General features: G+C 48.5%; 64 protein-coding genes, 1 pseudogene and 2 riboswitches (1 of these 67 only partly in view). Of the genes and pseudogenes, 19 read left to right on the top strand and 46 right to left on the bottom strand.

The window, feature by feature from the left end:
* The 3 genes from ACTTK6_RS11240 to prsW all read right to left on the bottom strand — a co-directional run.
* Positions 1-230 carry the start of a methionine biosynthesis PLP-dependent protein gene (locus ACTTK6_RS11240; protein WP_079476607.1) on the bottom strand. It extends 874 nt beyond the left edge of the window, so the window shows 230 of its 1,104 coding nt (coding positions 1-230); the start codon lies at positions 228-230; its stop codon lies beyond the left edge, outside the window.
* Between the two features lie 92 nt (positions 231-322).
* A riboswitch (SAM riboswitch) is annotated at positions 323-429 on the bottom strand.
* A gap of 58 nt (positions 430-487) precedes the next feature.
* Positions 488-652, bottom strand: a complete 165-nt coding sequence (locus tag ACTTK6_RS11235) for a hypothetical protein (protein WP_179124127.1) — start codon at positions 650-652, stop codon at positions 488-490.
* A gap of 23 nt (positions 653-675) precedes the next feature.
* A complete protein-coding gene (prsW, locus tag ACTTK6_RS11230; RefSeq protein ID WP_094908100.1) occupies positions 676-1,323 on the bottom strand; it encodes a glutamic-type intramembrane protease PrsW in 648 nt (215 codons plus the stop codon).
* Positions 1,324-1,425: 102 nt separating this feature from the next.
* Here prsW and ACTTK6_RS11225 point away from each other — a divergent pair, with 102 nt between their 5' ends.
* Complete coding sequence (locus tag ACTTK6_RS11225) at positions 1,426-2,400, top strand: asparaginase (protein ID WP_079476609.1); 975 nt, start codon at positions 1,426-1,428, stop codon at positions 2,398-2,400.
* 116 nt (positions 2,401-2,516) lie between these two features.
* On the opposite strand, the gene ACTTK6_RS11220 is transcribed toward ACTTK6_RS11225, so the two are convergent.
* From ACTTK6_RS11220 to ACTTK6_RS11210, 3 genes are all read right to left on the bottom strand, one after another.
* A protein-coding gene (locus ACTTK6_RS11220) for an IS3 family transposase (protein WP_462833476.1) occupies positions 2,517-3,634 on the bottom strand; the annotation gives its coding sequence in 2 pieces (ribosomal slippage) (positions 2,517-3,346 and positions 3,346-3,634; 1,119 coding nt in all).
* A gap of 81 nt (positions 3,635-3,715) precedes the next feature.
* Entirely contained in the window at positions 3,716-4,702 is a 987-nt protein-coding gene (locus ACTTK6_RS11215) for a YpdA family putative bacillithiol disulfide reductase (RefSeq protein WP_094908101.1), read from the bottom strand.
* 12 nt (positions 4,703-4,714) lie between these two features.
* The gene (locus ACTTK6_RS11210; protein ID WP_079476611.1) at positions 4,715-5,479 is read right to left on the bottom strand and encodes a metallophosphoesterase; all 765 of its coding nucleotides are present in this window, start codon (positions 5,477-5,479) and stop codon (positions 4,715-4,717) included.
* A gap of 129 nt (positions 5,480-5,608) precedes the next feature.
* Here ACTTK6_RS11210 and ACTTK6_RS11205 point away from each other — a divergent pair, with 129 nt between their 5' ends.
* Positions 5,609-5,815, top strand: a complete 207-nt coding sequence (locus tag ACTTK6_RS11205; RefSeq protein ID WP_143747442.1) for a hypothetical protein — start codon at positions 5,609-5,611, stop codon at positions 5,813-5,815.
* On the opposite strand, the gene ACTTK6_RS11200 is transcribed toward ACTTK6_RS11205, so the two are convergent.
* From ACTTK6_RS11200 to ACTTK6_RS11190, 3 genes are read right to left on the bottom strand one after another with little or no spacing between them, the layout of a single operon-like run.
* Positions 5,796-6,080, bottom strand: a complete 285-nt coding sequence (locus tag ACTTK6_RS11200; RefSeq protein WP_079476613.1) for a hypothetical protein — start codon at positions 6,078-6,080, stop codon at positions 5,796-5,798. The two genes, ACTTK6_RS11205 and ACTTK6_RS11200, sit on opposite strands and share 20 nt — an antisense overlap.
* A complete protein-coding gene (locus ACTTK6_RS11195; protein ID WP_462833475.1) occupies positions 6,073-7,563 on the bottom strand; it encodes a RecQ family ATP-dependent DNA helicase in 1,491 nt (496 codons plus the stop codon). Before ACTTK6_RS11195 ends, ACTTK6_RS11200 begins: the two co-directional genes overlap by 8 nt.
* Positions 7,535-8,590 carry a YpbB family protein gene (locus ACTTK6_RS11190; protein ID WP_462833474.1) on the bottom strand — a complete coding sequence of 352 codons (1,056 nt, stop codon included), beginning with the start codon at positions 8,588-8,590 and terminating at the stop codon, positions 7,535-7,537. Before ACTTK6_RS11190 ends, ACTTK6_RS11195 begins: the two co-directional genes overlap by 29 nt.
* Before the next feature lie 173 nt (positions 8,591-8,763).
* Here ACTTK6_RS11190 and ACTTK6_RS11185 point away from each other — a divergent pair, with 173 nt between their 5' ends.
* The 3 genes from ACTTK6_RS11185 to serA all read left to right on the top strand — a co-directional run bounded on the left by ACTTK6_RS11185 (position 8,764) and on the right by serA (position 11,498).
* Entirely contained in the window at positions 8,764-9,012 is a 249-nt protein-coding gene (locus ACTTK6_RS11185) for a ferredoxin (protein ID WP_079476616.1), read from the top strand.
* 122 nt (positions 9,013-9,134) lie between these two features.
* Positions 9,135-9,626 carry an inorganic diphosphatase gene (locus ACTTK6_RS11180; protein WP_094908103.1) on the top strand — a complete coding sequence of 164 codons (492 nt, stop codon included), beginning with the start codon at positions 9,135-9,137 and terminating at the stop codon, positions 9,624-9,626.
* A gap of 255 nt (positions 9,627-9,881) precedes the next feature.
* Positions 9,882-11,498 (top strand): phosphoglycerate dehydrogenase, encoded by a 1,617-nt coding sequence (gene serA / locus ACTTK6_RS11175; protein WP_233133227.1) that lies wholly within the window; start codon positions 9,882-9,884, stop codon positions 11,496-11,498.
* A gap of 39 nt (positions 11,499-11,537) precedes the next feature.
* Here serA and ACTTK6_RS11170 read toward each other — a convergent pair whose 3' ends face one another.
* From ACTTK6_RS11170 to ACTTK6_RS11125, 10 genes are all read right to left on the bottom strand, one after another.
* On the bottom strand, positions 11,538-12,026 hold the full coding sequence (locus tag ACTTK6_RS11170) for a GNAT family N-acetyltransferase (protein WP_462833472.1): 489 nt from the start codon (positions 12,024-12,026) through the stop codon (positions 11,538-11,540).
* Positions 12,027-12,107: 81 nt separating this feature from the next.
* Positions 12,108-12,542 (bottom strand): hypothetical protein, encoded by a 435-nt coding sequence (locus ACTTK6_RS11165; protein WP_079476619.1) that lies wholly within the window; start codon positions 12,540-12,542, stop codon positions 12,108-12,110.
* A complete protein-coding gene (locus tag ACTTK6_RS11160) occupies positions 12,539-13,126 on the bottom strand; it encodes a cob(I)yrinic acid a,c-diamide adenosyltransferase (RefSeq protein ID WP_079476620.1) in 588 nt (195 codons plus the stop codon). The genes ACTTK6_RS11165 and ACTTK6_RS11160 overlap by 4 nt, the downstream gene beginning before the upstream one ends.
* Positions 13,127-13,140: 14 nt before the next feature.
* Positions 13,141-14,469 (bottom strand): ABC transporter ATP-binding protein, encoded by a 1,329-nt coding sequence (locus ACTTK6_RS11155; RefSeq protein ID WP_462833471.1) that lies wholly within the window; start codon positions 14,467-14,469, stop codon positions 13,141-13,143.
* Positions 14,469-15,512, bottom strand: a complete 1,044-nt coding sequence (locus ACTTK6_RS11150) for a FecCD family ABC transporter permease (protein ID WP_462833470.1) — start codon at positions 15,510-15,512, stop codon at positions 14,469-14,471. Before ACTTK6_RS11150 ends, ACTTK6_RS11155 begins: the two co-directional genes overlap by 1 nt.
* Positions 15,493-16,428, bottom strand: a complete 936-nt coding sequence (locus tag ACTTK6_RS11145) for an ABC transporter substrate-binding protein (protein WP_462833469.1) — start codon at positions 16,426-16,428, stop codon at positions 15,493-15,495. The genes ACTTK6_RS11150 and ACTTK6_RS11145 overlap by 20 nt, the downstream gene beginning before the upstream one ends.
* A gap of 19 nt (positions 16,429-16,447) precedes the next feature.
* Entirely contained in the window at positions 16,448-17,182 is a 735-nt protein-coding gene (locus ACTTK6_RS11140; RefSeq protein WP_079476624.1) for a class I SAM-dependent methyltransferase, read from the bottom strand.
* 21 nt (positions 17,183-17,203) lie between these two features.
* On the bottom strand, positions 17,204-18,949 hold the full coding sequence (locus ACTTK6_RS11135) for an ATP-binding protein (RefSeq protein WP_079476625.1): 1,746 nt from the start codon (positions 18,947-18,949) through the stop codon (positions 17,204-17,206).
* Positions 18,946-19,665, bottom strand: coding sequence for a response regulator transcription factor (locus ACTTK6_RS11130; RefSeq protein WP_079476626.1), 720 nt, complete (start codon positions 19,663-19,665; stop codon positions 18,946-18,948). Before ACTTK6_RS11130 ends, ACTTK6_RS11135 begins: the two co-directional genes overlap by 4 nt.
* Positions 19,666-19,757: 92 nt before the next feature.
* Complete coding sequence (locus tag ACTTK6_RS11125; protein WP_079476627.1) at positions 19,758-20,471, bottom strand: pseudouridine synthase; 714 nt, start codon at positions 20,469-20,471, stop codon at positions 19,758-19,760.
* A gap of 80 nt (positions 20,472-20,551) precedes the next feature.
* Between ACTTK6_RS11125 and ACTTK6_RS11120 the strand changes: the two genes are divergently transcribed.
* The gene (locus ACTTK6_RS11120) at positions 20,552-21,079 is read left to right on the top strand and encodes a hypothetical protein (protein ID WP_079476628.1); all 528 of its coding nucleotides are present in this window, start codon (positions 20,552-20,554) and stop codon (positions 21,077-21,079) included.
* Here the strand turns inward: ACTTK6_RS11120 and scpB are convergent.
* Positions 21,064-21,636, bottom strand: a complete 573-nt coding sequence (gene scpB / locus ACTTK6_RS11115) for an SMC-Scp complex subunit ScpB (RefSeq protein ID WP_079476629.1) — start codon at positions 21,634-21,636, stop codon at positions 21,064-21,066. The two genes, ACTTK6_RS11120 and scpB, sit on opposite strands and share 16 nt — an antisense overlap.
* Entirely contained in the window at positions 21,633-22,373 is a 741-nt protein-coding gene (locus ACTTK6_RS11110; protein WP_462833468.1) for a segregation/condensation protein A, read from the bottom strand. Before ACTTK6_RS11110 ends, scpB begins: the two co-directional genes overlap by 4 nt.
* A 134-nt stretch (positions 22,374-22,507) precedes the next feature.
* Between ACTTK6_RS11110 and ACTTK6_RS11105 the strand changes: the two genes are divergently transcribed.
* Entirely contained in the window at positions 22,508-23,038 is a 531-nt protein-coding gene (locus ACTTK6_RS11105; protein ID WP_079476631.1) for a DUF309 domain-containing protein, read from the top strand.
* 54 nt (positions 23,039-23,092) lie between these two features.
* Here ACTTK6_RS11105 and ACTTK6_RS11100 read toward each other — a convergent pair whose 3' ends face one another.
* The 14 genes from ACTTK6_RS11100 to ACTTK6_RS11035 all read right to left on the bottom strand — a co-directional run bounded on the left by ACTTK6_RS11100 (position 23,093) and on the right by ACTTK6_RS11035 (position 35,861).
* Positions 23,093-23,470, bottom strand: coding sequence for a GNAT family N-acetyltransferase (locus ACTTK6_RS11100; RefSeq protein ID WP_079476632.1), 378 nt, complete (start codon positions 23,468-23,470; stop codon positions 23,093-23,095).
* Positions 23,471-23,689: 219 nt separating this feature from the next.
* A complete protein-coding gene (gene ribH / locus ACTTK6_RS11095) occupies positions 23,690-24,163 on the bottom strand; it encodes a 6,7-dimethyl-8-ribityllumazine synthase (protein ID WP_079476633.1) in 474 nt (157 codons plus the stop codon).
* Positions 24,164-24,175: 12 nt separating this feature from the next.
* Positions 24,176-25,384, bottom strand: coding sequence for a bifunctional 3,4-dihydroxy-2-butanone-4-phosphate synthase/GTP cyclohydrolase II (locus ACTTK6_RS11090; RefSeq protein WP_079476634.1), 1,209 nt, complete (start codon positions 25,382-25,384; stop codon positions 24,176-24,178).
* Positions 25,385-25,414: 30 nt separating this feature from the next.
* Entirely contained in the window at positions 25,415-26,014 is a 600-nt protein-coding gene (locus ACTTK6_RS11085) for a riboflavin synthase (RefSeq protein WP_462833467.1), read from the bottom strand.
* 4 nt (positions 26,015-26,018) lie between these two features.
* Positions 26,019-27,101, bottom strand: a complete 1,083-nt coding sequence (gene ribD, locus ACTTK6_RS11080) for a bifunctional diaminohydroxyphosphoribosylaminopyrimidine deaminase/5-amino-6-(5-phosphoribosylamino)uracil reductase RibD (RefSeq protein WP_462833466.1) — start codon at positions 27,099-27,101, stop codon at positions 26,019-26,021.
* A gap of 167 nt (positions 27,102-27,268) precedes the next feature.
* A riboswitch (FMN riboswitch) is annotated at positions 27,269-27,418 on the bottom strand.
* 74 nt (positions 27,419-27,492) lie between these two features.
* A complete protein-coding gene (locus tag ACTTK6_RS11075; protein WP_094908117.1) occupies positions 27,493-27,930 on the bottom strand; it encodes a peptidylprolyl isomerase in 438 nt (145 codons plus the stop codon).
* A 16-nt stretch (positions 27,931-27,946) separates the two neighbouring features.
* Entirely contained in the window at positions 27,947-29,272 is a 1,326-nt protein-coding gene (gene lysA / locus ACTTK6_RS11070) for a diaminopimelate decarboxylase (protein ID WP_094908118.1), read from the bottom strand.
* Positions 29,273-29,365: 93 nt separating this feature from the next.
* Positions 29,366-30,667 carry a pyrimidine-nucleoside phosphorylase gene (locus tag ACTTK6_RS11065; protein ID WP_462833465.1) on the bottom strand — a complete coding sequence of 434 codons (1,302 nt, stop codon included), beginning with the start codon at positions 30,665-30,667 and terminating at the stop codon, positions 29,366-29,368.
* Between the two features lie 29 nt (positions 30,668-30,696).
* Positions 30,697-31,512, bottom strand: a complete 816-nt coding sequence (locus ACTTK6_RS11060; RefSeq protein WP_079476639.1) for a purine-nucleoside phosphorylase — start codon at positions 31,510-31,512, stop codon at positions 30,697-30,699.
* On the bottom strand, positions 31,513-32,355 hold the full coding sequence (locus tag ACTTK6_RS11055; RefSeq protein WP_462833464.1) for a purine-nucleoside phosphorylase: 843 nt from the start codon (positions 32,353-32,355) through the stop codon (positions 31,513-31,515). It lies immediately after the preceding gene.
* Positions 32,348-33,541, bottom strand: coding sequence for a phosphopentomutase (gene deoB, locus ACTTK6_RS11050; protein WP_094908120.1), 1,194 nt, complete (start codon positions 33,539-33,541; stop codon positions 32,348-32,350). Before deoB ends, ACTTK6_RS11055 begins: the two co-directional genes overlap by 8 nt.
* A gap of 19 nt (positions 33,542-33,560) precedes the next feature.
* Positions 33,561-34,448, bottom strand: a complete 888-nt coding sequence (gene xerD / locus ACTTK6_RS11045) for a site-specific tyrosine recombinase XerD (protein WP_079476642.1) — start codon at positions 34,446-34,448, stop codon at positions 33,561-33,563.
* A gap of 156 nt (positions 34,449-34,604) precedes the next feature.
* Entirely contained in the window at positions 34,605-35,093 is a 489-nt protein-coding gene (gene fur / locus ACTTK6_RS11040) for a ferric iron uptake transcriptional regulator (RefSeq protein ID WP_079476643.1), read from the bottom strand.
* Positions 35,094-35,318: 225 nt separating this feature from the next.
* Complete coding sequence (locus tag ACTTK6_RS11035) at positions 35,319-35,861, bottom strand: NUDIX hydrolase (protein ID WP_371862242.1); 543 nt, start codon at positions 35,859-35,861, stop codon at positions 35,319-35,321.
* A 152-nt stretch (positions 35,862-36,013) separates the two neighbouring features.
* On the opposite strand from ACTTK6_RS11035, the gene uppP reads away from it, so the two are divergent.
* Positions 36,014-36,844: an undecaprenyl-diphosphatase UppP gene (gene uppP, locus ACTTK6_RS11030; RefSeq protein ID WP_079476645.1), complete on the top strand. Its 831-nt coding sequence runs from the start codon at positions 36,014-36,016 to the stop codon at positions 36,842-36,844.
* Positions 36,845-36,894: 50 nt separating this feature from the next.
* Here uppP and ACTTK6_RS11025 read toward each other — a convergent pair whose 3' ends face one another.
* The gene (locus tag ACTTK6_RS11025) at positions 36,895-37,395 is read right to left on the bottom strand and encodes a PTS sugar transporter subunit IIA (protein WP_079476646.1); all 501 of its coding nucleotides are present in this window, start codon (positions 37,393-37,395) and stop codon (positions 36,895-36,897) included.
* A gap of 286 nt (positions 37,396-37,681) precedes the next feature.
* Here ACTTK6_RS11025 and ACTTK6_RS11020 point away from each other — a divergent pair, with 286 nt between their 5' ends.
* From ACTTK6_RS11020 to ACTTK6_RS11010, 3 genes are read left to right on the top strand one after another with little or no spacing between them, the layout of a single operon-like run.
* Positions 37,682-38,392 (top strand): lysophospholipid acyltransferase family protein, encoded by a 711-nt coding sequence (locus ACTTK6_RS11020; protein ID WP_462833463.1) that lies wholly within the window; start codon positions 37,682-37,684, stop codon positions 38,390-38,392.
* A gap of 14 nt (positions 38,393-38,406) precedes the next feature.
* Positions 38,407-39,513 (top strand): glycosyltransferase family 2 protein, encoded by a 1,107-nt coding sequence (locus tag ACTTK6_RS11015; RefSeq protein ID WP_462833461.1) that lies wholly within the window; start codon positions 38,407-38,409, stop codon positions 39,511-39,513.
* Positions 39,510-40,994, top strand: a complete 1,485-nt coding sequence (locus tag ACTTK6_RS11010; protein WP_462833460.1) for a phytoene desaturase family protein — start codon at positions 39,510-39,512, stop codon at positions 40,992-40,994. Before ACTTK6_RS11015 ends, ACTTK6_RS11010 begins: the two co-directional genes overlap by 4 nt.
* Positions 40,995-41,084: 90 nt before the next feature.
* On the opposite strand, the gene ACTTK6_RS11005 is transcribed toward ACTTK6_RS11010, so the two are convergent.
* Positions 41,085-41,954 (bottom strand): AraC family transcriptional regulator, encoded by an 870-nt coding sequence (locus ACTTK6_RS11005; protein WP_462833459.1) that lies wholly within the window; start codon positions 41,952-41,954, stop codon positions 41,085-41,087.
* A 163-nt stretch (positions 41,955-42,117) separates the two neighbouring features.
* Between ACTTK6_RS11005 and ACTTK6_RS11000 the strand changes: the two genes are divergently transcribed.
* From ACTTK6_RS11000 to ACTTK6_RS10985, 4 genes are all read left to right on the top strand, one after another.
* A complete protein-coding gene (locus ACTTK6_RS11000) occupies positions 42,118-42,732 on the top strand; it encodes a hypothetical protein (RefSeq protein ID WP_462833458.1) in 615 nt (204 codons plus the stop codon).
* Positions 42,733-42,868: 136 nt separating this feature from the next.
* Positions 42,869-43,237, top strand: coding sequence for a GntR family transcriptional regulator (locus ACTTK6_RS10995; RefSeq protein ID WP_079476652.1), 369 nt, complete (start codon positions 42,869-42,871; stop codon positions 43,235-43,237).
* The gene (locus tag ACTTK6_RS10990; RefSeq protein WP_462833457.1) at positions 43,237-44,124 is read left to right on the top strand and encodes an ATP-binding cassette domain-containing protein; all 888 of its coding nucleotides are present in this window, start codon (positions 43,237-43,239) and stop codon (positions 44,122-44,124) included. The genes ACTTK6_RS10995 and ACTTK6_RS10990 overlap by 1 nt, the downstream gene beginning before the upstream one ends.
* Positions 44,111-44,812, top strand: a complete 702-nt coding sequence (locus ACTTK6_RS10985) for a hypothetical protein (RefSeq protein ID WP_462833456.1) — start codon at positions 44,111-44,113, stop codon at positions 44,810-44,812. Before ACTTK6_RS10990 ends, ACTTK6_RS10985 begins: the two co-directional genes overlap by 14 nt.
* Before the next feature lie 56 nt (positions 44,813-44,868).
* On the opposite strand, the gene ACTTK6_RS10980 is transcribed toward ACTTK6_RS10985, so the two are convergent.
* From ACTTK6_RS10980 to ACTTK6_RS10965, 4 genes are all read right to left on the bottom strand, one after another.
* Positions 44,869-45,045, bottom strand: a complete 177-nt coding sequence (locus tag ACTTK6_RS10980) for a CsbD family protein (RefSeq protein WP_094908128.1) — start codon at positions 45,043-45,045, stop codon at positions 44,869-44,871.
* A gap of 96 nt (positions 45,046-45,141) precedes the next feature.
* Entirely contained in the window at positions 45,142-45,906 is a 765-nt protein-coding gene (locus ACTTK6_RS10975; RefSeq protein WP_094908129.1) for an SDR family NAD(P)-dependent oxidoreductase, read from the bottom strand.
* Between the two features lie 147 nt (positions 45,907-46,053).
* Positions 46,054-47,334 carry a histidinol dehydrogenase gene (hisD, locus tag ACTTK6_RS10970; protein WP_462833455.1) on the bottom strand — a complete coding sequence of 427 codons (1,281 nt, stop codon included), beginning with the start codon at positions 47,332-47,334 and terminating at the stop codon, positions 46,054-46,056.
* Between the two features lie 140 nt (positions 47,335-47,474).
* The gene (locus tag ACTTK6_RS10965; RefSeq protein ID WP_462833454.1) at positions 47,475-49,397 is read right to left on the bottom strand and encodes a right-handed parallel beta-helix repeat-containing protein; all 1,923 of its coding nucleotides are present in this window, start codon (positions 49,395-49,397) and stop codon (positions 47,475-47,477) included.
* Between the two features lie 118 nt (positions 49,398-49,515).
* Between ACTTK6_RS10965 and ACTTK6_RS10960 the strand changes: the two genes are divergently transcribed.
* The 3 genes from ACTTK6_RS10960 to ACTTK6_RS10950 all read left to right on the top strand — a co-directional run bounded on the left by ACTTK6_RS10960 (position 49,516) and on the right by ACTTK6_RS10950 (position 50,675).
* A complete protein-coding gene (locus ACTTK6_RS10960; RefSeq protein ID WP_462833453.1) occupies positions 49,516-49,875 on the top strand; it encodes an AraC family ligand binding domain-containing protein in 360 nt (119 codons plus the stop codon).
* A gap of 15 nt (positions 49,876-49,890) precedes the next feature.
* Positions 49,891-50,283, top strand: a complete 393-nt coding sequence (locus ACTTK6_RS10955) for a helix-turn-helix domain-containing protein (protein ID WP_462833452.1) — start codon at positions 49,891-49,893, stop codon at positions 50,281-50,283.
* A 260-nt stretch (positions 50,284-50,543) separates the two neighbouring features.
* The gene (locus ACTTK6_RS10950) at positions 50,544-50,675 is read left to right on the top strand and encodes a hypothetical protein (RefSeq protein ID WP_462833451.1); all 132 of its coding nucleotides are present in this window, start codon (positions 50,544-50,546) and stop codon (positions 50,673-50,675) included.
* 71 nt (positions 50,676-50,746) lie between these two features.
* Here the strand turns inward: ACTTK6_RS10950 and ACTTK6_RS10945 are convergent, their stop codons facing one another.
* Positions 50,747-51,505, bottom strand: a complete 759-nt coding sequence (locus tag ACTTK6_RS10945) for an SDR family NAD(P)-dependent oxidoreductase (RefSeq protein ID WP_462833450.1) — start codon at positions 51,503-51,505, stop codon at positions 50,747-50,749.
* A gap of 131 nt (positions 51,506-51,636) precedes the next feature.
* Here ACTTK6_RS10945 and ACTTK6_RS10940 point away from each other — a divergent pair, with 131 nt between their 5' ends.
* Positions 51,637-52,212: a DUF4256 domain-containing protein gene (locus ACTTK6_RS10940; protein WP_462833449.1), complete on the top strand. Its 576-nt coding sequence runs from the start codon at positions 51,637-51,639 to the stop codon at positions 52,210-52,212.
* Between the two features lie 4 nt (positions 52,213-52,216).
* Here the strand turns inward: ACTTK6_RS10940 and ACTTK6_RS10935 are convergent.
* The 4 genes and pseudogenes from ACTTK6_RS10935 to ACTTK6_RS10920 form a co-directional block, all read right to left on the bottom strand.
* Positions 52,217-53,050 (bottom strand): annotated as a pseudogene (locus ACTTK6_RS10935) (PhzF family phenazine biosynthesis protein).
* Between the two features lie 105 nt (positions 53,051-53,155).
* Positions 53,156-53,470, bottom strand: a complete 315-nt coding sequence (locus ACTTK6_RS10930; protein WP_462833448.1) for a hypothetical protein — start codon at positions 53,468-53,470, stop codon at positions 53,156-53,158.
* Between the two features lie 34 nt (positions 53,471-53,504).
* Positions 53,505-54,065: an NAD(P)/FAD-dependent oxidoreductase gene (locus tag ACTTK6_RS10925; protein ID WP_462833447.1), complete on the bottom strand. Its 561-nt coding sequence runs from the start codon at positions 54,063-54,065 to the stop codon at positions 53,505-53,507.
* Positions 54,066-54,132: 67 nt separating this feature from the next.
* The gene (locus ACTTK6_RS10920; RefSeq protein ID WP_462833446.1) at positions 54,133-54,519 is read right to left on the bottom strand and encodes an RrF2 family transcriptional regulator; all 387 of its coding nucleotides are present in this window, start codon (positions 54,517-54,519) and stop codon (positions 54,133-54,135) included.
* Between the last annotated feature and the right edge of the window lie 162 nt (positions 54,520-54,681).

The following is a 54,681-nucleotide window of genomic DNA, read 5'->3' as shown; positions in this document are numbered from 1 at the left end:
GAGCTGAGAGCAAACCCCTGTTTACCTCCTTCGAGCGCGGCGATACCATTTTCGAGAAGATCTCTCGTCGGGTTCGCCGTCCGGGAATAGTCGTATCCCGTGGACTCTCCAATACCTGTATGTTTATACGCTGTGGAAAAATAAACAGGAGGGTTTATTGCACCGGTCCGCGGGTCGGAATTATTCCCCAGTTGTGCAAGGATGGTTTCTATCTGCAGTTGCTTTGACATGTCACAGCCCTCATTTCTCTAAAATTAATGCATTAAATGTACGAAAAGGCCTTCTTCCGTAGACAGAAGAAGACCTTGGCATGCAATACTTCTTCTCATCTCGCAAGCACAGCTTGCAGGAGTTAGCACCTGACCGCATCTTTTGCAGCTGGTTGCTGAGACTTCCAAGGGCCGATCCCTCCATCTCTCTTGATAAGAAACGTTATATGATTACTTTCCAAAGTACATGAAACGAATCGATATTGCAAGTCACCATTTTACTCCGGCGCAATATCAATATGCAGCTGGCTTTCATTGCCGCAGACACAGCGGCGAAAACCCGTTTCCATTTCCCCGTTGGTGTTCTTTCTGCCACGTAGAATATACTTTTCGCCGCATTTCGGGCAGCGGATAACAACGCGGTAGCGGCGGTCTTCTGACATAGTAGCTTCGTCCTTTCGAGTTGTTATTTCGCATTGGCTTTATTAGCCTTTGACAACGCAAACCACCATAAAAATAGCATGAACGGTATGAGATAATACAGAATATTGCCTAAAGAAGCACTTAATATATAATCATACAGCCCGTGAAAGATAAGCGGAATGGCAAGGGCAAGAAAAAAAGAGAATAACCTCCTGCCATGGCGAGAGGCGCGCTTAGCCGATACCGCATAATATCCCATGATCACCCCGAGGAGCGCATGAACCGTTACAGGCAGAAGAGCTCTTGTAACCGCTGTTTCAATGCCGTTTGCAATTAAGTACAAAATATTTTCGAGCGAAGCAAATCCAAGCGACAGGGAAAGTCCGTATATAACGCCATCATAAGTATTTTTAATCGGAGCAAAACGCAGCACAAATGTATATAAAAGGAAAAATTTAATTCCTTCCTCCAATACAGCGGCCTGAGTGTACTGGGCCGCGAAAAGCGGCATGCCTACTCCTTCTGTTTCGAGCGCGTGCTCGATTACAAGCACTGGAAACACGATCAGCACCCCGATGACAAACGCCCGGATGACCGGCAGCCTCCGCTCCACGTCCGCCCGGCGTTTTAATGTAAAATATAGCAGTAAAGCGACAGCCGGCGCCAGGGCCGCCATAATCAGTGCGATCACCTTTCGTTCTCACCCTCTCTTGTTAAACGTATCGTATCATGCTATGTTCAGATTCGTAAAAGAATAATGACAGTCCAGCAGAGCCGACGAGGAGGAATTGAAATGAAAAAAATACTAGTTATCCATACAGGCGGCACGATCGCCATGACCCAGACGGAAGAAAGCGGCGTCGAGCCAGGGCTTCATAATCCGTTAAGCCAATGGAGCCGCATTGCTAATCAAATTGCTGAAATTGTGACGAGCGATTTTCTACATCTCCCTTCCCCTCACATTACTCCGGAGCATATGCTTTCTTTGCACGAACATATGCTTGAAAAGCTGTCCGAAGATATATATGACGGGGTCGTCATTACTCACGGCACCGATACGCTTGAAGAAACCGCCTACGCGCTTGATCTTTTTCATGACAAAGAGCTGCCGGTTGTCGTGACAGGCGCCATGCGTTCGAGTAATGAAATCAGCGCCGACGGTCCGCAAAACTTTCTAGCAGCGGTCCGTACTGCTGCAAGCGATAAAGCCCGCGGCATCGGCGTCCTCGTCGTTTTAAACGAAGAGATCCATTCTGCAAAAAACGTTACAAAAACCCATTCGTCCAACATCGCCACATTTCAGAGTCCGCAATACGGTCCGCTCGGCTTTGTAACGAACAATGAAATATTTATCCATCACTACCCGGCAAGCCGGGAGCATTTTTCACCGGTCCATCTGAACAAGAAGGTGCTCCTCTTAAAAATGGCAGCCGGCATGGATGCAGCTTTACTTTCCCCACTGCTCTACCAGCCTCTTGACGGAATCATTATCGAAGCGTTCGGCCAGGGGAACATTCCTCCAACTGTCGTGCCGCTGCTGGAGGATTCAATAGCCAAACAAGTTCCTGTAGTCCTGGTCTCCCGCTGCCATAGCGGTGTGGTCCAGGCTACCTACAGCTATGAAGGGGGAGGCTATCAGCTGAAGCGAAAGGGCGTTATTTTCACGAACGGTCTTAACGGCCAGAAAGCGCGTCTTAAGCTGCTCGCTGCTCTAGATGACCAACGGTCACTCGAGGAAATACGCGACTGCTTTGAGCATGTCGAATAAGGCGGATTAATTCATACTAAAAAGCCACTGGTTTGTTATGAACTGACCCAAAGAAATGAGACAAGAAAAAACACCTATGCGGCCGCCGTCCGGAATTCCACCGGACTGTGGTCGTTTCATTTGGTAAATGGTCGTATGTAATTGTAATAATACATGTACGAATCGACTTTTTCGACTATAATAGAAGATGTAAGGGGCATCCGTACGCGGATGCTGAATTCTTCCGACTTTAGCGAGGAATGGAAGGATTCGATCATGGCATTATCCAAGCAGTTTCCTTTCCGGGACATGCTTGTGATAATGCCTTTTTCTTTGGCTGCCTGCTGAAACGCGCGCGAGGTATACTGGGAGCCCTGATCACTGTGCAGGAGGAGACCGTAGGTCTCCCGGCCTCGACAGGCCGCTTCCAGCGTATCAAGCACCAGACTCGTTTCTTGCGTATCCCGTAGCTGATACGCCACTAATTCATTATTGTATACATCCATGATCGTAGATAAATACCACATTTTCTCTCCATACGGCAGGTACGTAATGTCCGTAACCCATTTTTGGTTGGGACGGTCCGCCGTAAATTCCTGCTGAAGGAGATTAGGCACCGTCTGATGGGTTTCTCCCGTCGGCTGGACCTGTTTCTTCGGCTTGACCCGGCATTGGAGCTGATACTTCTGCATCACGCGCTGGGCGGTTTTTCGATTGATTCTGATCCCGTGGTCTTTGCGCAGAAGGGCCGCCACCTTGCGGTGGCCCAGCCAATATCGGTGCCGGCGGCAGAGGTCCATAATTGTCCGGTGCAGGGCCGGAATTTCGTTGGAACGTTGTTTCCACCGATAGTAGGTGGAACGGGGAATGCCGAAGGCATGACACATCTCCTGGACGCCATAGGCATGTCTGTTCGCCTCTATCACTTCGACGATGACTTCCGGGACCACCTCCTTTCGATGGCCTTCGCCTTTCCCATCAGATCATCTCTCATTTCGTAATAGGCGACTTTCTTTCGCAGCTGCTCGATTTCCGTGTCCTCTTCGGGTCCTTTACCGAAGGTATACTGTTTTCCCGGTGGCTGGGCCAGACGATGGGAGGCTCCTTGTTTATACCACCGGACCCATGTTTTAATCTGCGATTTATTCGTAATCCCAAATTGTTTCATGAGTTCCTCGTTGGAGGTTTGCTCCTCTAATTTCAAACGAATGACTTCGCGCTTTACTTCTTCCGGATAAAATCGATTGGTTCCCATCAAAAAAACACCTCCAGATCATCGTTAATACTACATACGTTGGGGGTGTTTTTTCCTGTCTCATATTATGGGGTCACTCTATTAAAACAAAGTGGCTTTTTTTCGTGCTATATCCTCCGCTATTTGTTCACCGTGAAAACGGCCGTTTTCAATAAATATTTCATTTGCTTCATCTCCGGCGGCAATAACACCGGCAATATAAATGTTTTCCCGGTTTGTTTCCATCGTTTCTTCGTCAAAGGAGGGACGGCCCGACTGTTCGTCAACAGCAATGCCAAGCTGGCGGAAAAAGGCCCGGGACGGGTGGTAGCCGGTCATGGCAAAAACAAAATCTGCCGCAACGGACCGCTCCCGTTCCTCCTGCTTGTATATAACCCGGTCCGGCTCAATGCGCACGACATCTGCTTCAAATTCCATACGGGCCGCACCACGCCGGACCATTGCCTGAAAATCCGGGAGAATCCATGGCTTGATGCTTTTGGAATATTCAGAGCCGCGGTAAAGCACTGTAACCTGAGCATTCACCTGCTCGAGGGCAAGAGCGGCATCCACAGCCGAATTTCTCCCGCCGATAATAACGACCTGCTGATTAAAATGGGGATGAGCTTCTTCAAAGTAGTGCTTTACGTGCGGCAAATTTTCCCCCGGCACGTTCATAGGATTAGGGTTATCGTAGTAGCCGGTGGCTATAATCACGTGCGAAGCTTCCCACTCCCGGGTCTTGCCCTGAAGTGTTTCGGTTTGCACCAGATAGCCGCTGCCCGTTTCCTGGATCTTTTGTACTTCCTCATAGTTATATATACGCAGTTTTTCCGCTTCCGCTACTTTCCGGTAATACACCAGAGCTTCCTGGCGCCGTGGCTTTCGGTCTACCACTGGAAAAGGGTGCCCGCCGATTTCAAGTTTATCTGCAGAGCTGAAAAACGTCTGGTGGACAGGATATTCATAAATGCTGTGCACAATATTTTTCTTTTCAATTATTGCCGCATCAATGCCACGGCGCTTTAAAGCGATAGCTGCCGACAGGCCGCAGGGGCCGCCCCCGATAATAATTACTTCCTCTTTCATATTCATACTCCCTTATTCGCTATAAGAATGACCGTTTGTCAGTACAAACAGGTGCGTTTCCGCCGGGGCGCCATGGCGCAGCGGTATGGTAGTCGTACCGTAGCCGTTGCTGATAAACAGATTCTGATGTTTTTCGCGGTACCAGCCGCCCTTTAATTTTGGGCCCCACCCGAACAGCCGGATCTGGCCCCCGTGGGTATGGCCGGTAAGCATGTAGGCCGCCCGTTTCGGGAAGGGCCCGTACCGGTAATATGCTTCTGGGTTGTGGGCGATAAGCAGATCCGCCTCCGGCACGTGCGCTGGATAATGGTAGGATTCATAAAAGCGTTCCTCCCCAAAGGAAGCAATCGCAAAAGCAGTTCCCTTTAACGTATACACATTTTTTTCAAGAATACTGATTCTTTCCTGCTCCAGTAGCGGCCTCAGCCATCCGCGGCCCACCTGCAGGTCATGATTTCCCCACACAAACACAACCGGTGCATAACTGCGGAGCATACGAAGGTTTTGCCTGATCCGCTCCGCAGACACGCCAATTTCAGCCAAGTCCCCGCCGATTATAATCAGATCCGGAGTCAGGCCGAGCTTCCGGAACAACGCTGGCGACACCCGCCGCCGGTGGATGTCGGTAATAAAGAAAATGGTAAAGCCCTGCACTTCTGCCGGAAGATTTTCATATTCAAGCTCATGGGTTCTTACTTTATTCTGCCATGTCTCCTGCAGGACCCTGCCGGCATACAGCACAGAAAAAAGAAGAGGAGCCAGCAGCCATTTTTTCATGATGGAACCCCTCTTTTCTTTTATAAAATTTGAACGTTTCCGGACAATTTAAAAACGAGTATACGCACACCGCTTATCTCCGCTATACTTATGTAAGGAAAAAATTGACCGGAAAGAAGGTATCAAACAATGGATCTTATTGTCTTTTTAGCAGGAGCCGCTTTATTTGGAGGAGGCTTTTTTTTGCTTTTATATTTCTTATTTAGAAAAAAACCACTTACCTGGCCATTTATATTAATGATTTTAGGTGTAATTGCCTGCTTTGCCGGTCTCCTCCTATCTTCACCACTGACAGAAACTTCCACGGCGTTCCTTGCTACTGAAACATACTTATAATGAACGGCGAGGCGAGGGCTGTAATTACGATAAATATGAACGCAGCCAACAGCGTATGAGGAAGGGTGAGCATTGGCGGTTCTTCCTCCTCCGGTTCTTCTTTCCTGCCCGCATAGCGTGAACGTCTTGAAGCTGCTTCCTGCCCGGCTTCACTCGAAGGTTCTTCGCCCGTACTACTCCGGCGGCGTCCGAGTCGGCTTCGCTCTGTTTCCGGCTGTTCTGCATTTGAACCAGCATTTCGCCTCTCCATACGTGTTTTATTCATGCTCCCTCTCCTTTCCGAAAAACAGCTCCTGCAGTCGCATTTCCCACGGAGCTGTTACTTTTTCTTTTTCATTTCCCGGCTGCTTACGAACAGGAATAGTACTCCCGCATATATCGCAGCATGGGTCGGGGCGTTTCATTAATGCTTCCCCAAAAACCTGCAACAATAAACGTCTCCGGCAGGTATTGCTGTTTTCTAACCATTGTACCATAACCTTCAGCTTTTTTTCCTTTTCAAACCGCCGCTGCTGCACCTTTTCTTCCAGGTCTTCAAGAAGTTCACTTTTTCGTTTTCGGGGATGTTTCTCAAGGTAAAATGCGAGAAAACGGGCAGCGGTCTCTGTCCATCCCAGCTTATTGATCAAGTCGGCAGTTGTTTCTTCCTGCCGGCTGCTGGCTGCCGTCTCCCAGGCAGCGTCAAGCTCATCCACGGGGGGAAGCTCGGATTCCATCAGCATCTGTGGAATAATAATATCCTCCTCCAGGTACAGTACTGTGGCCCATGCCTGCCTTCCGTCCCTTCCCGCTCTTCCGATTTCCTGAATGTAGGATTCTGCATCTTTTGGGAAATGATAATGAAGCACAAATTCAACATCAGCTTTATTTAATCCCATGCCAAAGGAGTTTGTACATACTACTACATCCAGATCGCCGTGTAAGAACTGCTGCTGAATCATCAGCCTTGCCTCATTATCAAGTCCTCCGTGGTAAGCCTCCACCTGGTGGGCGCTTTCTTCTTGGAGCAACTTTTTCAATTCTTCACATTTTTTCCGGCTGGTAACATACACCAGACCGGGGCCCGGGGCGTTCTGGATGATACGGACCAATTCTTTCTTTTTTTCCCGCTCGCTGGTGCATCTTTGAACAAACAGAGCGATGTTCACCCGGTCCACGGAATGAATATACTCTACCGGTTCCTCCATCCGCAGCTGCTTTTTAATGTCGAGCTGTACTTCCGGTGTTGCAGTGGCAGTGAAAGCAGCTATACAAGGATTGCCGACAGCTTCCCGCACCGGCCCGATTTTTAGGTAATCTGTCCGGAACTCATGGCCCCACTGCGAAATACAATGGGCCTCATCCACCACCATCATTGCCACATTTACCTCCTTCAGGCGTTCAACAATAAACGGCAGCGAGAGCGCTTCCGGTGAAATATACAAAAGCTTCAATGACGACAGCCGGCGGAGCACCCGGGATTTTTCCTCCGGACTCATAAAGCTGTTATAGGCGGCGGCTGCTTTAATGTGTTTTGCCCGCAGCTCCTGAAGCTGGTTGTCCATCAATGACAGCAGCGGGGAAACAATAAGCGTCAACCCATTTTTCATTAAAGCGGGCAGTTGAAAACAGATGGACTTGCCGCTTCCTGTGGGCAGGACAGCCAGAGTATCTGTGCCTTCAAGCAGCTTATCCACGATCGGTTCCTGATACGCACGGAGGGAGGAAAAGCCAAAGTATTTATTCAATGCTTCTGTTTTTTTGTCCACTCTTCTGTCCTCCTTTTGCCAGCGCAAGCCGGATTGCAAAGTATGTCGTATCGGCATCGAGCTGTTCTTTCAGCGTTTTCAGCTTAAACGTATCAAGAGATGCAGCCGCCTGGCGTATTGCTTCCTGCTGTTTTGGAGGCACCAGCTGGTCAATGGAAAATTCTTTTATTTCGCCGGCAATTTCCACAAAATGATCTTCAATGGTGCTTACCTTTAGCCCTCGGGAACGGGCCACCGCTTCGAGGGTGAAGCCCTTGTTTATGAAATCCAGTGTTTTTTGGGCTGTGACGGTAAGCTCTGGCGTGCCACCAGTATCAAGACATTCATGAAGCACCGTTTCCGGCTGATTTTCCGCATTTTTTATTAACGTGTGGATGCTTCCCTGAAGCAGGTAGTCAACTTCCTCCTGTTCCCTGTGCTGCAGGCGTGAAATCTGCTCAGTCGTTTTCCCGAGAATTTCTGCACCTGTGAGCTTGTATACAAAAATAAAGGCCTGCATCTCTGTCATGTCACGCAGACAGTCCGCCATTTCCTCATACAGTTTTTTCATGGCAGTATATTTTCCTTCTCCCCACGACGAAAGTTTCTGTTTTACCCATTGCTGAGACGCATGGTCCTGAATGATTGGAACAAATTGTTTTTTTCGCTGATACAAATGCGACAACGTTTGAATTAAAAGTGCAATCCTTTTCCAAAACTGATGGCCGGTATCCCGGTAGGCCCACCCGTCAAAGCCTGCTTCCTCCACCAACTTTTCCCACGGGCGCATAGAAGCAGAAATGGATTCAGCCGGAACGCCCCCAGGTTCGATCCAGCCGCGGTGGTACAAGGAAGCAGTGATGCGTTCAAATTGCAGCTTATCGAGCTTGGGAAGAGCCCCAAATAGATCCTTTGACTGAAACCACTTCGCGTCTGTGATCGTCTGCGAAGAGCGCTTTCCGGACAAAAGATGATAAGCTGATGCGTCCGTACGTTCTCCGCGGAGCCTTTTTAATGCTATCAGGATCATTGCCTCTTGAAACAGCAATACACCTCTTCCTTTCTATTCGTTCATCAAAATGCCACAAATTAGGCTGTGTGCCGCTTTTCGTTTCTGTTGAAAAGTTTATCATGAAGAAATACAATATGGAATAGACCTTACGACGCTCTTCATACAAGCGTATAAGTTATATAGATTTTTTATGACATGGAGGGACACAGATGGCGAAATACACCATTGTTGATAAAGATACATGTATCGCCTGCGGTGCCTGCGGGGCAGCCGCTCCCGATATTTTCGATTACGACGAGGAAGGCCTGGCCGAAAATATTGTCGATGACAATCAGGGGACAGAGAGCATTCCAGAGGACCTCGAGGAAGATATGATTGACGCTTTTGAAGGATGCCCGACCGATTCCATTAAAGTTGCAGAGGAACCGTTTTCCGGGAACCCTTTCAAGTTCGAATAAGCACTGTGCCCCCAGGCCGCTGGGGGTTTTTTTACAGATTCTGTTCCCCGCCTTTCTTCCGTGTTTCATTCCTGCTATAATGCAGAAGATGTTTACTATACATATTGAAGGAGGAGATTGCCTTGGCAGAAAACAAAGAAGTGGAAGTACTTATTGAAATTCCGACAGGCAGCCAGAACAAATACGAATATGATAAAGACAAAGGGGTCTTTAAACTCGACCGCGTGCTTTTCTCCCCAATGTTTTACCCGGCAGAATATGGCTATATTGATGATACTCTTGCACTCGACGGCGATCCGCTTGACGTACTCGTTCTCGTTACTAACCCAACATTCCCAGGCTGCGTTATCGACGCCCGGGTTATCGGTTACTTAAACATGATTGACGACGGCGATGAAGACCAGAAGCTTCTGGCTGTGCCAACAGAGGATCCTCGTTTTGAAGGTGTTACTACGCTTGATGATGTGCCTCAGCACAAGCTCGATGAAATCTCCCACTTTTTCCAGACGTACAAGGAACTTGAAAAGAAAACGACTAAAATCGGCGGCTGGGAAAACGAAGCAGAAGCGGCCAAGCTTGTGCAGGAATCCATCGATCGTTATAACAATCAGTAATTATTAAGCAGGCCGGCAGCGGGATACTTTTCTGCTGCCGCCAGTTTTTTATACATGCGTGTAATTGAAGAGGCTGAACCCCAGTCTCTTTTCGTATTTTCAGCCGCGCCAGGTAAATTGACACTTATACTGGAGTATGATAAAGTACTCCCCAACTACGCATAGACATTTGTCCTCCAGAGATATACATTTGGACATTTAAGTAAAATCGTTAACGAACTTTTTGTGAATGAACGAACAAGGGAGTGGAGTAACATGCAGAAAACTATGAACGAAGAAGAAACAGTGACCAGCAATCAGACATTTCGTGTGCTTGTATCCGATTCAATGAGCAGCGAGGGGCTTGCCCCGCTGCTTGAAAGCGATCAGGTACAGTGTGTCCAGCAGCACGTAGACGATGCAGAGGACCCCGGTTCCTTTGACGCTCTTTTGGTCCGAAGCGGCACCACCGTTACGGCGGAAGTGATGGATTCCATGCCGAACCTTCGCATCGTTGCCCGTGCCGGCGTTGGGGTGGATAATATTGATATCGATGCAGCTACTAAAAGAGGAATTGTGGTAATTAATGCTCCTGACGGCAATACGATCTCCACAGCCGAGCATACATTCGCAATGATGGCTTCACTCGCCCGGAAAATTCCCCAGGCAAATGCTTCACTTAAATCCGGTGAATGGAACCGTAAGGGTTTCCAGGGTACAGAGCTTCGCGGTAAGACACTCGGTATTGTAGGCTTTGGCCGCATCGGCTCGGAACTTTCTAAACGGGCGCAGAGCTTTGAAATGAGTGTTATCGTGTATGATCCATTTCTCACAAAGGAACGGGCAAATGAAATGGGAGTTGATCTCCGGGACTTTGAAGAACTGCTCGGAGAGGCGGATGTCATTACCGTACATACGCCGCTCACCAAGGATACAAAAGGCATGCTCGGCCACGAGAACCTCGGCAAAACAAAGCCTGGTGTCATGCTTCTAAACTGCGCCCGCGGCGGTATTATCGATGAAGAAGCACTCGCTCATTACCTTGAATCCGGCCACGTAGCAGGCGCGGCGCTCGATGTTTATGAAGAAGAACCAGCGAACGAAAATCCGCTCGTCGCATTCGATCAGGTTGTCAGCACACCACACATTGCTGCTTCTACAAAAGAAGCCCAGCTAAATGTCGCTTCCCAGGTATCTGATGAAGTGCTTCAATTTCTGCAGGGGCTCCCTGCCTTAAACTCCATTAATCTCCCGACAATGTCAAAAGAAAAGTTCGAAGCTATACGTCCATACTATGAATTTGCCCGCCGCATGGGCAATATTATGTCCCAGAGTGTAAAAACGCCTGTCCAGGAGTTGAACGTGCGCTACAGTGGCAACGTAACGGATCTGGAAACGTCTATTCTAACCCGTTCCCTGCTGGCCGGCTTTCTACAGAGCCGCATTGACGCACCGGTCAACGATGTGAATGCCTCCACGATCGCCAGGGAACGGGGCATTGACTACGGCGAACAGTTCGGCTCCCAGTCGCTGGGTTATTCCAACCTGATTAAGGCTACCGTCGAAGGGGAAGGCCGTTCGTTTGCCTTGTACGGCACATACGTAAAGGAATACGGTCCGCGCATTGTGCGCATTAATGACTTTAACGTCGACTTCTACCCCACCGGTCACCTCATTTATATCCAGCATACGGATAAGCCGGGGGTTATTGGTAAAATGGGCCAAATTCTCGGACGCCATCAGATTAACATCGCCACCATGCAGGTGGGGCGCCGGGAGGAAGGCGGCGAAGCTATCATGATGCTCGCCGTTGACCGTGAAGCCAACCAGGATGTTGTAAAAGACTTAACATCCATTGAAGAAATTTCTCTGGCCGATACCATTGAGCTCTAGCAATAGTACAAAAAGACGTGCCTGCGGGGGCGTCTTTTTTTATGTGCCTTGCCTTCCCTGCCTTTTATCCTTTTTTAAATAAATATCAAAATGATAGACGTCCTCCCGCTCGCCCATTGATTCATATAGTGCCACGGCTGGCGCATCCTCCTGGTCAGCCTGAATGAAAACAGCGGATGCATCAAGGTTTTTAGCTTCTTCCAGTAGAAACCCTAATAGGTTCGTCGCAATTTTCCGTCTGCGGAATTTAACATCTACGGCGAGGTCATAAACGTAGATTTCACACGTTTCCTCTTCCAGCTTGTTCATGACGTAGGCCGTGAGACCGGCCACCACCTGTTCGCCCAGGACAGCTGTACAAATGATCGTACTCTCGTTTGAGAGCTGCTTTAAAAGGTACGCCTCCGAAGGTTTATTTCCCGTATACATCTCTTCTTCTTCAAATACTTCTGCGTAAAGCTCGTTTAGTTTCCTCATTTGTTTCAGACTGTTCTCATTGTTCTTTAAACGTTGATAGATGATCAACATAAGAAAATACCTCCCAGAACAAGTCCTTTTGCGTTAATGATAGCAAAAAGGACGGGCCGCAGCCCGCCATTTTTAGCTTTTTCATGATTTCGGCCACAAATAGCCAAGCAGCTCATTAAGCTGTTTCTCACGGTTTTCTTTCAAATAGTCATCGCCTCTCCGGGTAATAAACGCATGCTTTCCGTCCTTTTGAATCCACTGCTTTTGCATGGCCATCTGCTCTAAAAAGCAGTAGATAAAAATATTTTTCGTTTTTGTATGCTTGCCGTGCCTTTCTAATCTTAAAGACTTCTCCATGACTTTCCAGAAGCGCCGGTGGATATGACCGTCCTCATCGAGCCGGATACGTTCGTGAACCCTTATTCGGATCAGAAAAAACAAACATGCCTCCAGCAGCCAGTTATCCCGTGCTACAGATCCGGACTGCTCGTTCAGCCAGCGGAGCAGTCCGACATCAATGAAAATATCCTCTCCACTCAGCTGGGTTTGAATAGTCCGGGCCGAAAGCTGCTTCATTGCTTGTTCTCCCTCTCCTTCTCAGTAGTGAATACCTTCGCACTTCGTTCATATTCAACATCTGTTTTTCCTGCGCGGCTATTGGCAATTCTTGCGGCACTAAACAAGTAGTCCGACAGACGGTTCACATACATAAGAACCGGGACGGGCACATCTTCATTTTCTCCTGCCCGTACAAGCTCCCGCTCGGCCCGCCGGCATACAGTGCGGGCAAGGTGAAGCTCTGCTGACAGCGGCGTTCCGCCCGGAAGAATAAATTTTTGCAGTGGCGGTGCTTCTTCCGTGTACTCATCAATTCGGTTTTCAAGCCATACCACGGTGGAATTATCAACTTTGCGTACCGCCTCTGCCCTTATGTCAGCGACATCACTGCCACAGTCAAATAATTCATGCTGAATACGCTCAAGATCTGTCTGCAGATCCCTCCCGCTTTTTTCCTCCGCCGCCAACAATGCCGCTTTACCAATCAATGCGTTTACTTCTTCAAAGCTTCCAAACGCTTCAATCCGTGCATCACCTTTGTTTCTTTTTCCGCCCACCACGGAGGTATCACCGCGGTCTCCCTGCCTCGTGTACAGCTTCATGTTTTTCACCCTTTCTATCCGGAATCCGAATTGTAGTCATCTAACAATGATTCTATCAATTCTCCGATGTGAAGGTAGTGCCAATGTAACTGTTCTTCCGAAAATGTTTCATTCTTTTTTACTGGTGCTGTCACCATGATCTCTTCCAGCGCCCGGAGGGAAAGCCCGGTATTTGTATGGTAATACATCCATTCAAATGCTTTCCGCTGTATGTACAGCTGCAAGGCTGAAATTTCCTGGGCCGGCCACCCTTCTGCCATATGGAGCCACAAAAAGCACGACCGCCCAGCCCCAAACACAGCCTCCCGGGGGCCAGAGCTTTTTTTCCATATGCGCATCCCCGGCGAAAATTGAATGATGTGAGCTGACCGCCTCCTCAGTCCATCCTCGAAAATATGCAGCTCTCCATTTATTTTATCCACTGATAACACGGTGCCGTAAACCAGCTTTTTTAACGAAGGAGCATACACATTTAATGTTACGCTCGAAACCGCCTGGCATTGATCCGGTGTTTCTGACCATGACAGCGGGACATTCAAAATATTGTCTTCCTGCTTGGGAGGGCGCCAGTACACGGCTGGTGCTTTTATTTCATGCTGCAGACTGACACGAATATCAGCCTGGTACACTTCCGAAAGCCGGCGTTCGTCAAAAACAGCCGCCGGTTCATCGAACGCTTCCACCCTGCCCTCCGAAAGCATCAACACCCGGTCGCAGTAAAGAGCGGCCGCCTGAATATCGTGCATCACAACTATCACAGTTCGGTTTTGTTCCGAAGCCCAGCTGCGGATGTAATTCAACAGCTCAATACGATAGTGAATATCCAGATGGTTGGTCGGCTCATCGAGCAGAAGACATTCCGGTTCCTGTGCCAGCAGTCTTGCGAGCAGTACCCGCTGTTTTTCGCCCCCGCTTAATGCGTGGAACGAATGGAATCTTTTGGTCCAGACGTGCATTTGTCGCATAGCATTCTGAATCACTTGTTCATCTTTTTTATTATTTGCTGCCGGCCACCAGCTTTTTTGATAGGCGTATCTTCCCATTTCTACGACCTGGCGGGCCGAATAGGCCGCCGTTAATTCATCAAACTGCGGCAGGTAGGCGACAGTCTTAGCTCGTTCGGAAGAAGTGAACGAGTTCAGAGGTTTATCTTTATACTGAATACTTCCCGACCATGCCTCATGCAGGCCGGCCATCACGCGGAGCAGTGTGGACTTTCCACTGCCGTTCGGACCGACAACGCCAATCATTTCTCCCGCCCCGGCCATAAAGGAAACCCGGTCGACTACCGTGCTGCTTTTCCCGTAACCTGCAGTTATATTTTCGACTTGAACTTCCGACATTACTGCCACCTCCTTCTTCGCTGATGAAATAGGAGCAGTGCAAACACAGGCGCCCCGGCCAGTGCCGTAATCACCCCGACAGGCACCTCCACCGGAGCAGCAACTGTGCGTGCAATTAAATCCGCAAGCATTAAAAAAACTGCCCCGCCACCAAAGGATAATGGCAGCAGATGTTTATGGTCCGGACCCCACAAAAGCCGGATCATATGCGGAATCACAAGTCCTACAAACCCAATGGTACCTGAAACAGCAACCGCTCCGCCTGTCAGTACTGACGCGCCGGCGAGAAGCAGCATCCTTGTCCTCGGTACATTCACCCCTACCGAGGAAGCGCTGTCCTCGCCAAACGCAAATGCATTAAGGGCGCGCGCCTGTGAAAGCAGCAGTGCTCCTGCCAGAAGGCACGGAACGATCAGCCTAAGATAATCCCATCCTCTGCGGCTCACGCTCCCAAGAAGCCACTGAATAATCTGCCGGAGTTCTTCTCCGCTGAACGCAATCAATAAAGACATAAATGCGCTGAGAAATGAGGTGATAATAATACCAGCAAGAATCATGGTCTCGGTCCGCACGGTGCGTTCCACGGAATAAACAAAAAGCAACAGAACAGCAAGCGTCAAAAAACCGCAGATAATACTCACCACCGGCAGCGTAAAACTGCCAAGCAAAGGCAGCTGCCAGCCAAAATACAATACGGCGACCGCTCCGAGCGAAGAGCCTGAGGACACACCAAGCGTGTAAGGATCGGCAAGCGGGTTTCGAAGCAGTCCCTGAAAGACAGCCCCGGCGAGTCCCAGCGCCCCTCCTACCGCTGCCGCCAGGAGTACACGCGGCAGCCGCACCTCCTGAATAATCGCTTCAGCGCCAGCCGTTGTTTCAAGTGAAAAAGGGAGAAACGGAAATACCTGGACTAACACCGCTTTGGTGCTTATAGAAAGAGGCACCGCTACACTCCCCATCGAAACAGCGAGAAGAAGCACCCCGGTAAATGCTCCGACCATTAGGAGATAGGCACTTGTGTAATTATTTTTCAGCCATCGCATCCGGATGAATTCTTTCCGCCATTTCCTCCAGCCCCTCAGTAAGACGCGGGCCCGGGCGGCTCACTTTATCGCTGCTCAATGCGTATACTTCGTCGTTTTCTACTGCAGGAACAGTCTCCCAGCCTTCTCTTGAACCAATCATCTCCAGCGGTTCTTTCTCTGTAGGGTACGTCGTTAAAATGACATCTGGAGAGGCATCAATAATTTCTTCTTCGCTCACCATCGACCAGCCTTCCAATTCGCTGGCAGCATTTTCTGCATGAACCGCCGACAGCATTTCATCAATAAACGTTCCGCTCCCCGCGGTATACAGGTCAGGAGATGCACCTACTTCCACATACACCTCCTGGCTGGATTCTGCTTCTTCGGTCGCCTTCTTTACGTCTGATACGTCTTTTTTCATTTCACCGATGACTTCCTCGGCTTCTTCTTCCTCTCCGATAGCGGTGCCAATTAATTCGATGCTGTCGTACACAGCGTCAAACGACTGGGCGTCCGGTACGGTAATGACTGGAATACCCGCTTCCTCCACCTGGGATAGAGAATCTTCAATGCCGGAGGAAGCGTGTGCGAGCACCATATCCGGATCCATGGCAATAATCTCTTCAATATTTGGCTCAAGACCCGAACCTACGCTTTCGATGTCTGTCACTTCCTCCGGATATGTATCCGCGTCGGTTCTTGCTTCGATTTTGTTGAGTGCCCCCAGCTCATAAACAATTTCTGTATTGCTCGGCATCAAACTGACAATCTCGTCCGGCGCCTCGTCAAGTGTGATTGTTTCCCCGGAAGCATCCGTAACTTCAATGGCCTCTGTGTTTTCATTACTGCTGCCGTCGTTACCGCTTTCCCCATCAGTGCTGCAGGCAGCAAGTGTCCCTGCTGCCGGTATTATCATCAGTGCTTTAATTTTCATCCATGTTCTTCCTTCCTGCTTATTGTTCTGCAAGCTGGGCGATAAATATCTGCCTCGGGGAAGTTTGGAGTTGAAAAGGAGAAGCATCATAATCGCCGTAAAACGCATGAATCTGCAGGCCGTGCGCTTCCATCATGCTTCGCAGCTGGCTTTCCTGATACATTTTCACTTTCTCCATATATCTTCTGGTGGAATCCCCTTCTACAATACTGATTCGCTTTACGATAAATTCATCCTGGATGCTCCGCTCCTGATAAATTTTCAGCCCATCTTTCACCGTTTCATCCCGGGGGACGATATGCTGCTTGATATACTCGGGGTTCAGGTAATCAAAAACAAACCAGCCACCCGGCTTTAATGCAGAAGCCGCCTGTTGAAATATTAATTCATTTTCTTCGTCGTCCGGGAAATAACCAAAGCTTGTAAATAAATTAAAAGCCAGGTCGTATTCCTTCCTAATATGCACGTTGCGGATATCCCCCCGCTGGTACTGCACCGGCAGCCCGTTCGTCAGCTCAATTGCTTTTTTCAGCAGCGCCGGCGACAGATCGATGCCGGTAACATCTACACCTTTTCTTGCCAGCCAACGCGCATGGCGTCCATTGCCGCAGCATAAATCAATAGCTTTCGCACCGGGAGTGAGCGGAATTTTTTCCATCAACGCTGTCAGTTCACTGGCTGCTTTTGTTTCATCACGGTGGTCGTACACTCGCAAATAATCTTCCTGAAAGTGTTCTTCGTACCAAGCTTTCATGCTTAACCGCTCCTCTGGTCTTTACTTATTCGGCAGATCAATATAAAATGTCGTCCCTTTTTCCTGCTCACTTTCTGCTACAATGGCGCCCTGATGGGCATCGACAATATTTTTGACAATGGCAAGGCCGAGTCCGGTGCCGCCCTTACCCCGTGTTCTCGCTTTATCCGCTTTATAAAAGCGTTCAAACACATAAGGCAGATCTTCTTTCGATATACCGCTGCCTGTATCGCTGACTTCCATATGCAGTGATTCGCCGTTTACAGCCCGGATAGTGATGGCTCCCCCTGCCTCTGTATGGCGTATCGCATTATGGACCAGGTTTGTTAGAATCTGCTCTACCCGGTCAACATCAATATAGGCGTATTTTTCCGGGGCGTGCAGGTCCAGAACAAGCTGTACCTCAGATTCTTCGGCAAGTCCCTGGAATTTCCGCTCCACCCGCTGAAAGAAGGAGGTAACCTCCTCCTCTTCTTTTTCAAGCTTCAGGTACCCGGCCTCCATCCGGGCAAGGTCAAGCAGTTCATTCACCAGGCGCCCCATCCGCAGCGATTCATCATAAATGATGCGCCCAATCTCTTTCTTCTCTTCCTCTGACGCTGCGATATCATCTACAATTGCTTCACTGTAGCCCTGGAGCATGCTGATGGGTGTCCTCAACTCGTGGGAGACATTGGCAATAAAGTCCTTGCGCAGCTTATCGTGCCGGCGTTCTTCTGTCATGTCCCTGACTACAGCTACTGCCCCGCGCACATCCTCGTTTCCGTAAAGCGGGGTGACAAGCACGGCAAAACTCCGGCCCTGCACCTCGAACTCATCAAGCTGCTCCATTTCTGTCTCTACCGCTTTTTCAAACAGACTCGTCAGTTCGACTGGAATGGCACGAGCTTCCTGCTTCTCTTCGAGCCGATTTAAACGAATGAAATAGTCCGCCGGAGGATTGGTTAATACCATAGTTCCTCCCCGGTCAAACGTGATTACGCCATCAGCCATACTGTGCAAAATGCGGCTGAGCTGCTCTTTCTCCTGATTCAAGGCTGTCAGATTCTGCGACAGCTCCCGGCGCATCCGGTTAAAGGCGTTACCGAGCTGCCCGATTTCATCGTTGCTGACTACAGGAACCTTGGATTCAAAGTCTCCCTTGAGCACATTGAGAGCGAGCTCCCTCATTTTCCGAAGCGGGGCTGTGATACGTGTGCTCAGAAAAAACGCAAAAACGGTCGTTAAAATAATAGCAATGCCGGCCGAAAGCAGGATAATCTGCTTTGTTTCCCCCGTCGTTTCTTCAATAACCGAGAGCGACTGATACACATACACTTCGCCCTCCCGGCCATCGCTTGTCGTAAACGGCTCACCCACAACAAAAATTTCGTCTTCGCCGCTGTCGGTGGAAAAGGTGTCGTGAACCGTCACCTGCTCCCTTGCTCCAGAGACACTGCCAAGCTCACTGCTATCCTGAATATCCGAAGCCGCCAGCCCTTCTCCTTCTCCTGAGCCGTACCAGAGATTATCATCGATAAATACCATCACTTCGGAATTATATGTGCCGGCAATTTGATCAATGACTGGCTGCGAACTTTCCGGGGAATTCTCTTCCTGCAGCGATGTAGCAATAATCTCAGCATTGTTGGTTAACTGGGTTTCCGCTTCCGAAATATTAAACTGTTCGAAAAACTGAAGCAGCAGGATGGTAAGAATTAGCAGCACCACTGTTAAGAGTCCCAGTATCGTCAGCCAAAGTTTTCCGACGACGCTGCGCCAGATCATTGCTTCTGTTCCACCTCGAACTTATATCCAACGCCCCAGACCGTCGCGATCATGTCTGCGGCATCTTCAGAAACCTTATTCAGTTTTTCACGCAGACGCTTCACATGGGTGTCCACCGTTCGAAGGTCTCCAAAGAAATCATATTTCCATACGTCTTTCAGAAGCTGCTCCCGCGAAAATACTTTGTCCGGAGATTGGGCCAGGTACAGCAACAGCTCATATTCCTTCGGTGTGAGGCCGATAATTTTATTATCCACTGTTACCCGGTGGGCATCATTATCAATAGTTAAATGCGGGAAAACCAGCACTTCATTGGCAGAAGCTTCCGGCTTCATATATTTGGTGGAAGAAGAGCGCCGCAGCAGTGCTTTTACACGCAGCGTCACTTCACGCGGACTGAATGGCTTAACGATATAATCGTCTGCCCCTACTTCAAACCCCTGCACCCGGTTGGACTCTTCTCCTTTAGCCGTCAGCATAATCACCGGGGTCGCTTTCGTTTCGCGTAGCTGTTCACATACTTCCTCGCCGTCCATGCCAGGAAGCATTAAATCGAGCAGGATGACGTCGTAGTCCTTTTCCAAAGCCATCGCGAGGGCATCTTCCCCGTTTTCCGCTTCTTCGATCACAAAGTCTTCGCGTTCCAAGTACATTCGGATGAGCCGGCGGATCCTCGCTTCATCGTCTACGACTAGTATTGTTGTCTGCTGATCCATGAAATCCTCTCCTGTCTGCAAAGCTTATACATTCATTTTACCCACCGCCAGGTCAAGATTCCAAGCGGCAGAACTGAAACATTAATGAACTTTTAGGCCAGGTCTTTGAGCTGTTTGACTTCTTTTGGCTTCAGCGGGCGTGTCTCTCCCGGGTTCATTCCGAGCAGATCTAGCATGCCATAGCGTTCGCGCTTCAGTTTTTCTACCGGATGACCGATTTTTTCAAACATACGGCGAATCTGATGATTTCTTCCTTCATGAATAACAATTTCAATAATCGAGCTGTTGCCTTTTTTATTAGCCGACTTAACATTTACTTTCGCCGGAGCCGTTTTTACCCCATCAAGCTCAACGCCATGGCGAAGCAGCTGCAGCTTTTCTGCTGACGGCTTCCCGGTCACTTTCGCAATATACGTCTTTTTCACGTTACTTTTTGGGTGCATCATTTTATTGGCAAATTCACCGTCGTTGGTTAAAAGCAGCAGACCGGATGTATCATAATCCAGCCGGCCGACGGGAAAAATACGTGCTTTCACTTCCGGAAAGAAATCGGTAACCACTTTGCGGTTTTTATCATCTGCTACTGCCGAGATCACCTGCTTCGGCTTGTACAGCAAATAATACACTGGTTCTTCCTTCGTAAGAGGAATGCCGTCCACCTCCACTTGGTCATTCATACCAACTTTACTGCCGAGCTCTTTAACTGTTTTGCCGTTCACTTTCACCCGGCCATCGGTAATATAATCTTCTGCTTTTCTTCTTGAAGTGATGCCAGCCTGGGCAATCACTTTTTGTAGTCTTTCCATAAATGGGCCTCCTAGAGTTTCTTCTGCTTATTTTATTTTCTTCCTGCTTCCGCTACAATACGGAGAAAGGAGCGTTCCACATGACATTTCATTTTTTGATTCTTTATACAGCTTTGCTGCTTCTTGCCGGAACAGCTGTCGGCACCACTGCCCGTATTCGCCGCACAGGCAGGCGGCTCAGAGAGATAGAGCAGCGGGTAAGTCGTCTCGAAACCGAAACGGAATCCGCCCGGTCACAGGCCTATACTGCCTCCGTCGAGCAAGAGATCTACATCCAGTTTATGACGGTGAAAGACGCCTTGTTTCAACAGCTTAAATCTCCTCACCCCCGGGCTCTCCGAGAATCCGAACACGCGATACGGCTTTCAGGGGAACAGCTGAATATCGCTTTTTCTCCCAGCGAAGCGGAGAACCTGCGGCAGTTTTTTCAGCACTACCATCTGTATCTCAATACATACTGGAAGACGGGCGGGAATGGATGGAAAACCGTGTTTTTATCAAACGTACAAAACGGCGCTGACAGTTGGGAAACTGTCCACGCCGCCACGAAGTCGCTGTACCAGGAAGCAGAGCGCTTATCAGCGCTGTTTACTTATTCTTCATCTTGATACAGCTCCCGGAAAAACAAATCCGCCTGTTCTACTTGCTCTTCCTCTCCAAGCGGCGGCAGTTCCTCCAGGGTTTCGAGCCCAAAATACTCTAAAAAGCGGGTGGTCGTTATAAAAGACATTGGCCTTCCCGGCTTCTGTGTCCGTTCAAATTCTTTTACGAGCCCTTTGGTCAGCAGAGTCTGCAGCGCCCGGTCCGACTTCACTCCGCGCACCTGATCGATATCTGCTCGCAGCACCGGCTGATTGTAAGCAATAATCGCAAGTGTCTCGAGCGCCGCCTGACTGAGCGTCTGCCGGTTCTGCTGCTCACTGAAATGCTCAATCGCTCCGGCTGCTTCCGGCACCGTTGCAAAGAAAAACGTATTCTCTGCCTGAGTGATCTGCAGGCCGCCTTCCCGCTCTGCCCAATCTTCCTTTAAGGAGGTTAAGTATTCAAAGGCGGCCTCCGTTTCTATGCCCAGTGCTCCGGCGGCCTGTTTGGCTTGCAAACCCTCATCTCCACTAATATAAAGCAAGGCTTCGAGTGTGCCCTCAATCGTTCTTTCCCGTTTCATGCCTTCACCTTTTCTGCCTGTTGAATCGTTATATCATCAAAGTTATTCGCCTGCTCGCAGCGAATCTGTTTTTGTTTCATCAGCTCAAGCAGAGCGAGAAAAGTTACGACCATCTGAGGCCTGGTTCTCGTTTCTGCGAACAGCTGGTAAAATGAACAGCCTTCAAGTCGTTCGAGTTCTTCCATTACTTCCGTCATTCGCTCTTCTACCGAGTACTCATCTGCCCGGACGGTGGCCTGGGGCGGGTGGGCATTTTTCGCCCGTTCTTTCATTTTCTGGAATGCTGCAACCATGTCGTATACCGTCAGCCCATCTGGAAGACCTTCTTCCCTTGCATCATCGGTGCTCCATTCACTGAGCGGCTTTTTGTACACCTGCTGCTGTTCCTGCTCCCGGTGCTGCAGTTTTCCGGCTGCTTCTTTGTAGCGCTTGTATTCTTCAAGCTGCTCAATCAGCTGTTCTTTTGGATCTTCTTCCTCCATCCAGGTATCCTCATCCACTGTCACAGGCAGTAAGGTCTGGCTTTTGATCTGCAGAAGCGTTGCGGCCATTACGAGATATTCTCCCGCTACGTCAAGCTCGAGCTCCTGCATAGTGCGCACGTACTGCAAATACTGATCCGTAATTGCAGCCAGCGGAATATCCTGGATATCCATCTTCGCCTGCTGGACAAAATGGAGCAGCACATCGAGCGGACCTTCAAATTGATCAATTTTTACTTTATACTGCTCGGACATAGTTCTCATCCTTCATCACTTGTTGAGTGCTGTTGCAAGTATATCATATCCGCTGTAAGCAGAGCATGCGTTTTCCCCGCCTGTTTTTGATACAATCAGTTTCATCAATAATTTTTAAAAGGAGAAATTACTGTATGTATCCGGACGCCTACATTCTATTTCTTGTCGAATTTCACTGCACCCGCGACTACTTTGAATGCCACGAAATACTCGAAGACCACTGGAAAGAAACCCCTTCCGGAAAACGCGATCCTGTATGGCCCGGCCTGATCCAGATCGCTGTCGGCCTGTATCACGAGCGGAGGGGAAATCTTACCGGCGCTTCAAAGTGTCTTCGGAACGCCTTCTCGATTCTCGAACCACTGCCTCTCCGGCTGCAGGAACTCGGGCTTGATGCTGAAAGACTGGCGCTTCGTATCCAGAAGCAGCTCGACCACCTCGGAGAGCCGTACCAGGACATGAATCTACCAATTATGGATTCCGGGCTAGAAGCCCAGTGCCAGCGTTTGTGTGAACAGAAAAATATGCGGTGGCTTCAGGCATCGCCGCTTGAAGATACGGACCTTGTACACAAACACGTGCTTCGGGACCGTTCGGATATCGTTCATGAACGCGACAAACAGCTCCGTATCCGGGCCAAGCAGCGCCGGAGCCGTCACCCATGATTCTCCCCTCTGTACCTTTCCATAAAAAAACCCGCCGTTTACCGGCGGGTAATATTAGTTCACTTCATTTTCAAGAATATCTTTTTGGTGTTCATCACATACCTGCAGGAACTGGACTGTTTCTTTACTGGCACTCAGGTCCTGATCGAGCCGCCCCCGGACAGCCTGTACCATTTTTTTGCCAATTCCTTCATCCCGATAGGATGGATTTACGCACACATGGCGAAGCTCTGCTGTGCCGTTTTCGGTATAGCGCAGACCAACGACGCCAACAATGTCATCTTCTTCTTTCCACATAAACAGCTGCCAGTCATCCATTTCTTCATACTGCTGGACTGTTTCCTGAAGCTTTTTCACATCTTTTTCTTCCGGCATGTACGAAAGAAGCCCCATCGCTATCTTTTTATAGGATTGTTTATACTTAATCAACATAGCCAATTATCCCTCTTTGTAATCAGAATTTCAGACAAATTTGTCTTCATTTCCATAATTTACGCAAACCGGTATCTAAATTCACCATTGACCATACACGCTTTTGGGCAGAAATGCAAGAGGAATATAGGTATTTATAACTGAAAGCCGCTCATCCCTGCTCATGCGCATGTACTCAATCACAAAAGAATCACACGGCTTTAAACCGTGTGATTCATTCTACTCCATACGGATATTTTTTGCAAGATTGGCCATTTCCACTGCACCCATAGCCGCTTCCGAGCCTTTGTTCCCGGCTTTCGTACCGGCCCGCTCGATCGCCTGCTCAATGGATTCAACAGTAATGATGCCATTGATTACCGGAAGCTGTTCCTGCAGGGAAACATTCGCGACTCCCTTGGCTGATTCACTGCTAACATAGTCAAAATGCGGCGTTGCACCGCGTATGACGGTCCCAATTGCCACAATAGCGTCGTATTTTTTCGTTTTGGCTGCCTGCTGGGCAGCGAAAGGAATTTCAAATGCCCCCGGCACCCAGATGATATCTATATCTTCTTCCTTCAGCCCACTGCGGGTAAGCGTACTTTCTGCTCCTTCGAGCAGCTGTTTGTTAATGAATTCATTAAACCGTGCTACGACGATCGCTATTTTTTGTCCACTGCCGTTTACGTTTCCTTCAATAGTATTTCCCATTGTATATTCCTCCTAAAAATGAAGCATGTGTCCCAATTTTTGAAACTTCGTGCGCATGTATTTCTCGTTTTCCTCCTGCAATGGCAGCTGTATCGCAATTCGCTGTGTCACTTCAAGGCCATAGCCGGAAATGCCCGTGATTTTTCTGGGATTGTTTGTAAGAAGCTTCATTTTGCCAACTCCAATATCCCGGAGCACCTGGGCACCGATCCCATATTCGCGCAGATCGTCCGGAAAGCCAAGTTTTTTGTTTGCTTCCACCGTATCGTAGCCGGCTTCCTGCAGTTCATATGCTTTCAATTTATTAATCAGGCCAATGCCGCGCCCTTCCTGGCGCATATAGAGCAGCACGCCTTTCCCCTCTTTTTCAATCTGCATCAAAGCTGCTTGCAGCTGCGGCCCGCAGTCACAGCGCTTCGAACCGAATACATCCCCGGTCAGGCATTCCGAATGCACCCTCACCAGCGTTTCTTCCTCCGGATCGATCTTCCCTTTCACCAGCGCCATCATTTCTTTACCATCTATAGACGAGGTGAAACCGAGCGCACGAAAATCACCGAATTCGGTCGGAAGACTCGTGTCCGCCTCCCGCTTCACTAATTTTTCACGATGGCGCCGGTAGCTGATTAAATCTTTAATCGTTACCATTTTTAAGCCGAACCGGTCGGCGATTTCGCGCAATTCCGGCACCCTGGCCATTTCCCCGTCTTCTCTCGTAATTTCACAAATCGTGCCTGAAGGCGTCTTTCCGGAAAGCCGAGCAAGGTCTATCGCAGCTTCCGTGTGGCCGGCCCGCTGCAGCACCCCGCCTTCCTTTGCTATCAGTGGAAACACATGGCCCGGACGCTGAAAATCTCCCGGTTCTGCGGTCTGGTTGGCCAATTGCTGAATTGTCAGCGCACGCTCGGAAGCACTGATGCCGGTTTTGGACGATACATGGTCAACGCTCACCGTAAAAGCAGTGCCGTGCGGATCGGTATTCTGATCAGCCATTGGCTGAAGCTGCAGGAGCTCCGCCTGCTCTTCTGTGATCGGCGTGCACACGAGGCCGCGACCGTGCGTAATCATAAAATTAATAGTTTGGGCATCAATATTTTCTGACAGGGCGACAAAGTCTCCTTCATTCTCCCGGTCTTCGTCATCACAAACGATCACCACCTGCCCGTTTCTCAGTTCGTCTATCGCTTCTTCAATGGGGTCAAACCAGCGTCGTTCCTCCATGGTATCGTTCCTACTTTCTTTGCAAAGGTTTTATTTTTCTGCAGTCAACAAACGTTCTGTATATTTAGCAAGCATATCGCATTCGATATTGACCAGATCACCGGCCTGTTTTGCCGACAGGTTGGTTACCTGCCAGGTATGCGGAATAATCGAAAGAGTAAATGTTTCTTTTTCATCATCCACCCCGAAAATCGTCAGGCTGATACCGTCGACCGTGACGGAGCCCTTATTGGTCATATAACGAAGCTGCTCCTTTGGTGTCTGGACATGAACATAAATCATGTTTTCTTCTTCTTCAATGGAAGCAATGGTTCCAGTGGCATCTACATGCCCCTGTACAAAATGCCCGCCAAACCGTCCACCGGCCTGCATCGCAAGCTCCAGGTTTACGCGCGTGCCTTCTTCCATATGCTTTAGGCTCGTATGCTTGAGCGTTTCAGCCATAACATCCACGTATACCCGCTGGCCTTTTTTAGCCGTGGCCGTCAGGCAGATGCCGTTCACCGCGATGCTGTCGCCAATCCGGGTACTATTCATATCCAAATCACTCTCAAGCTCCAGCTGAATTAAATTTTCCTGTTGCGTCATTTTTGACACTGTTCCTGTCGCTTCTACAATTCCCGTAAACATGCTTTCACTCCCCGGCCTGCAGCGTATATTTTCGGTCCTGCCCGAATGTCTCTTCTTTTATCAGTGAAAATGCCCGGGCCTCCTGAAGTGTCGAAATACCGCTTCCCTGGTATACTCCGGGTGCATTTTCCCCGCCAATCACCATCGGCGCTACGTACATTAAATATTCCTGAATCATTTCAGCTTCCAGAAAGGACCCGAGAACGCCGGCCCCTCCTTCCACAAATAATGAGACGATTTTCGTTTCTCCGAGTACATCCAGTACCGCGGAGATATTTTTCACGCCGGAAGCGACTGGTATCACTTCAGCCCCCGCTTCTTCGAGGCGGCGCGTCTTTTCAGTGTCGGCCGGCTCATTCGTAAGGATATAGACCGGAGCTGCTCCGTCCTTCAGCATCCGGCTGTTCTCCGGCATACGAAGTGCGCTGTCAAGTACTACCCGCGCCGGTGTCACTCCCGTTTCCGGCACCCGGGCCGTAAGGGATGGATCATCGCTTAACACAGTGCCGATGCCGACCAATATGCCGTCGCACCGGCGCCGTTCCTTATGGACGTCCTCCCGGGCTTCTTCCCCTGTGATCCACTGGCTTTCTCCTGTTGCAGTAGCCGTTTTGCCATCCAGAGAAGAAGCTGTTTTGGCAGTGACATAAGGGCGGCCGGACTCAATAAAATGAAAAAACTTCCGATTTAAATAGGCTGCTTCTTCCTGCTTCACTCCGGTGACGACTTCAAGACCAGCGTCTTTCATCATCTGTATGCCATTTCCAGCTACAAGCGGGTTGGGGTCTGTCGCCGCTACCACGACCCTGGCTATTCCCGCTTCAATAATCTGCTTAGCACACGGCGGGGTTCGGCCGTAATGGCTGCAGGGTTCGAGAGTGACATAGATCGTCGCCCCTTCAGTTTTGTTCCCTGCCATGTCAAGGGCATGTACTTCTGCATGTGCTTCACCAGAGCGAAGGTGCGCCCCCATCCCAACGATTCTTCCCTCTTTAACGACGACGGCACCGACCATCGGATTCGGGTAAGTTTGCCCTTCTGTCGAGCGTGCCAGTTCAAGCGCTGTATGCATCCATGTATGATCCATATGGCCGGACCTCCTTTGGTGTTCACCTGTTTTCATTGATTACAAAAATAAAAAGCCCCCGGATAAACATCCGGGGGCTTTTACACATACGTATCCAAAATAATCTCCTATTCTTGTCGCACGAACCTTGCGGCGGCAGACAGAAAAACAGAATTTTTTCGAATACGGTTTTCCTTCTCCCATCCAGACTATTACTGTCGGCTTCAGAGTTGCACTGAATCCACCGTCCACGCCTTTGGCGCTTACCGGGTCACGGACTGAAAAGCATTCGCTTTATCACCGTCGGTTGGGACTTGCACCCGACCCCGAAGGATGTTGATCACTATCAACGTACCGTATGAAGTTAAAATACATTTTATTACTTTCTTATTTATCCGTCAAAACATTCAGCTTATGCTTCGTCCCAGACACGTACTTCCTTCATAACATCCTGCGCCTGGATCCGGTCCACCTGGTCCATATTGTCTGTCACACGGCCAAATACCGTATGTACACCGTTTAGGTGCGGCTGTTGGTCGAACAGAATAAAGAACTGGCTGCCGCCTGTGTCTTTTCCAGCGTGAGCCATCGACAAATAGCCTCTTTCGTGGGTGCGTGGATTGCCCTCCGTTTCACACGGGATTGTATACCCCGGGCCGCCATCGCCGCGGTTGTTCGGGCACCCCCCCTGGGCGACAAAGCCCGGAATAACGCGGTGGAACGTGAGCCCATCGTAAAAACCTTCATTTGCCAGGCTTTCAAAGTTTTTCACTGTTCCCGGTGCATCCTCCGGGAAAAATTCCAATGTTACTGTTTCTCCGTTTTCAAATGCGATTTTGCCTTTTTTCATTTCTCTCTACTCCTTTTTATTTGGTTTTTGCTTTTGCCGGTACGTAAGATAGGTCGTACTGAAGAATGTCTTCGTACGTTTCTCCGCGGACCACCAGGTGTGATTCTCCGTCTTCGGCAAAAACGACTGGCGGACGCGGGAGGCGGTTGTAATTGTTGGCCATAGAATACCCGTAGGCTCCAGTACAAAAAACCGCCAATGTATCATTGGTTCTCACTTCTGGAAGCGGCAGGTTCCAAATCAACATATCGCCGCTTTCACAAAGCTTGCCGGCAACCGAAAACGTATCATCAGCTTTTTCATGGCCGCGGTTGGCAAGAATGCCTTCATACTCTGCCTGATAAAGCGCCGGACGAATGTTATCCGACATGCCGCCATCCACTGAAATGTACCGGCGGACCCCTGGAATGTCTTTTTTCGAACCTACGTCATATAAGGTTGTGCCGGCATCGCCACTGATGGACCTTCCTGGTTCGATCCAGATTTCTGGCACGTCCATGCCGGTCCGCAGCGCTTCCTGTTTAACCGACTGAATCATGTCCTGAACGTACTGCTCCGGCGCGAGCGGCTCGTCTCCTTCCACGTAGCGGATCCCAAAGCCACCACCGCAGTTCAGCACCTCCGGCGTGAAATGAAGGTGCTCCTGCCAGTGCACAAACTGATCGAACAGTTTTTTGATAGCCATGGTAAAACCGCTCGTTTCAAAAATCTGTGAGCCAATATGGCAATGCACGCCCTTTATATTGATGGACGGACTCTGCTGGAGACGGTAAATGGCCTGATCTGCCTGGCCGGAGGTGAGATCAAAGCCGAACTTTGAATCCTCCTGCCCGGTGGAAATGTACTCATGTGTATGCGCCTCGATACCCGGAGTGGTCCGGATCAACGCTTCCACATGGGTCTGCTGCTTCGCCGCCTGCTGTTCAATCAAATGAATCTCATGAAAATTATCGATCACAAAACAGCCGATGCCGAGCTCAATAGCAAGGGCGATTTCTGCTTCGCTTTTATTATTACCGTGAAAATGCACTTTTTCCATCGGAAAACCGGCTTTTGACGCCGTCATCAGCTCTCCACCGGAAACCACATCCAAACTGAGTCCCATTTCCTTCGCAAGCTGGGACATTGCGACGCAACTGAATGCTTTGCTCGCATAGGCAACCTGATACGTTATCCCGTTATCTTCAAAAGCTTGCTGAAACCCCCGGGCCCGCTCACGCATTAAAGCGACATCATACACGTAAACCGGGCTCCCGTATTCATGCTTTATATTAACCGTGTCCACTCCGCCAATCTCCAGGTGGCCGTGTTCATTTATATGGTGCGTTCCATGAAGCTGCATATTATTCTCCCCTTCGTTTCTCCTCCTCGTCCGTTTATTTTAGCACGCTTCTGAAAAAGACAAAAGCTTTATGCAAGTAAAGAAACCGTACAATTACTGCACGGTTTCATAAATGAGGACTGGCTTTTCAACAGCAGCTTCTGAAATTGTAAATGCCTGGGAAATTTTTTCTGCACTTTCGGTGCTGTCCTGGTCATTAACATGCATAATAGCTATCGTATCGCCCTTTTGCACAACATCACCGATTTTCTTCGTAAGTTCAATGCCCACACTATAATCAAGCACGTCATCTTTGGTGGCCCTGCCCGCTCCGAGAAGCATCGCACTTACGCCGATTTCTTCAGCTTCAATGCCATGCACGTAGCCGGAAGCTTTTGCTTTCACTTCGACACGGTGTTCAGCAGCGGCAAGGCTATCCGGGTTGTCTACAGCGGCGGCGTCGCCGTGCTGGTTTTCCACGAACGCTTTCATCTTTTCAAGTGCTTCGCCGTTTTTAATCACCTGAAGCACCATTTTTTCCGCCTGCTCGAGTGAGTCGGCTTTCCCGCCTGCAACAAGCATGTAGGAAGAAAGCTTGACGCTCAGCTCATGAAGGTCTTCCGGTCCGTCGCCCTGCAGGGTTTCAATTGCTTCTTTAACTTCGAGGGCGTTCCCGACGGTCCGGCCGAGCGGCTGATCCATGTTGGAGATAACTGCCATCGTTTTACGGTCCAGGGACTGCCCGATCTCCACCATCGCTTCTGCCAGACGCTTGGCATCCTCCACCTCTTTCATAAAAGCTCCCGAGCCTGCCTTCACGTCCAGCACAATCGCATCTGCCCCGGCTGCGATTTTTTTGCTCATTACCGAGCTTGCAATCATTGGGATGGAATTTACGGTAGCCGTCACATCGCGAAGCGCGTACAGCTTTTTGTCTGCCGGCGTCAAATTGCCGCTTTGTCCTGCGACTGCAATTTTATGCTCGTTAACAAGATTGACGAATTCTTCCTTAGGAATCTCTGTTTCAAATCCACGGAAGCTTTCAAGCTTATCAATTGTACCGCCGGTATGGCCGAGCCCGCGCCCGGACATTTTCGCTACGGGAACGCCGCAGGCTGCTACAATCGGCCCAATAATCAACGTCGTTTTGTCGCCGACGCCGCCGGTGGAGTGCTTGTCCACCTTGATACCTTCAATCGCCGACAGGTCAAGCTGGTCGCCGGACTCTGCCATCGCGTAAGTAAGCGCGGCGGATTCCTTCTGGGTCATGTCCTGAAAGTAAATTGCCATCGCAAACGCTGAGGCCTGGTAATCCGGCACCTCGCCGCTGCTGTAAGACTCCACAAACCAGCGGATTTCTTCCTCACTCAGTTCTTTTCCGTCTCGTTTTTTGGCGATAATATCCACCATTCTCATAGTATGGCCCCTTTACACATTGCTATTGATTACGTATTTTTAACAATTTCTTTCATTAGAGAAATAAAAATTGGTTTGGTTCTGGCTGCCGTTTCCATCACTTCTTCGTGGGAAATGCTGACGATTTCTTCGCCGATGGCCATATCAGTAATACATGAAACACCGAGGACTCGCAGGCCGGCATGCTGGGCCACAATCACTTCTGGCACCGTAGACATGCCCACCACGTCAGCGCCGACGTTCCGAAGCAAAATGAGCTCTGCCCGGCTCAGGAAGTTCGGCCCGCTGATGCCGCCGTAGACACCGCGTTTTAAATCAATTTCAAGAGCTTCAGCGGCCTGAAATGCCTTACCGCGAAGTACCGGATCATACGCCTGGCTCATATCCGGAAAGCGCGGACCGAGACTGCTGTCGTTCGGGCCTATCAGCGGACTGCTTCCGGTAAAGTTGATGTGGTCTTCAATAACCATTAAGTCTCCTGGGCGAAACGATGACTGCATTCCGCCGCACGCATTAGTAACAAACAAAAATTCGGCGCCAAGCGCTTTCATCACCCGGACCGGAAACGTCACATCCTGCATCGAATAGCCTTCATAGTAGTGAAAACGGCCCTGCATCGCTACAACGGTTTTGCCTTCAAGCTTTCCAAGTACAAGACGTCCTGCATGACCTTCTACTGTGGAAACAGGAAAATGCGGAATATCTTCGTACGGAATAACGGTGCCTGCTTCAATATCGTCAGCCAGACCACCGAGCCCGGAGCCAAGAATCATGCCGACCTCAGGAGCTGCACTGTATTTCGACTGGATATAATCCTTTGCTTCCTGTGTTTTTACAGCATCCATTCAGGCGTCCTCCTGTGCGATCCGCCGGAGGGTTTCTTTCATTAATTTCAAGAAATCTTCCTGGACCTTTGATGTTGTATCCATAACTTCTTCGTGGCTTAACGGCTGGTCAAGCATGCCGGCAGCCAGGTTTGAAATGCAGGAAATACCGAGCACTTCCATCCCGCCGTGAACGGCAACGATCACTTCCGGCACCGTGGACATCCCAACGGCGTCCGCCCCAAGCACCCTTGCCATGCGAACTTCTGCAGGGGTTTCATAGGCCGGTCCGGTATTTGCCATGTAGGTGCCCCGCTGAATACGAATGTTTAACGACAGGGCCGCCTCATCGGCAATTTTCGCGAGCCCTTTCGAGTACGCTGAACTCATATCCGGAAAGCGCGGACCAAGCTCTGCATCGTTTTCTCCGATGAGCGGGTTAGCACCAAGCCAGTTGATGTGATCATCAATAATCATTAAATCGCCCGGTTCAAAGTCATGATTTACGCCGCCGGCAGCGTTAGTGACAAGAAGCCGTTTGACACCGAGCGCATTCATTACGCGGATTGGAAAAGTCACTTCCTGTAGGGAATACCCTTCGTAGTAATGAAAACGCCCCTGCATCGCTGCGACCTGCATGCCTTCAAGTTCACCAAACACAAGCTGGCCCGCGTGTCCCTCCACCGTAGAAACGGGAAAGCCGGGAATGTCTTCATATTTTAAAACAACCGGGTTTTTGATCTCGTCGGCAAGCACGCCCAGACCTGAACCGAGCACAAGGCCGGTCGATGGCACAGTGGAGATATTGGATTGAATATATTGAACTGCTTCTTTGGTTTGCTGCTGGATACTCAAATTATTCACCCTTCCTTTTTAATTGCTGCAAAAAGCTTGTGCCATACTGCGGCATCGACAGCCGGAAGTTATCCGCTATCGTCGCACCGATATCAGCAAACGTTTTCCGGGCTCCAAGCGGAGCAGGACCGGTGCTTTTACTGTAAGCAAGCAGCGGCACGATTTCACGGGTATGATCGGTTCCGTGATGGACAGGATCATTTCCGTGGTCGGCAGTAATAAGCAGAAGGTCATCCTCATGCATCGCTTCCAGCAGCTCCGGAAGCCGGGCGTCAAATTCTTCGAGTGCTTCTCCGTACCCCTGCGGATCACGGCGGTGGCCGAACTTGGCATCAAAATCCACCAGATTCAAAAAGCTGAGCCCGGTAAACGACTTCTGCGCTGTTTCCGTTACGCGATCCATCCCATCCATATTGGAGGAGGTCCGGATCGACTCCGTCACACCCTCCCCGTCATAAATATCGCTGATCTTTCCAATAGCAATACTATCAAAGCCAGCGTCTTCAAGGTCGTTCATGACCGTGCGGCCAAACGGCTTAAGCGCGTAGTCGTGGCGATTGGATGTCCGTTCATAATTACCCGGGGACCCTTTGAAAGGACGTGCTATAACGCGCCCGATCATATACGGCGCTTCGTATGTCATCGCCCGGGCTTTTTCACAGATGTCATACAGTTCTTCAATGGGCACTTCGTCTTCATGGGCGGCAATTTGGAGTACCGAGTCCGCCGAGGTGTAAACGATCAACTTTCCGGTTTGTTGATGCTCCTCGCCAAGTTCTTCAATAATCTCGGTGCCGGAGGCTACTTTGTTTCCAAGCACACCCCGTCCGGTTTCCTGTTCAAGCTGCTGCAAAAGCTCGGCTGGAAAGCCGTCCGGAAATGTGCGGAACGGCTCATCAATATAGAGGCCCATGATTTCCCAGTGGCCTGTCATCGTATCTTTGCTTCGAGACATTTCTTCCATATAGCCATACGAGGCTGTCGGAGCTCCAGACGCTTCCACGCCTGGAATTTCCCGGATGTTTCCAAGACCAAGCCGCTCTAGATTGGGAATGTTAATTCCGTTCATATGCTGGGCGATATGGCCGAGGGTGTCGGCCCCTTTGTCTCCGTATTCTTCAGAATCCAGAGCTTCCCCGATGCCGACGGAATCCATCACAACTAAAAAAACGCGTGGATACTTGTAGTTTTCCATTTTTATCTCTCCTTTTCAGCTATGCTCTCGGGTGAGCCTGCTGGTATACATCTTTTAATTTATGGTTGGATACATGGGTGTAAATTTGGGTCGTGGAAATATCAGCATGCCCAAGCATTTCCTGCACAGCTCGCAAATCCGCCCCGTTTTCAAGCAGGTGGGTAGCGAAGGAATGTCTCAGGGTGTGCGGCGTTAATGATTTGTCGATTCCCGCCCTGCCAGCCGTCGCTTTTAATATTTTCCAAAATCCCTGCCTTGAAAGCGGATTGCCGTGATGATTTACAAAGAGCAGGTCGTGGCGTTTGTTTTTCGCCAAAGTACTCCGGCCATAATGTATGTACGTATCAATAGCCTCGGAAGCCACTTTCCCAAGCGGCACAATCCGCTCTTTATTTCCTTTGCCAACACAGCGGATAAATCCCATCTGCAGATGCACATCAGATATTTTCAATTCACACAGCTCTGTTACACGCAGTCCGGTGGCGTACATGCATTCAAGCATTGCCTGATTGCGTTTTGCAAAAGCCGAGGTTCCTTCTGCAGCCGTAAGCAGCCGGTCAACTTCCCGGGTGGACAGTACAGTCGGGAGCTTTTTCTCTCCTTTTGGAATTTCAATTAATTCCGCAGGATCTTTTTTTACCACCTGCTCTCGCAGCAGAAACTGATGAAACGCCCGGACTGACGACAAAAAGCGTGCCAACGTAGCGGTGGAGCGCCCGGCTTCTTTTTGGGCATACAAAAAATCCACGATGTCCGCACGGTCGATCTCTGCCCATACAGATTTATCCCGAAGCTGCATAAATGTTCTATAGTGTTCCAGGTCTCTTTGGTACGACTGAATCGTGTTTTTGGAGAGGCCCTTTTCAACTTGGCAATAATGTATAAAATCCAGTACCTCCGTGGTCATGTGACCGCCTCCCGCTTCCCAATCTTCCCTTCTAAGAATAGCATAGTCACTTATTACTAGGGAAGGGCGAATGCAGCAGTAAATATACCGCTTTCATTTTTTGTATGGCATAAAAAAAGCACCGCTCTTTGTTAAAAGACGATGCCCGTACATGTATTAATTCGTGTGCAGCGAAGCAGCCTCCGCACTTTCTTCGTTCTTTTTCACCTTCGCCTGACAGCGGTGGCAGACCCCGTGGAACGTTAAACGGTGATCCTTTACTTTAAACTGATAATCTTTTTCTACAATTTTTTCAACCTCGGCAAGCAGGTCCTCCTGGATCTCATCCACTGCGCCGCATTCAATACAGACAAGATGGTGATGGGAGTGACTGGCGCCTTCTTTTCGCAGATCATATCGTGACACCCCGTCACCGAAGTTAATCTTATCCACAACTTCGAGTTCATTAAGTAATTCCAGTGTCCGGTACACGGTGGCAAGACCAATTTCCGGTGCTTTTTCTTTCACCAGAAGATATACATCTTCTGCACTTAAATGGTCTTCTTCATTTTCCAACAGTACCTGGACAGTCGCTTCCCTTTGCGGGGTAAGCTTGTAGCTTTGTTCATGCAACTGTTTTTTAATACGTTCTACCCGATTTTCCAATTATCGCTACCTCCCTTATTCCTTCAAGGGTAATAAACTTATTATAATAATTTTAAATAAGCCTGTCAATATAAAAACGATAACCATTCTCAGTTTAAAATTATTCTAAATAAATTGGCATGGAATTTGCATATAAGTCTCTTTTTTTCCGCAATTTCAGTGTATCGGGCATTGATTATCAATGAAAACGCCGTGTGACAAATAAATGACGATATTCAATCTCAATTACTTTTTATCCAGAATAGTTTTTACATACTGGACCGCATACATGGTTTTGGCATCATGAATTTCTTCTTTCTGGATCAATTCATCCGCCTCCTCCAGGCTTACTTCTATTAGTTCAATGAATTCATCTTCTTCGGTTTCCGGCTCACCAGCTTCCAAGTCGAATGCTTCATACAGGTGAACGATTTCGTCTGCAAAACCGGGAGAGGTATAAAACGAAGCGATTTTCTGCAGGCGTCCTGCAGTGTATCCAGTTTCCTCCTTCAGCTCCCGTGCCGCCGTCTCTTCGGGACTGTCGGTTCCTTCCAGTTTTCCTGCCGGTATTTCCACCAGCGGTTTTTCAAGCGGCTTGCGGTACTGCTTCACCATAACTATTTTTTGTTCTGGCGTCACCGCCACCACAGCAACCGCACCACTGTGATTAATTACTTCCCGTTTGCTGCTCCTGCCGTCCGGGAGCGTTACGTCGTGAACTGATAAATCAACGACCTTTCCTTCAAATATCGTTTCCTTCTTCGTAGTTTTTTCTGTGAACTCCATCAAAAACGCCCTTTCTGCATCATATATGATTCAGCTGTTTTAGTTTACCAGTCTTTGACTGGCTGTGAGAATAGTCATTCGCTTATTTTCACTCTTCCTAATTATCACCAGATTTGCTACACTATCCAAGTAATCTGATGGAGGAGTTGGACCCCATGAATATTTTTGAAGCTATTTTTCTAGGAATCGTCCAGGGAATTGCAGAATTCCTGCCGATTTCAAGCACCGCCCATATCATCATCGCAGAATTTCTCCTCGGCCATTCGATCCCCGGCCTGTCATTCGAAATTTTCCTGCATTTAGGATCAATCGTAGCCGTGATTTTTTATTTTCGCAAAGACATCGTTCACCTGATTCAGGTGTTCTTCCGGTACATTGCCAAACGTCGGCGCGAGGACCGTCCCGAGTTTTTCCTCTGTTTATACATAGTACTTGCGACCGTCATCACCGGCATTCTTGGTGTTTTCCTCGAGGATTCTCTCGGCAGCGCCCTGAAAACCCCAGTGATGATTGCAATATCGCTTACGCTGACTGGTATTTTCCTGATTGTCATCGAACGGGCCTATACGATCGGAAATCGCACAGTTGATGAAATGACCACGCTGGACGCACTAATCGTCGGCCTGGCCCAGACGGTGGCTGTCATCCCCGGAATTTCAAGATCCGGCAGCACGCTGATTGCAGCGCTTTTCTCCGGCCTGGACCGGGAGACATCGGTCCGGTTTTCATTTCTGCTTTCCATCCCGGTTATTTTAGGATCAACCGTTCTCGCTCTCGGCGATATTACCGATGGCAGCCTCGCTTCTATTGGAGCGGTGTCACTCGTTGCTGCATTTATCGCATCGCTCATAACCTCATGGCTCGGCATTATTTGGCTGATTAATTTCTTAAACAAAGGCAAATTGACCTATTTTGCGATCTACTGCTTTCTGCTTGCCCTTGTAACTATTTTGTTTCTCGATCCGGGAAGCGTGGTCGTTGAATAGCTCCCCGTAAAAGAATCCAGCCGCACTGCGGCTGGATTCTTTTTGCTTTATTATTTTTTTACAGTGACGGTCGCCACTACGGTCTCGCCCGCTTTTAGGCGGTTTTCACTATGCATCTGAATATTATCCACCTGATCGCCTTCAGTAAATACGACCGGCGTGATTTTACTGGCGGCTTTTTCGCTGATCACATCCATATCAAACTCCATCAAAAGCTCGCCTTCCTCCACGCTGTCGCCTTCAGAGACTTTACATGTAAATCCTTCTCCGTCGAGTGATACCGTTTCAAGGCCGATGTGAATTAGTACATCCAGCCCTTCCTCGGAACGAATTCCGATGGCGTGCTTCGTAGGAAAAATCTGTTCCACCTTCCCTTTAACCGGAGAAAGTATAATTCCTTCTGATGGATCGACAGCAAAGCCTTCCCCCATCATTTTTTCCGAGAATGTCGGGTCCGGTACTTCTGTAATATCAACGAAAGTTCCGCTAACTGGTGATTTTATTGTAACGTCTACAGGTTTTTGTTCTTTTCCGAATAATTTTTTTAACATTTCATTCACTTCCTTTGTGTATATTCACAACCGGATACAAGCTGTGGGCATGCTTAAGTAAGTGTAACGAACTTGCCTCCTGTGCACAAACTTTTGAAAATTTCTTTTACCAGGTGCCGCCCAGGAGACCAAAAACAGCTGGTCATTTCCTTTTCGTGTGTTTATACTGTACGTTTTAAATGGGCATGAATAAGGAATAGAATTCTATTCTATTTGTATATACCTTCTTTTTGTAATAATTTAAACCTGTATTCTATTCCTACAGCCAAACACAGGGGGTGCGCAGATGATTACAGAAAACAAACAACCGCTTTTTGAAAAGTTGTTTTATTTGTATGACCGGCGCTTGATCCAAAAGCATTTTTCTGCCGTACATATGCATAACAACAGCATCTACACCGACGATGCTGCACTTTTTTACGTAAATCACAGCAACTGGTGGGACGGACTTTTAATATATTTTTTAAATAAATACTGGTTCCGCCATTCCGGCTACGTCATGATGGACGAGGAAGGGCTTCGCGAATTTCCATTTTTCCGCAGGCTTGGCGCCTACTCGGTGGACCGCAGCAGCCGCCGCGATATTATCGATGCTCTCCGCTACACGGAGGACAAGCTCGTAAATGGTCATCACGTCTGGCTGTTTCCGCAGGGGGCAGAAACTCATGCCGACCAGTTTCCAATCACCCTCCAGCCCGGTATTTCCTATCTTCTCCCCCGGGTGAATGTGCCGTTTGTGCCGGTTACGATGCACTATACCTTTTTGCATCATCAAAAGCCGGAAATCTTCATTAATATTGGCCCTCCGCTTCCGCGGACGCCGGAGAATCTCGCATCGAGAGCGGCTGCCCAGGACGCGCTGGAAAGTCATCTTCAACACCAGTGGGACGAGATGCGCGAAGATATCGCCTATGAGCATCTGGAGAATTACACTACCGTTTTGAGTGGGTCGCAGACAATGAGCAGCTGCTGGACTTCCCTCCGCCAGAAAAAATAGAAAGGACGCCCGCCATGTTGATATGGATCTTCGTATTTGTCCTCGGCTTTTGGACGCTGTTTACGATCATTAATGTGTGGACCCTTCCTTCTCTTGCTACTTTTTCTGTTCCAAAGCGCCCGGGCGTAATCAGCGTGCTTATACCGCTTCGGAATGAAGAACGAAACCTTCCGGCACTCGTGCGCAGCCTCCGCCAGGCCGATGACTTAAAAACAGAATTTATTTTTCTGGATGACCATTCCACCGACCGTACAAGAATGCTTCTCCAGGAAGCCGTCCGTCATTGGCCTAACGCCCGCTACATTGATGGGGCGGCACTTCCGGAAGGATGGAACGGCAAAGTGCATGCATGCCATCAGCTTTCCCAGGAAGCCTCCGGCCAGTACTTGTGTTTTATCGATGCCGACGTGCGCCTCCACGCGGATGCCCTCCGCTGGGCCGAAGGGGCACTTCAAAAACACCATGCCGGCCTTGTCACCGGCTTCCCTCAATTTGAAACTGAGGGCTTTTGGGGACGACTGCTTGTGTATATGCAGCATGTTGTCGTATATGCCCATCTGCCTGTAGCGGCTGCCAACCGCACCACCTGGCGGTCCTTTACTGCAGCACACGGAGCTTTTTTATTTTTCAGCCGGGAAGCCTACGACCAGGCCGGCGGCCATGCCGCTGTTAAAAATGCTCTTGTTGATGATATGGCTCTTGCCCAAAATGTGAAATCAAGCGGCCTGAAAACGCTGCTCGTTTCTCCAGGCCACGTCGTGACCTGCTATATGTATACGTCGAGCCGGGAAGCCTGGCTTGGCTTCAGCAAAAATATTTTTCCAGGTATCGGCCGCTCGATGCCTATTGCATCAGCTGTCATCGCTGTGCATACTCTTTTTTTTATCGTGCCGGCCTTTCTTCTGCTGGCTGCCATTTCCATGCTCGACTGGCAGCTTGCCATTCCATACGTTCTGACTGCTGCCCTGCGTGCAGCGATTACGATAAAGGCATCACACCCGTGGTGGACAGTGCTTATTCAGCCTCTTTCCTCCGGAGCAATGATTGCCGTGCTGCTCTATTCAATTTATTTGGATAAAACGAAAAAAGGTTATTCCTGGAAGGGGCGTACCTATCAATGACTACTGCTATTATCGGTGCCGGTCTCGGTGGCTTAAGCGCGGCCATTGTACTGGCTAAAACCGGTGAAAAGGTTACTGTATTTGAAAAAAATGAACGGGCGGGAGGCAAGCTCCGCCCGTTTCAATTAGGGACCCATTCCTTTGATTACGGGCCGAATACCATTACGATGCCGGACGTGTTCCACCGGGTGCTCGCTTTTGCCGGCCGAGTTCCCGAACGACTCCTGCCATTCAGGCAGCTGCCGGAGCACACCCGAAATTACTTCCCTGATGGCAGCACGCTCGAGATTTCTTCAGACGCCGTAGAAACAAAACGGGCTATTGCCCGTCTTTCAGAAGCCGACGCCAGCCGGTACGATGACTATCTCCGGGAAGTCAAACGGCTTTACACGCTTGCTATTGGAAATTTTCTGCAGCGCACCTTTGAGTCTCCGCGGGATTACCTTTCTCCCGGACTCGCCTTCGCCATTCGCAAAGTCCGTCCGGCCACTTCCATGCATGCTTTCCACCGGCGTTTTTTCAAGCATCCGGATGTCCAGCAGGCGTTTGACCGGTATGCCACGTATATCGGGTCTTCTCCGTACGACGCCCCGGCGACATTCGCATTAATCGCCCATCTTGAGCTTGCTGATGGCGTATACTATACTCCGGGCGGAAATGTAAAAATTGCCGATGCGTTTTACGACACGGCTAAAGAGCTTGGCGTCACCTTTTCCTTCAATGATCCTGTGCATCACGTCTCCACCCGTAATGGCCGTGCCCAGACGGTGCATGCCGCCTCCGGCTCCATGGAAATCGACAGTGTGCTGCTGAATGGTGATCTTCTCAGCCAGTATCCTTTGCTTTTTTCCGCATCCGGTCAACAAAACCGGACAGTTCCAAAAGATCCTGAGCCATCGATTTCCGCATTTGTAATCATGGCAGGGCTAAATACCCGCCTGCCGCAGTTAAAGCATCACCAGGTCTACTTTTCTGCCGACTACCCCCAGGAGTTCAGACAGCTGAAGCATGGTAGCTTTCCCCAGGACCCTACTGTTTATATCAGCAACTCCTCATATAGCGAGCGCGGACAGTCACCGGATGGCGATAACCTGTTTATTCTTATTAATGCTCCGCCTCTTCCGGGGGGAGCCATGGCCGAAGAGGAAAAACAGTCCTACAAAAACCTTGTCTATGATAAGCTCGAACAATTCGGGCTTTGTTTGCGCCCCTATATTGTCGAAGAACAAGTGCTTGGGCCTTCCTATCTTGAAGAGACGTTTGGCTCGTATAAAGGTTCTATTTATGGACTCGCGTCCAACCGGCGTAAAGACGCCTTTCTCCGGCCGTTTAACCGCTCCCGGGATTTAAAAAATGTCTACTTTGCCGGCGGCTCCACCCATCCCGGCGGCGGATCTCCAATGGTAACCACAAGCGGCGTTCTTGCCGCCTCCGCCCTGCTCAAGGATAACGGCATTCTGCTTGATTTCTGGGGGGAATAAATAGCCTGTTTTTATATGCCCAGCTTACGCAGCAAGCCCCGCTCACGTTTAAAGCGGGGCTTGTTCTGCAGCTGAAGATTTCATTGGTTCTTAGCTTTTTACCGGAATCCATATTTCACTTGTAAAGTCCGGGTTATGAAACTGGTTATTCTCCATCCACAATATTTCCGGACCCTGAGCTTGCTGATACCCGGAAGACGGAAACCATTCCGAGTATATTTGTCCCCACGTTGTTTGAAGATGCTCCGGGAAAGGCCCTGACGAGGTGAAAACAGCCCATGTGGAAGCCGGCACCTCCAGCGCCTCCCACGCTTCTGGAATAGTTTTATCAGTAACTACACCAATATAATGATCCAATTCACCCTGTTCCTCCATACGTGCTTCAGAGAAATTCGTTGAAGCTTGTATCATCCCTCCCGGCTCTCCATTTGATAACGCAAGCAATTCATGTATTTTCTCCTCACTCAATGATTGCCACATAGCATTAATTTCAGGATTTTCTCCTTCGAAAATGATAGGGACTCTTTTACTTATGCCAACAATACGAAAAGCTTCTTTTTTTTCTATGCGATAATTCATTTCATTTCCTCCCTGAATAGATAGTTGAAAGGTCAGCTTCGGATACGCTTTTAAAGAAATTCCCTGCTCTTTTACTTTTGAAGGAGCTATTCCATGCAGCTTCTGAAAGGCCCTCGTGAAGGAGTCGGGCGAATCATACCCATATTTTAACGCTGTGTCGATGATACGGACCTGACGATTCTGAAGATCCAGCGCTGCCATTGTTAAACGCCGGCGCCGAATATATTCTGATATGGGGACACCGGCTAAAGAAGAAAACATTCGTTTAAAGTGGTATTCCGAGCAGGAGGCGATAAGGGCTGCCTTTTGTAAATCGATTGCTTCTGTTAAATGATTCTCGATGTATTGCAGGGCATTATTCATTTCTCTCAAGTTATCCATTACACTAACCCTCCTTATCTAAAGAATACCGGTTATAAATTAATTACACCCTGCTTTTCGTGCCTGATAATGCCGGGTAGTAACTTTTTTTATCTCATACGTCCATCCTGCTTTCTACCGTTTTTGAAGTTAATATTGCCTGACCAAAAGGAGGTACTTAGGAATGCATAAACACTCCAGAGTTAATTGGGATTATAATGGAAAGCCTGACTTTATTAATGGCACAGGGGCTTATTTGGAAGAAAAACTGCTCGGGTACAGCGCAGGCTTCATTGTGCCATTACTGCTTTTTATTCTTATTTTAACTGACTATGTAAACTGGAGCCTTCTTCAAATAGCTGTGGCTATTCTTATTGCTTTTGATGTCAGCGGAGGCGTAATAAGCAATTCCCTCAATTCCGGCAAACGCTTTTACCATTCCGGGCGCAAAGCAGAGGAAGGAAAACAGGGTTTCATTTTTAAAAACAAATGGATATTCAGCTTTCTTCATATTCACCCTTTAGTAGTCAGCCTGCTGTTTACTCCTGTCAATATAACGTATGGAGTTGCATGGTACCTCTTCTTTATGGTGTCTGCTACCATTGTGATTGCTACGCCTCTGTACTTAAAAAGACCTGTCTCCATGTTAGTTATCCTGCATGCTATATTATTGAACCAATACGTTATAGCTCCCATCCACGGCTTTGAATGGCTAATGCCTTTATTATTTTTGAAAATTATTTACGGGCACCTGGTGAGAGAAGAACCGTATCGCAGGTTGCTAAAAAATATTATATAAAGATACGCTATTGGGCAAATAAGAAGCTTTGGAAAATTCCAGAGCTTTTTTCTTGTTATATCATTGACTTTCCATCGATTGGTTATATACTTATATATATGACCATATTACCTTTTCGCTTAAGGTGGTGAATATTATGGACGCCGATTTTCATAACAAAAAGCCGATTTTCCAACAAATTAAAGAGCAAATTGAAGATCAGATAATGGATGGGCGCTTAAGAGAAGAAATGCAGGCGCCTTCAACCACCCAGCTGGTTTCTTTTTATAAAGTGAACCATCTGACGGTTGCTAAAGGCGTCAATGAACTGGTGGAGGAAGAAATTTTATATAAAAAACGGGGAGTAGGAATGTTTGTTACTTCAGGAGCTAAAGAAAGACTAATTAAAAAGAGGCAGAAAGCCTTCGGCGAAGAGTATATTGATGAGCTTGTGAAAGAGGCCAGAAAATTACGTATGTCCGAGGAAGAGCTGGTAAATATGCTGCGGGAAAGGATGAAAAAGTAATGGATATGAACCTGGTATTAAACCATGTGGATCTGTATTACGGAAAAGAGCAGGCACTTACGAATGTGTCTCTGCAACTTCATTCGCCCAGGGTTTACGCCTTGATCGGACGGAATGGTTCGGGTAAAACTACTCTTTTGTCCCTTATCGCCAATTACCGGAAGCATTCTTCCGGCCAGATCACGCTGAACGGGGAGCCGTTGTTTGAGAACAGCCGCCAGACCAGGCATGTACAGTTCCTGTTCCAGCGAAACTTTGATGAATACTACGAATCCGGAGAAGAGCTTCTTCAAACTGCCGAGGAGCTTATTGATACTTTCGATATAGAAGCAGCCCGAAGAATCGCCAGTAGATTCGGCCTTGACTTAAGCATCCCTATGAAAAAACAATCAACTGGAAGAAGGTCTATGTTTCAAGCTGTACGCGGACTCGCGTCCCGGGCCCCGGTGACCATTTTTGATGAAGCTTATACGGGCATGGATGCTCCTTCCCGTGAAATTTTCTACGAAGAAATTTTGAAAGAGCAGGAAAACCATCCGCGATTGATTATCATGTCTACGCATCTGATATCTGAAATGGAGCATTTGTTTGATGAAGTAATCATGCTGGACCAGGGGCGCGTGTTGCTTGCGGACGATTATGAAAACGTAATCTCTAAAGGGATGACGATCACCGGAGAAAGCAGCCTGGTTGAGAAATTCACCGCGGAGCTCCACGTAGTCAAAACCCGGCAGCTCGGCGGCACCAAATCTGTCGTTATTTTTCAACAAGTGGATCAAAATTTTCTCCAGGAAGCAGAAGAGCTCGGATTAGATGTAGGCAGAGTCACGCTTCAGGATATATTTACCAGCATGACAAAAGGAGGGGAGCTTCATGAGGAACAATAAAGCTGTGCCACTAATAATAAAAGAGCAGCTCAAATGGACCCTGTGGTTTCTTGGCATCTTATACCTTGTTCGGGTTGCCGCTCATTTTATCAACCTTTTTTTCCTGGGTGCAGAATTTAACATTGTTTTACTAAATTTCGCCTATGAACCGAGTAAGGTTTATATGCTGGTAATTGGTTTAGTATCTGTATATACCTTTCTGGGATTTTGCATTGAACATGGACTGACAAGAAGACATTATTACCAGGCTGCGTTACTTTCTTCCGCTGCTGTAGCTCTCGTAATCACAGCCGCAATAGCTGTGTTTAACCTTATGGATACGGTTATTTTCAATACAAATGCTTCAGTATTTTATCTGATAGATACAGATACACTTTTCGAAGTTCTTTTACCTGGAAGTGCAGCGTATTTTGTGACCGTGCTGCTGTATTATCTGCTCGGAATGTTCATTGCTTCCGGATTTTACCGTTTTGGCTGGCTCACGGGGCTTGGGTTTATTGCCGCCGGGATACTTTTCCTTTTGATTGAAAGCCTCATCTGGGGTACGGAGTTTGTGCTATTTGATATAGGTGTAATCACCGAAGGACTGCCGGTGGTCTCAGCCGTACTTGCTACAGCTTTCCTCGCCGGTGTTGTTTACACTGTTTCTGCAAAGAGTCTCAAGGATACCCCAGTAAAAATTGCGTAACAATAAAAAAGGAATAGAAGCCCCAGTGCGGGGCACTTCTGTTCCTTTCATTTTCATTACTTGTTTTTAATATCGCCTTTTTTATCCTGGGCGACGCCTTTAAGCTTGTCTTTCTTTCCTTCGCGCTGCATTTTGGAATTATTTGTGGCGCTTCCCATCCGGTCTTTTGCTTCCCCTTTAACCTTGTTTGCATTTCCCTTCAGTTTGTCGCCAAAACCTTTTTTACCGCTCATTTGTGATCCCTCCAGGATGTTTGTCTACAGCAGGAGTTCCCTTCAGCAGGCATCGTCAAACAAAAGAGTTTCAGTTTGTGTATTATTTGCAGCTTCTCACCAAACCGTCCAGCCGCCATCGACCATGATCGTCTGCCCAGTAACCATATCGGAGGAAGCCGAGCTGAGAAATGCCACCGCTCCAAAAAGGTCTTCGGGACGAGCCAGTCTGCCAAGCGGAATTCTGGCAAGCACTTCTTTTTTAAACTCTGTATCCTCGAACATTTTTTCTGTCATCGGTGTTTCTATAAAGGTCGGAGCTACAGCATTCACATTGATGCCGTGAGAAGCCCACTCAATAGCAAGTGACTTGGTCAGCTGCGTAATTCCTCCCTTGCTCGAGCTATAGGCTGCACGGTTGTAATAGCCCACAAAAGCCATCTGGGAGGACATATTAATGATTTTTCCGTGTCCTGCTTCACGCATCCACTTTCCAGCTGCCTGGCAGGCAAAAAAAACGCTTTTTAAATTAATGTCGTGGATACGGTCCCACTCCTCTTCCGTGACTTCTTCCGCCGGGGCTGGGATGTTCGTGCCGGCGTTGTTCAGAAGCACGTCAATTTGGCCCAACCGTCTGTGAATACTGTCGAACAATTCATCCAGTTTGTCGATTTTAGTTAAATCGAACGGAAATGATGCTGCTGATCGATTTTTATCCTGAATAGACCATTCCGTTTCCTGTAAAGCCTGCTCATCCCGGGCTACCATTGCTACGCTGGCCCCAGCCTCAGCCAGCATAATCGCTATTTCTTTCCCAATGCCTTTATTAGCACCAGTAACGACGATCGTTTTCCCTTCTAAAGAGAATAGATTAGAACTGATGGCCTTCCCTCCTTTTCTGTATACGTATTCAAGACACTCAAAAATTTTATAAACACATGGACCATAACAGTCAAACTTTTATTTATAATCGTTCACTTGGTTTTATTAATCATTTACGTGATAATCCACTCAATATCACGCCGATATTCAGTCAGTTGTACTGTATCTCTGCACACGTAATGAAGCCTGGGCTTTATGGCCTTTGAAGCCTTCGAGCTCACACAGCCGTTCGGCGTACTTGCCTATTTCCACACTGGCTTCTCTTGTTACGCGCTGATACGTACAATTTTTCAAAAACTTGCCTACCCATAAGCCGCCCGTGTATTTTGCCGCCTGCTTGGTCGGAAGCGTATGATTGGTGCCGATGACTTTGTCCCCATAGGCGACGTTCGTTTCAGGCCCGAGAAAGAGCGCCCCGTAATTTGTCATATTTTCCAGAAAGTAATCCGGGTCCCTGGTGAGAACCTCTACGTGTTCATAGGCCAGCTTATCCGCTTCCTGGACTGCTTCTTCCACATTTTCCACTACAATAATAGAACCATTGTCCTGCCAGGCCTGCTCTGCCACTTCCGCTGTCGGGAGTATTTTTAACTGACGGGCAATTTCCTCCTCCAAAGATTCGGCAAGCGATTGGGACGTTGTAATAAGGGCGCCTGGAGACGTTGGTCCGTGCTCTGCCTGCCCGAGAATATCGGTAGCTACCATTTCGACGTCGGCCGTCTCGTCAGCAATCACAAGCGTTTCCGTCGGTCCAGCAAATAAATCAATCCCCACTCTTCCGTACAGCTGCCGCTTGGCTTCCGCTACAAAAGCGTTGCCCGGGCCGACAATCATATCCACCGGCTGAATCGTTTCTGTGCCAACAGCCATGGCAGTCATTGCCTGTACTCCCCCCAGCAGATAGATTTCGTCCGCCCCGGCCATATGCATTGCCGCGACCGTAGCTGCCGGTATTTCCCCGTTACTTGGAGGCGTGCAGGCGATCACCCTTTCAACTCCGGCCACCTTCGCTGTCACAATACTCATATGGGAAGAGGCTACCATCGGATAGCGCCCGCCCGGAATATAGCAGCCCACACTGTTCACCGGAATATTTTTATGCCCTAAAATCACGCCGGGCCGTGTTTCCACTTCAATATCCTGAATTGACTCCCGCTGATGGCGGGCAAAATTTTGAATTTGCGATTGCGCAAAAGCAATATCATCAATCACCTGCTGCGGCAGCTCATCGATCACCTGCTGAATAGTTTCGGATGACAAGTGGAACGATTCCGGCGACCAATTGTCGAATTTCTCAGATAGCTCCCGGACCGCTTCATCTCCCCGCTGCTCTACGTCATGAATGATTCCCTGCACCGCCTGCTGAACCTTCGTGTCCGCCTCCTGTTTTTCCTGATCGCTTTTTCCTCTTTTCAAATAAGTGGGCATCGAGTATCCTCCTTTTTTTGAATACGTATTCAACATAAAACAAACTAACTATTTTGTAAACGCTTTATTAAATAACCTGGCGTTCTCTCATAGAAAATACGGTGCCTGTTTATGGTAAACAAACACTGTACCATTGAAAATTAACCCCACACCTTTATTTCATTCTTACCAGCCTGCAGCTGCCCAATCGGTCCCAGCACGTCTGTTTTGGCTTTTTGTTTACCGAAAAAGTCGGTATCTATCCGGAGCTTGCTTCCATCCGGATTTTCAAAATCTGCATCCACGATACGCGCCCGCTCCAGGTTTCCTGTATGCTTTATCTCACCGCGCATGTGTTCAAATTTGTCAGGAAGTTCACAGGACAGATACACCTCGTTCCCCTTTTCGATTATCGTAAGCTGGGGGTCAAAAGCATCTTTGGTTAATGCCTCCTGCTCTCCTTCAAACGGAATCGCACCATTAAAGTAAGCATTATGGTTAATATAGACCGGCTGCTCGATACTGTGGAACGCTTCATGGTCCCCGCCGACCTGATCCACCTTTTCGATATATTCCTCAAGCGATGCCGTGTATCCGTTAAAATGGGAGGTGCCCACATCATTCAAATCCGATTTTCCAACAAACATATTATTGTAAAAACGGTCGTCTCCGCCGTAGACAGGCGCAAATCCGGCTACCTCCGTGCTGTGGGGCACGTGATACGGAGTGGCCCGGTCCAGCATCTTTTTGTGCACCATTTTGCCCGCAATCAGATTGTTAACGTAAGCTCCTCCCTGCGCATGATTATCCAGAGCGTAGTCTGCTGTTAAAATATTATTATCCACCACATACGGTCCGCTGCTCACTTCTACAAAAAGATCACGATTGTTTCTGTAAAATAGATTTTTGCTTACTCTCGTGCCCTGGGTCTGCCAGTCGAGCCATACTCCAAGCGAGCAGTCATGAATGCGGTTGCTGTGAATCTGGACATCAATCGCTGCATGCAGCTTAATTCCGGCGATTTCGTGGCCAAAAAATTCCCGCTTTAATGCGATATTGTAAATGTGGTTATGATAGATTTCACTGAACACGCAGCCCAGATGACCGACCACCCCGTTCTGACCACAATCATAAATGGTGTTGTTCCGGATAATGTGAGAGCCGATACGCTCCCTGCTCCAGCCAATATGTCGGGCCATAAACACAGATTCCAGCTGGTACTGATAGCCTGGTTTGTCCTTTCTTCTCGTCCGATAATTGTCTCCGGTGGATGCTTCCTTTCCAATACTGATTGCACTGCATTTGGCATCGTGAATCACATTGTTTTCAATAATCCATCCCTTGCTCCAGTTCGGCCCGATCAATCCCGTCTGATCGGCTGTCGGCGGCGTCCACGGCGTTGCTGCCTGGGCCATTTCAAACCCCTGCACCGTAATATAGTCAAGCCCCGTCAATTCCGGGTAAAAGCAGGCTTTCCGCACATTTATTTCCACCAGCTCTTTATTGGGATCAGCGCCCTGAAAGTTGGCGAAAATCGTCGTATGGCTGCTGTCTGCTTCCGCATACCAGCGATACCTCGTCTGCTCCGGATCGAGGACAGGAACAGTCGTTTTTGTCCAATGGTCCAAAACCTCGGTCTGCTTTTCGGGGTTCAGCATTTCCGCAAAGGTTTCTGCTTCGTAAAAGGACATTCCGTTTAAATATACATCGCCCAGATGCCTGCCTGGATTGTGAACGATCCAGTCTCCGAATATTTTTTCCGTATACGGATTGTAGTCGCCAAATAACGTGTTTGGGACGACTGCCTTCCAGACCGTGCCCTCCGCCTGTTCCCAGTAGTCAATTTGTTCCGAACCTTTAATCACCGCCTTTTCTCCAGGAGCAGCGGTATATGTAATTCTCCGGGTGTCACTCCGGCCGCCATTTCGCGGCTTCACCCATTCTCTATATTCACCTTCATGCACCACTACGGTGTCTCCCGCTGTGGCTAGTGAAGCTGCTCGATTAATTGTTAAAAAAGGATTTTCCCGTGTGCCTTCGTTTTTGTCAGAGCCATTTTTTGCTACATGATATTCCAATGCCATGAAGCTTTCCCCCTTCTATCAATCTGGTTTTATTATAGGCGGGAAGCTTCTTATGCTTCTATTCAAAAAATAGTATAATATAAGACAATATTAGTGTTTCTGAAAGGGGGAGCCGGCTTTGGTCTTTTTTGAGCCTCATGGAGTCGAAGAACAGGAATCATTTCAACGTGTTACCTTAACCAATTTCAGCTTTCCGCTTCACTTTCACCGTGCCTATGAACTGATTATTGTCCATGAAGGGCAGGTGCGGGTAACCATTGACCAGAAAGAGTATCTTCTGCAGCAAAACGAGGCAGCCTTTATTTTTAACAATCAGATGCATGAATTTACCACGGTCGGGCATTCCGCGATTACCATCATTATTTTTTCTCCTGAATTGATCGGCCGTTTTTTTATGGATTATAAAGGCTTCACCCCTGTAAATAATACGTTCTCTCTTTCGCCGGACGTGCTGCTGCCGTCCCGGGGCTCCGTCTAAAGGCAGAAAAGCTTTTTGTACGGCATATGCAGTACGTTAGAGGAAAACACCGATTTCAAGCCCGTCCAGTATTCTGCTAAAACGAAAATTCTTCATCAAATGCTTTTGTATGTGGATACTAATTACGCCGCCGAGTGTACGTTAAAAGCAGTGGCTGAACATTTACAGTACGACTATCCCTACCTGTCCAAGCTGTTTGCTCACATGGCGGGCATGACCTTTACCGAATACTTAAACTATTACCGGATATCGCGTGCCTGTTATTTACTGAAAAGCAGCCAGCAGCCGATCGGGGAAATTGCTGCAGATTGCGGGTACAGCAGCCTCCGCTCATTTAACCGCAACTTTCAGGCATTCGTCCGCGATTCGCCCCGCAGGTTTCGGGAGCTTTCATCCCGACAGGCTTAATTACCGACTGAGGATTTCGTGACTTCCAGAAACGAGTCCGCATTCCGTCGATGGGAAAGTCACAGCTCAGACGGCGGACATCCATAAATAGAAAATAAGCAGACAAATGGTGTCGAAGCTGTCTCCCCAAAGGGCAGTACTGCTGAAGCATACCGATTAATAGTGTTACATATAATCATCCAAAGGGTATCGGTAGTATGGTTAATAAAATTTCTCAGAGTTTAGAAATGCTTATGATCTGAGGAAAGGAGTAAATTTTAATGAAACAGTGGCTTAAAATTATCATGGTTACTCTTTTTATGGTCACCTCTTCAAGCTTTCTTACAGCCTGCGGGGATGACGAAGAGTCCGACGGCATGCCGGAAGAAATTCCAAACAATGAAGATGAATAGCGAAAAAATGCTCTGCGTGTCTAAGTACGCAGAGCATTCTTATTAAATTATAAACGAAACGAGGCTGGAAGTTAGGCTAACGAGCCTCCGTCGACAATCATCTCGTCTCCGGTTACAAACCGGGATTCATCGGAAGCATAATATAGAGCGGCATAGGCAATGTCCACTGCTTCCCCGTGGTGAGGCGGAAGAGGCACAACATCCTGATTATCCTCTGAAATGGTTTTCTGCCGCTCTCCCATGATTGGCGTCCGGATCGGACCGGGATGGATGCTGTTTGCCCGGATGCTTTCTTCGGCAAAATGCGCAGCCACGTGCGTCGTCATTGACCGTATCGCCCCTTTGGCCGCGCTGTAGGCTGTGCCGTTGCCGCCTGCCGCGCCGGACCCGGTTAAGGAGGCCATCGATGCTATATTAATAATCGATCCCTGCCCGGCCTTCTGCATTTCCGGAATCACCTCGCGCATGCCGAGAAAGTACCCGGTCGAGTCCACGTTCATGACTTTATTCCATTCCTCCAGGGAGGTTTCAAGAATCTTGCTCGGATAGTGGATGCCTGCGTTGTTTACCAGAATATTCACCTGTCCGTAGGTATCCACTGCTTGTTGAACCGCCTTTTTCCAATTCTCCTCTGAGGTGGTATCCAGTTCGAAGGCAGTTATATCTGCCCCCTCGTCCTGTATTTTCTTTACTTCCTCCTGCAGCAGGTCGAGCTGGACGTCAGCTGCTATAACCTTCGCTCCTTCTTCTGCAAACAGTCTGGCGGTGCCGAGGCCAATTCCACCGGCTGCCCCGGTCACAATTGCAACTTTGTTTTGTAAACGTGCCAATCTATTTCCTCCTTCGGTGAGCTAAACTCCGTTTTCTCTCGTATAAATACCCATTATGCACGGCGGGTAATCAACGCCCCGTTGAATGGTATAATTTAGACAAACCCGCATAGGCTTAAGGAGGAATTCGTATGAATAAGAAAAACAATTCAGCCCGGCAGCTTGCGCCAGAACAGAAAAAAGAAATACTGACCATACTTGAAAATCGTTTCGAACAGCATATGTATCGCCATGAAGAGTTAGCATGGACTCCTGTCCTGGAAAAGCTCGAGGCTGATGACGAGAAACTATGGTCATTGAACGAGATGGAAGCGACTGGCGGAGAACCGGATGTGATCGGCTGCGACCAGAAAGAAAAGAAATATTTCTTCTGTGACTGCTCGCAAGAAAGCCCCAAGGATCGCCGAAGCGTCTGCTATGACCGTGAAGCATTGGAAGCAAGAAAAAAATATAAGCCTGAAACAACTGCTGTCGACATGGCTCAGACTATGGGTATCGAGCTTTTAACCGAAGAGCAGTACCACACTCTTCAACAGTTGGAAAAAATCGATACGAAAACGTCAAGCTGGATTCAGACACCTCCGGGGATAAGAAAACAGGGCGGCGCTTTGTTTGGCGACCACCGGTACGGCCGCACGTTCATCTACCATAACGGAGCCGAATCATACTACGCCGCGAGAGGCTTCCGGGGCATACTGAAAGTATAAAATACTATTTCAATTCTTCGGTGCTTCCTTTGATCCGGGTGTTTACAATTTGATTACCTTGTACAAACGTTTCCGATTCAATCATGCTCGGCTTTCCCATAGCGACTCCCTGAATAATACGAAAGGTATTCCACCCTTCCTTTACTGGGGGCAAAATCTTATGTGCCGTTAAATAGGCGCCTAAGGCCGAGGCAGCTACCCCGGTGGCCGGGTCCTCCGAGTATCCGGCCCTTCGGGGAAACTGGCGCGCCTGCACGTATTTTTCTTGTTGTTGTGAAACAGCGAAAGGGTAAAAGCCGGTCGTGTTGAACTCGTCACATAAATCCCAGAGATAATTAAAATCAGGCTGAAGCATGTTCAACGTCTCTACGCTTTTTAAGGGGATAATTAATTTATAACGGGACGTGGAAACGGATTGAACCGGCCATTCCGCCAGTTCCTCTGTTTCAATATTCAGTGCCCTGCCTATTTCTTCTTTCGACGGAGCGATGTTCAGAAACCCGGGCGAAAACTGTTCAACACTTATCTCCAGCTTTGAATCACGCTTTTCCCATTTTACATTTACAGGCCCAAGCATGGTCTCCACAATGACCGGGGAACGGCTAATTGCTCCTTAGTTCACTAAAACCGTGATGCTACCTATGGCGGCATGAATGCACATTTCCATCTCATGGGAGGGGACAAAAAAACGAAGCTTCAGATCATAGTCCGGGCGGGTGGAGGACATAACGAAGGCTGACTCATGCGCAAACTCCTTTGTCATCTGCTGCATTGTTTTTGTGGAAAGATGATCCGCGTCTAAAACGACAGGGCACGGGTTACCTCCGCCCTTTTCCATAGAAAACACGGTGGTGTGTACAACCTGATAGCTCACTTTTCTTCCTCATTTCATTAGCTTTCAGGTTTATTATAGCACTCAGGAGGCCTTTAAAATCCGTCTCTTTTATGCGTCTTGGTTAAATGCCTCTTGAATCTGCCCCATCATCATGAATCTTGCCACCTCCCCGCCGTTCGCCGCTGCCGCTATCAGCTGGCTGCCAAAGTTGTCCTTTGCTTCACCTGCCACATATAGGTCTTTCACAGAGGTTTCTCCGAACTGACTGAGCACAAATCGGCTGTTTTCATCCCGCTCCACGTCCAGACCACTTAAAAATTCATAATTGGTGTTCCAGTGCACGTACGTAAAAGCGCCCTCTACTTCCACCGTTTCCCCGTTGGCCATTCTGATCGCCTGCAGCTGTCCCTTCTCTCCAGACATTTCGTCAATTTTCTCCAGATGATAAGGAATATTTTTACCTTCGAGTATCTTTTTGCTTTCCTTTCGTCAAATCGTCGTTGCCATCGGTGAATACTTCGAGTTGGTTTGTCCAGTTTGAGAGAAGCATCACCATATGCATGACCCGCTCGTCCGGATTGATGACGGCAAGCTTTTTGTCTCTCATTTCCCAGCCGTCGCACCACGGGCAGTAAAAGACGCTTTGTCCGTAATAGTGTTCGATATTTTTAATCGCCGGCAGCTGTTCGATTAAGCCCGAGGCAACCAACACCTGTTTTGAATGAAACTGCCCCGTTGTCGTTTGAACGATAAGGCCGTCATTATGCTGTTGGATTGCAGTCACTCTATCATTTAACAGCGTATTGCCCTCGTACTTCAGCGCATCTTCCCTGGCCCGCTTCCGGAACGTCTGCGGAGTCACTCTATCCTGGGTTAAATAGGAGTGCGTTTCATGCGTTACGATGTTTCTCGGCTTATCCTCATCAATAATCAGCGCCCTTTTTAATCCTCTTCCAAAATAAAGCGCCGCACTTAATCCAGCCGGTCCTCCACCAATAATAATTACGTCATACATCATTTTAAAACCCCTTCCTGTACATTAAAGATTCTTATTATCTATAATTATAATAAAGCAAAAGGATCTGCTACACCGTCAAATCCTTCAGCTTTTTGTTTTTTAGCGTACTGATTAAATTTTCCTGTGCTTCCATCATGGCCGCCTGAATTCTGCATTCCTCTCCGTGATCAAAGCTGTCTTCAAACAGCGTCTGCACGCCATCGATCGCAACTACAATATCGTACACGCTTACGCTTTCCCAGTTCTGCTGCAGCCTGTATCCGCCCTTGGCACCGCTCGTCGAGCTAATGTAATTCGCCTTTACGATACGCGTTAATACTTTGGATAAGTACGTAGTAGAGACATTCAATGCTAACGATAAATCCTGGACCGGAATTTTGGTTGTTTCCCCGTCACGATGAATCATATACACGAGCGCATGCAAAGCGTAGTCCGTCGCTTTTGAAAATTTCATACTGCTATTCACTTCCAATTAGAGATATTATAAATCTATTATATACTTATAAAATGACATGCACAAGCTTAAATACTAAAAAACCGGCTCAACACCAAAATATGTTCTTGACCCTTCAATACTGCACCCGCTTGTCGTTACACTCTAAAAGCAGGCGTTGTT

The organism is Marinococcus salis, from assembly GCF_054971365.1.
The sequence above is the reverse complement of the archived record's forward strand: the minus strand, read 5'-3'. Positions and strand labels throughout refer to the sequence as shown.

What these genes read in the sequence shown, in the direction of transcription:
- ACTTK6_RS10965 (WP_462833454.1), bottom strand. Translation starts at nt 49,397, where the DNA reads ATGGCATTGGAATATCATGTAGCAAAAAATGGCTCTGACAAAAACGAA.
- ACTTK6_RS11135 (WP_079476625.1), bottom strand. Translation starts at nt 18,949, where the DNA reads ATGATCTGGCGCAGCGTCGTCGGAAAACTTTGGCTGACGATACTGGGA.
- ACTTK6_RS11005 (WP_462833459.1), bottom strand. Translation starts at nt 41,954, where the DNA reads ATGGATAACTTGAGAGAAATGAATAATGCCCTGCAATACATCGAGAAT.
- ACTTK6_RS10980 (WP_094908128.1), bottom strand. Translation starts at nt 45,045, where the DNA reads ATGAGCGGTAAAAAAGGTTTTGGCGACAAACTGAAGGGAAATGCAAAC.
- ribD (WP_462833466.1), bottom strand. Translation starts at nt 27,101, where the DNA reads ATGGATCATACATGGATGCATACAGCGCTTGAACTGGCACGCTCGACA.
- ACTTK6_RS11200 (WP_079476613.1), bottom strand. Translation starts at nt 6,080, where the DNA reads ATGAATAAAACACGTATGGAGAGGCGAAATGCTGGTTCAAATGCAGAA.
- deoB (WP_094908120.1), bottom strand. Translation starts at nt 33,541, where the DNA reads ATGGAAAACTACAAGTATCCACGCGTTTTTTTAGTTGTGATGGATTCC.
- ACTTK6_RS11075 (WP_094908117.1), bottom strand. Translation starts at nt 27,930, where the DNA reads ATGAAAAAAGGCAAAATCGCATTTGAAAACGGAGAAACAGTAACATTG.
- ACTTK6_RS11210 (WP_079476611.1), bottom strand. Translation starts at nt 5,479, where the DNA reads ATGAAAAAATGGCTGCTGGCTCCTCTTCTTTTTTCTGTGCTGTATGCC.
- lysA (WP_094908118.1), bottom strand. Translation starts at nt 29,272, where the DNA reads ATGCAGCTTCATGGAACGCACCATATAAATGAACACGGCCACCTGGAG.
- ACTTK6_RS11235 (WP_179124127.1), bottom strand. Translation starts at nt 652, where the DNA reads ATGTCAGAAGACCGCCGCTACCGCGTTGTTATCCGCTGCCCGAAATGC.
- ACTTK6_RS11140 (WP_079476624.1), bottom strand. Translation starts at nt 17,182, where the DNA reads ATGAAAGCTTGGTACGAAGAACACTTTCAGGAAGATTATTTGCGAGTG.
- ACTTK6_RS11160 (WP_079476620.1), bottom strand. Translation starts at nt 13,126, where the DNA reads ATGAAGCTGTACACGAGGCAGGGAGACCGCGGTGATACCTCCGTGGTG.
- ACTTK6_RS11100 (WP_079476632.1), bottom strand. Translation starts at nt 23,470, where the DNA reads ATGTTGATTAAGTATAAACAATCCTATAAAAAGATAGCGATGGGGCTT.
- ACTTK6_RS11125 (WP_079476627.1), bottom strand. Translation starts at nt 20,471, where the DNA reads ATGGAAAGACTACAAAAAGTGATTGCCCAGGCTGGCATCACTTCAAGA.
- ACTTK6_RS11120 (WP_079476628.1), top strand. Translation starts at nt 20,552, where the DNA reads ATGACATTTCATTTTTTGATTCTTTATACAGCTTTGCTGCTTCTTGCC.
- ACTTK6_RS10995 (WP_079476652.1), top strand. Translation starts at nt 42,869, where the DNA reads ATGGACGCCGATTTTCATAACAAAAAGCCGATTTTCCAACAAATTAAA.
- ACTTK6_RS11170 (WP_462833472.1), bottom strand. Translation starts at nt 12,026, where the DNA reads ATGTTGATCATCTATCAACGTTTAAAGAACAATGAGAACAGTCTGAAA.
- ACTTK6_RS10985 (WP_462833456.1), top strand. Translation starts at nt 44,111, where the DNA reads ATGAGGAACAATAAAGCTGTGCCACTAATAATAAAAGAGCAGCTCAAA.
- ACTTK6_RS11130 (WP_079476626.1), bottom strand. Translation starts at nt 19,665, where the DNA reads ATGGATCAGCAGACAACAATACTAGTCGTAGACGATGAAGCGAGGATC.
- ACTTK6_RS11085 (WP_462833467.1), bottom strand. Translation starts at nt 26,014, where the DNA reads ATGTTTACGGGAATTGTAGAAGCGACAGGAACAGTGTCAAAAATGACG.
- ACTTK6_RS10990 (WP_462833457.1), top strand. Translation starts at nt 43,237, where the DNA reads ATGGATATGAACCTGGTATTAAACCATGTGGATCTGTATTACGGAAAA.
- ACTTK6_RS10925 (WP_462833447.1), bottom strand. Translation starts at nt 54,065, where the DNA reads ATGATGTATGACGTAATTATTATTGGTGGAGGACCGGCTGGATTAAGT.
- ACTTK6_RS10940 (WP_462833449.1), top strand. Translation starts at nt 51,637, where the DNA reads ATGAATAAGAAAAACAATTCAGCCCGGCAGCTTGCGCCAGAACAGAAA.
- scpB (WP_079476629.1), bottom strand. Translation starts at nt 21,636, where the DNA reads ATGAAACGGGAAAGAACGATTGAGGGCACACTCGAAGCCTTGCTTTAT.
- ACTTK6_RS10930 (WP_462833448.1), bottom strand. Translation starts at nt 53,470, where the DNA reads ATGTCTGGAGAGAAGGGACAGCTGCAGGCGATCAGAATGGCCAACGGG.
- ACTTK6_RS10950 (WP_462833451.1), top strand. Translation starts at nt 50,544, where the DNA reads ATGAAACAGTGGCTTAAAATTATCATGGTTACTCTTTTTATGGTCACC.
- xerD (WP_079476642.1), bottom strand. Translation starts at nt 34,448, where the DNA reads ATGACCACGGAGGTACTGGATTTTATACATTATTGCCAAGTTGAAAAG.
- ACTTK6_RS10920 (WP_462833446.1), bottom strand. Translation starts at nt 54,519, where the DNA reads ATGAAATTTTCAAAAGCGACGGACTACGCTTTGCATGCGCTCGTGTAT.
- ACTTK6_RS11165 (WP_079476619.1), bottom strand. Translation starts at nt 12,542, where the DNA reads ATGAAGCAGCTTTCGGCCCGGACTATTCAAACCCAGCTGAGTGGAGAG.
- ACTTK6_RS11015 (WP_462833461.1), top strand. Translation starts at nt 38,407, where the DNA reads ATGTTGATATGGATCTTCGTATTTGTCCTCGGCTTTTGGACGCTGTTT.
- ACTTK6_RS11065 (WP_462833465.1), bottom strand. Translation starts at nt 30,667, where the DNA reads ATGAGAATGGTGGATATTATCGCCAAAAAACGAGACGGAAAAGAACTG.
- hisD (WP_462833455.1), bottom strand. Translation starts at nt 47,334, where the DNA reads ATGCCCACTTATTTGAAAAGAGGAAAAAGCGATCAGGAAAAACAGGAG.
- ACTTK6_RS11155 (WP_462833471.1), bottom strand. Translation starts at nt 14,469, where the DNA reads ATGTCGGAAGTTCAAGTCGAAAATATAACTGCAGGTTACGGGAAAAGC.
- ACTTK6_RS11110 (WP_462833468.1), bottom strand. Translation starts at nt 22,373, where the DNA reads ATGTCCGAGCAGTATAAAGTAAAAATTGATCAATTTGAAGGTCCGCTC.
- ACTTK6_RS11025 (WP_079476646.1), bottom strand. Translation starts at nt 37,395, where the DNA reads ATGTTAAAAAAATTATTCGGAAAAGAACAAAAACCTGTAGACGTTACA.
- serA (WP_233133227.1), top strand. Translation starts at nt 9,882, where the DNA reads ATGCAGAAAACTATGAACGAAGAAGAAACAGTGACCAGCAATCAGACA.
- ACTTK6_RS11105 (WP_079476631.1), top strand. Translation starts at nt 22,508, where the DNA reads ATGTATCCGGACGCCTACATTCTATTTCTTGTCGAATTTCACTGCACC.
- ribH (WP_079476633.1), bottom strand. Translation starts at nt 24,163, where the DNA reads ATGGGAAATACTATTGAAGGAAACGTAAACGGCAGTGGACAAAAAATA.
- ACTTK6_RS11225 (WP_079476609.1), top strand. Translation starts at nt 1,426, where the DNA reads ATGAAAAAAATACTAGTTATCCATACAGGCGGCACGATCGCCATGACC.
- ACTTK6_RS11150 (WP_462833470.1), bottom strand. Translation starts at nt 15,512, where the DNA reads ATGCGATGGCTGAAAAATAATTACACAAGTGCCTATCTCCTAATGGTC.
- ACTTK6_RS11145 (WP_462833469.1), bottom strand. Translation starts at nt 16,428, where the DNA reads ATGAAAATTAAAGCACTGATGATAATACCGGCAGCAGGGACACTTGCT.
- ACTTK6_RS11020 (WP_462833463.1), top strand. Translation starts at nt 37,682, where the DNA reads ATGATTACAGAAAACAAACAACCGCTTTTTGAAAAGTTGTTTTATTTG.
- ACTTK6_RS11000 (WP_462833458.1), top strand. Translation starts at nt 42,118, where the DNA reads ATGCATAAACACTCCAGAGTTAATTGGGATTATAATGGAAAGCCTGAC.
- uppP (WP_079476645.1), top strand. Translation starts at nt 36,014, where the DNA reads ATGAATATTTTTGAAGCTATTTTTCTAGGAATCGTCCAGGGAATTGCA.
- ACTTK6_RS11215 (WP_094908101.1), bottom strand. Translation starts at nt 4,702, where the DNA reads ATGAAAGAGGAAGTAATTATTATCGGGGGCGGCCCCTGCGGCCTGTCG.
- ACTTK6_RS11010 (WP_462833460.1), top strand. Translation starts at nt 39,510, where the DNA reads ATGACTACTGCTATTATCGGTGCCGGTCTCGGTGGCTTAAGCGCGGCC.
- ACTTK6_RS11060 (WP_079476639.1), bottom strand. Translation starts at nt 31,512, where the DNA reads ATGGATGCTGTAAAAACACAGGAAGCAAAGGATTATATCCAGTCGAAA.
- ACTTK6_RS11185 (WP_079476616.1), top strand. Translation starts at nt 8,764, where the DNA reads ATGGCGAAATACACCATTGTTGATAAAGATACATGTATCGCCTGCGGT.
- ACTTK6_RS11090 (WP_079476634.1), bottom strand. Translation starts at nt 25,384, where the DNA reads ATGGAGGAACGACGCTGGTTTGACCCCATTGAAGAAGCGATAGACGAA.
- ACTTK6_RS11205 (WP_143747442.1), top strand. Translation starts at nt 5,609, where the DNA reads ATGGATCTTATTGTCTTTTTAGCAGGAGCCGCTTTATTTGGAGGAGGC.